This is a genomic window from Mycolicibacterium chitae (genome assembly GCF_900637205.1).
Taxonomy (GTDB): Bacteria; Actinomycetota; Actinomycetes; order Mycobacteriales; family Mycobacteriaceae; genus Mycobacterium; species Mycobacterium chitae.
In genome coordinates this window covers 283,230-339,159 of the sequence record NZ_LR134355.1, presented here as the reverse complement: position 1 = coordinate 339,159, position 55,930 = coordinate 283,230, and the positions used below count along the sequence as shown (strand labels likewise).

Genomic DNA, 55,930 nt, shown 5'->3' with positions numbered 1-55,930 from the left:
CGGCTGTCCGTCGTGTGTGCAGTCGCCGAAATGCGGCAACGGGAACGATCCGCTGGACAAGGCCGGGGCGGTCGCGGTGCTGCGCACGGTACTGGCCGAACTGGGCTGACGACCGACCCCTCGTACGGTCGACCTCCCAGGGGGCCGGGCAAGCCGGAAAATACCCCCGGATTCCCGCCGCGCGCAACCGGATTGAGCGCAACGGGCAAACCGCTCCACCTGACAGGTGCCCACCCGACCGGGGCTTTCGCGCCGCCCAGCAAACACCCGTTTGGCGGGGGTAATAGAATCGGCACTCATGAGCCGCGACTGGCTGCTGCTGGAGACCCTCGGCGGGGAGCCCGTCGTCGTCGCGGACGGAGCGCGGTCGCAGAAGTTGGTGCCCGTCAGCACGTTCCTGCGCCGCAGCCCGCACCTGTCGGCGATCCAGACCGCCGTCGCCGAGACCGTCAACACCGCGACCAGCCTGGTCAGCATCACCCCGAAGGGCAATCGGGTGATCCGGACCGAACCCGTGCGGATGACCGACGGCACCGTGCACGGGGTGCACGTGTGGGTCGGCGCCGCGGCCGCCGAACCCCCCGCCCGCGTCATGCCGGGCCCGCTGCTGTGGAACCTGACCACCGGCATCGCCACCGATACTCCACAGTCACTCCGCAACAGCGGGCTAAATCCCGATACCGGGGTCGCCGCCAACCGGGCGTTCACCGACGACATCACGGCCCGCAACATGAGCAGCCGGGAGAGCGAGGTGCTCGCCAGGGCCGCCGAGGCCGAACCGGGCACCACCTACTGCGCCACCTGGAAGGTCGACGACTGGCGGGGCGAGCCGATCGCCGTCGGTTTCGTCACCCGGGTGGGCCTGGAACCGGCCGGCGGCGGCCGCGAGCACGTGATCGCCCGCGCCATGAACTGGCGCAGCCAGTCGGGTTAGACCGGACCGGCCCGCGCCGCCGCGCGCGCCTGGCCGCCGCCCAGTCCGACCCCGACGCTGACCTCGATGGTGATGTCCAGATCGGTCACGGCGCACTCGGTGATGACCGACCCCATCGTCGCGGCCAGCTCCCGGGCCTGCTCGCAGGCCGCGGCGGGGCCGGCGGGCACCGCGGCCGCCGCGGCCAGCGCCGCCAGATCGGCCGCCGCCTGGGCGCGGTGCCGGGCCAGCACGGCCGCCCCCACGCGGCCGACCGCCAGCGTCACGGTCAACAGCGCGACCACCATCAGCGCCGCCAGCACGCTGGCCGAGCCCCTGTCAGCGCGCGGGTTCGACGGCGGCGACGGCCCGGGCGCTGATCGGGACGACCGGCAGCAGCGACGCCGCGGTGACGGTCGCGACGACGAAGCCGCCCTCGCTGTGCAGCCGCAGCTGCGCTCCGGCCGGGCCGACGGCCCGCACGGCCTCGGCGGCCGCGGCCGGATCGCCGCGGGCCGCCAACCGCGCGGCCTCGCGGGCGGCATCGGCGCAGCGCACCCCGGCGAGGATGGCACCGAGGCCCGCCACGCATACCAGCACGACGGCCACCAGCGACGCGATGGCCAGCGCGGTCTCGACGGTGCCGACGCCCGCATCGCCGCTCAGGTACCGGTGTTCAGCGCGCGGTTGATGATGTTGGTCAGCGCGCCAACGATGGAGTCGCCGGTCACGACGCTGTAGAGGATCGCGCCGAAGGCCGCGGCGGCCACGGTGCCGATGGCGTATTCGACGGTGGACATCCCCGCCTCGTCGACCACCAGCATCGTCAGCCGCGCGCGTGTTGTCCGTAACACCTTGTCCAGCATCGGTTTTCCCTTCGGTTGATTTCACGGTTGATTTCACGGGTGGTCTCACAGCAGTCCCGAACCCAGCACCTCGCCGGCCAGGCCGACCACCACCGGCACGACGCCCAGGCACACGAACGCCGGCAGGAAGCACAGCCCCAGCGGTCCGGCGATCACCACCGCGGCGCGCTCGGCGGTCGCCTCGGCCCGGTGGACCGCGGCCTGCCGGGACTGCTCGGCCAGTTCGGCGACCCCGCTTGCCAGCGCCGCACCCGAGGCCGCCGACCGGCGCGCCAACCGCAGCAGGGCGACGCAGTGTTCGTCGGTGACCTCGTCGGGTCGGGCCGCCCAGGCGGTGGCCGGATCCGCGCCCAGCGCAAGCAGATCCGCGGCCCGGCGCAGCGGCATCGCGAGCTCCGGCGGCGCCGAGGTCGCGGTGGCCCGCGCGGCCGCCGCGACCGACATGCCCGCGGCCAGGCACACCGAGAGCACGTCGAGGCTCGCCGCCACGGCCAGCGGGTCGTCTGCGTCGAGCGGTTCGGGTGCAGCGGGGGCGGACCGTCCGCCGATCCGCCAACGGCCCGCCGCCGCAGCGGGATTCACCAGCAGCGCCGCCGCCAGGGCCAGCGCGGCCGCGGTCACGCGGCGGCCTGCCCGGTGATGCGGTCGGCCCACAGCAGCCCGGTGCACACCAGCAGGACACCGAGGACCAGCAGCACCCCGCCGAGGCCGCCGGCAGTCAGGAACACCAGCGGCGCGGCGCCCATCGCCTGACCGAGCAGGATCCCGACGGCCGGCAGGCCGGCGAGGATCGCGGCGGTGGCCCGCGCACCGGCCATCCCGGCGTCGACCCGAGCGTGGAACCGTTGGCGCTCGACGATGTCGCGCTGGGCGGCGCGCATCAGCGCCGCGACCGCCAGCCCGTGGTCCGCGGCGAGCTGCCAGAACACCGCCAGTCGGTGCCAGTCCTGCGGCTGCCCGGAATGCGCCGCGGCGGAGCGCAATCCCGCGGCCACGTCGGCACCGAGCCGCGCCCGCGCGGCGACCCGCCGGAACCCCTCCCCGACCTGCCCGGCGGCCTCGTTGGCCACCGCGGCGAAGCCGCGGACCGGGTGGTTGCCGACGCGCAGTTCGGCGGTCAGCATCTCCAGCGCGTCGGCCATGGCGGCCCGGTCGCGCAGGCCGCGCTGCTGCGCGGCGCGGCGTCGCCGGCGGGCCACCAGCGTGGCGCCCAACAGGAGGATCGCGGCCGCCACGAACGGCCCGCACAGCGCCCAGCCCAGCAGCGCCGCGACGCCCAGGCCTGCGGGGCCGGCCGAGCGCAGGACCGGGGTGCGCGCGGTCCGCGGGGACAATCGTCGGCGCGGGGAGTCGGGGACCAGCAGCAGCGCGGCGGCCAGGATCAGCGCCGCCGGCGCGGTCCCGGTCACCGGACGCCCCTCGCGGCCAGCAGAGCCTGGAATTTCGCTCTGCCGCAGCCAAATCCGGTGTCCGCGTGCCAGACGGTGACCGGCTCGCAGTGCGCCTGGGTGCCCGCGCGGTGCAGCAGCGCGACCTCAGCGAGGCAACGACGGCCGCCGGCCCGGTCGACGTGCAGCAGCACCTGCACGGCCGCGGCGAGTTGGCTGTGCAGCGCGGCGCGGTCGAGCCCGCCGGTGGCGGCGAGGGCCTCCAGCCGGGCCGGCACCTCCGCGGTGCTGTTGGCGTGCACGGTGCCGGCGCCGCCGTCGTGGCCGGTGTTGAGGGCGGCCAGCAGATCGACGACCTCCGCGCCGCGGACCTCGCCCACCACGATGCGGTCCGGGCGCATCCGCAGGGCCTGACGCACCAGCTGCCGCAGCGTGATCTCGCCCGTCCCCTCGACGTTGGCGCCGCGCGCCACCAGTCGCACGACATGGGGGTGGGCGGGCCGCAGTTCGGCGGCGTCCTCGACGCACACGATGCGCTCGGCCTCCTCGACCGCGCCCAGCAGCGCGGCCAACAGGGTGGTCTTGCCGGCGCCGGTGCCGCCCGAGACCAGGTAGGCCAGTCGCGCGGCGACGACGTCGCGCAGCAGCTGTTCGGCCTGCGGTTCGACGGCACCGAGGCGCACCAGGCCGGCCAGGGTCTGGGTGGCCGGGCGCAGCACCCGCAGCGAGATGCAGGTGCCGGCGGCGGCCACCGGCGGCAGGACCGCGTGCAGGCGCACCGCGACGCCGCCCAGGCCCGGCAGCACCGCGTCGACCCAGGGTTGCGCGTCGTCGAGGCGGCGCCCGGCGGCCAGCGCCAACCGCTGCGCCAGCCTCCGCACCGCGCCCTCGTCGGGGAACCGGACGGTGCTGCGCCGCAGCCCTTTTCCGGTATCGCTCCACACCGAGTCGGGCGCCACCACCAGCACGTCGGTGACATCCGGCGCGCGCAGCAGCGGCTCCAGCGGCCCGGCCCCGGTCAGCTCGGTCTGCAGGACCCGCAGGTTGGTCAGCACCTCGGTGTCGCCGAGGATCCCGCCGGACTCGGCGCGGATGGCCTCGGCGACCAGGCTGGGCCGCAGCGGCCCGGTTTCGGCGGCCAGGCGTTCCCGGACCCGGTCGACCAGCGAGGAACTCATGCCGCGGCCGCCGTCCGGCGGCCGGGCCGGCGCCCGAGGGTCTGCAGCACCGCGGTGGCGGCGGTCGCCAGCGGCGAGCGGGCGCGCAGCCGCAGGCCGCCGCGTTCGAGCCGTTCGCCGATCATCGGTTCGGGTCGCATGGCCGCCAGCAGCGGCAGGCCCACGACGTCGGCGACATCGGCGGCGCGCAGCCCACCCGGGGCCGGACCGCGCACGACCAGCCCGACGTTGGGATTGACCGCGCTCAGCGTCGGCGCGATCGTCGCGGCCGCCGCGCAGGAGCGGACGTCGCCGGGGCAGATCAGGGTCACCAGATCGGCAAGTTCCAGGGCGGCTACCGCCGCGTCCGTCAGGCGGCGCGGCACGTCGCAGACCACGAACCCGCCGCGCCGGGCCGATTCGATGATGGCTTCGGCTGCGCCACAATCGATTTCGACACCGCTGCGTCCGGCCGAGAGCACCGCGACCGGCCCGTGCGCCGGCAGCGCCGCGCGCACCTCGGCCCAGTTGAGCCGGCCGCTCTTGACCGCGATGTCGGGCCAGCGCAGCCCCGGTGCGGACTCCGCGCCGAGCAGCAGGTCGATCCCGCCGCCGATCGGGTCCAGGTCGATCAACACCGAATGCGGCGTGCCCAGCGCGAGCGCGGCGGCGAACACCGAGGCCCCGGCGTCGGCGCGCACCCCGTCGAGCGTCTCCGAGACGCACCGGACCAACTCGTCGGCCTGGGCGGGCAGGCTCAGGGCGGCCTGCGCCCCCAACGACATCGCGGCGTGGAAGGCCTCGGCGGTGGGCGCGCCGGCGGCCACGACGAAGACCGCGGCGCGCCGCGGCAGGCCAAGTGCCACGCAGCGCTGCGCCCCGACCTCGTCGACCACCACCACCGTCGCGGCGTTCCAGGCGGTGCGGCCCAAGGTTGCCGACGGCGCCAGCCGGACCACGCCGGTGCCGACGGCCGCGGCGACGCGATCGACTTCCTCGCGCAGCGACGGGTCGGACAGCAGCGCCAACATTGCGCGGTGTTCGGTCACGTATTCACGGTGCGTCGCGGCGGCCGTCGCGGCCAGCACCGGTGCGCGCGGGTGTGGATCGACGCGGGTCTGTGGATGGGCCGGCGGGCAGAGAACTCTTTGCGTAGCGAAGAATCTCCCCGCGCGGCCGAGCGTCCGGACGCGACGGCACCGCGCGGCGTTGGGACGTGCTGCCGCACCAGGATGCGGGCGCACCGCGGGTGCCTGAAAGGCCGGCCACGAGCCGGGTCAGCGAGATGTCCAGCAACCTCAGTTTTGGGGAGCCCGGGCGGACCGGAGAATCGTGCTGGAGATAAAAGACGACCCCCGCCAGGGGGGGAGGAGGCGAGGGTCGTCGTGTATCAGCCCCGGGGGGTCGGGCTGATGCACACCCGGCCATAAGCCGAGTAATACTCACTATACACACGCCCGCGCGGCCCCGCGCAAGTCTGACACGGATTGATTCCGACGCCCCCACTGCAGAATTGCAGTCTGCGACACCTGTCTTGAACTGCCATTTTGAACACTCTTCGAGGCTCTGTCACGCTCCGCCCTATCCTGGCGGGGTGACCGCACCCGTTCCGGATGACGCCGCACCCCGAAGTCCTCGAAATGAGGCGGTGGCCGACGGTCCGCCACGCACCGCCGCCTTTTTCGATCTCGACAAGACCGTGATCGCCAAGTCGAGCACGCTCGCTTTCAGCAAACCCTTCTACGCCCAGGGGCTGCTCAACCGGCGGAGCGTACTGAAGTCCAGCTACGCCCAGTTCGTGTTCCTGATGTCGGGCGCCGACCACGATCAGATGGACCGGATGCGCTCGTACGTGACGAGCATGTGCACCGGCTGGGACGTCGAGCAGGTCAAGTCCGCCGTCGAGGAGACCCTGCACGAGATCGTCACCCCGCTGGTCTTCGCCGAGGCCGCCAACCTCATCACCGACCACAAGCTGTGCGGCCGCGACGTGGTCATCGTCTCGGCCTCCGGCGAGGAGGTGGTCGCGCCGATCGCCCGCGCCCTCGGCGCCACCCACGCCATGGCCACCCGGATGGTGGTCGAGGACGGCAAGTACACCGGCGACATCGCCTTCTACTGCTACGGCGAGGGCAAGGCCGAGGCCGTCCGGGAGCTGGCCGCCCGCGAGGGCTACCTGCTGGAGCACAGCTACGCCTATTCGGATTCGGTCACCGACCTCCCGATGCTGGAGCTGGTGGGCCATCCCGCCGTCGTCAATCCCGATCGCAACCTGCGCAAGGAGGCGACCGCCCGGGACTGGCCGGTGCTGACGTTCTCCAAGCCGGTGTCGCTGCGCGACCGGTTCTCCGCACCGTCGGGCGCCGCGATCGCGACGACGGCGGCGGTCGGCATCACGGCGCTCAGCGCCGGCGCGTTGACCTTCTCCCTGCTCCGCAGATTCGTTTTGCGGTAACGAATTTCGCTTTCCGGATAACGATCTGGGCTCGCCCTCGAGGTCGGTACTTGCTGTGACCAAGATCACGTAGTACAAAGGAGGCACGGAAGCCCGCTAGGCCAAGATCGGCTCGGAGGAGAAGGGCCGAATCTCCCGAAACGGGCGACCCAGCACGGTACCCGGCACCCACGCGGAGCCGAAGCCGCGATAATGGCAGAAGTGTTGCGGGCCTGCGAAATTGCGAAGAGCGGACGGGATCGTAGCCCTTTGGGTGGGGTCACCACCGAAGCGCATCGCAAGTATCGCCGAGGCCAACCCACGCAGCCCACAGTCGCACGCTTGGTAACCGAGTTCCGTGCTAGCGGGCGGCGATCCGAGCAATCGGGGCGCCGCCCGCTTCGCCGTGTGGGGACCGTGTCTCAGCCGCCCGACTTGCCGGCCTGATCCTTGGCGTCGGCGATCGCCAGCGCCTCGCGGGCACCCTCCTGCATGGCCCGGCAGCTCAGCAGCAGCCATTCGGTCAACCCGCGCTCGGTACCGCCGGCAAAACTCTCGGCGGCCTTGCGGTAGTCCGCGGCCCGGCGCATCCAGTACACCTCCGGCACGGCCAGGCCGTGCGGGTCCAGTCCCGTCGCGATCGACACCAGGCGCGACACCGCCCGGGCCACCACGCCGTCGGCGCTGCCGAAGGCGCCCAGCGCCAGCATCTCGCCGTGCGCCACCGCGGCCAGCACCGGCGCGGGCGCCGCGCTGCCGCCCGTCGCCAGCCGGGTCATCAGGTCCAGCCGCGCCGAGATCTCCGGGGTCGCGCGCGGCCGGCCCAGCTTCTCGTCATCGACGAGGTCTGCGGCGGCCAACGAATGCAGCCGCGCCAGGGCCTGCAGCGGGGCCCGCCGCCAGACCCCGATCAGCGTCCCGGAACCGCCCTCGAGCGCCTGGGCCACCCGCAGCGAACCCGCGAACACCGGGTCACTGCTGGCATTTTCGTCGAGTTGCAGCACCCCGCCGTCGAGCACCGACGACGCCCGCGCGGCCCGCAGCGAGGCCTCCGCGGCGGTCACCGGCCAGCCCCGCAGATTGGCCCGATGCCGGTGCGCGCGCCCCAGCGCCGCCCGGGTCTCCTCGGCCGCCTCGGCCACGCCGGGCAGCGCCAGCAACGGAGACAGCGGATCGGATGCCACGGCGGCTCACCTTACAGTGGCGATCCGTTCGTAGTCGGGCAGACCGTTCCAGCCGATCACCACGTCGGTGACCCCGGCCGAGTGCCCGGCGGTCGCGACGCGATTCCACAGCGGGATCACCGGCATGTCGCGCAACAGGATCCGCTGTGCGTCCCCGGTGGACGCATAGGACTCGGTGAGGCTGGGCGCGGCCTGGGCCACCGTGAACGCGCCGTCGAAATCCCGGTTGGAGTAGCCGACATCGTTGCCGGGCGCCCCGGTGACCCAGGACTGCAGGAACGCCAGCATCGACGGGTACTGGACGCGGCGGCCGACCGGGAACGCGGTGTCGCTGGCCCGTTCGGCGACGACGTCGATGTCCAGCGTGGTCCGGATGCCATCAGCCACCGCATCGACCCAGCGCGCGTGCTCGTCGTCGGCGTTGTAGGCGATGGTGTTGTAGGCGATGGTGTAGCGGCCCCGCCACGGCGCGATCTCGTCGGCGCGAACCCACAGGTGCCGGGCGAGCTTCGGGTTGAACTCCAACAGGTAGCCCTCGGGCAGCCCCGGATCGAATCCAGGCAACACCGATGAGGTGAAATCTTGTGCGGGAGAACATGTCCCGCCCAGTACCTGCGCGCAGATCCGCGTGCGGTCGATCGCCGCGGACAGCGCCAGCCGCCGCAGCCGGCCCTCCTCGCCGCCGAAGTGCGGCAGGCGCAGCGGCGTGTCCAACGTCTGGTTCTGCGCGGTCACGCCGGTGACCACCCGCCCGCCCAGGTCGTCGTCGGCGGACCCGATCGCGTCGGTCGGGACGGTGTCGAGCACGTCGAGGCCGCCGGCGCGCAGGTCGCGGTAGGCGGCGTCGAGGTCGGGGTAGGACACGAACCGCAGGCCGGGGTTGCGCGGCGTCCGGTTGCCGCGATAGTCCCGGTTGGGCACCAGGTCGACGCGGCGCCCGGAGGCCGCGCCCGCCAGGACGTAGGGGCCGTTGCCGATCGGTTGGCGGCCGAACGCGCCGAGGTCGTCGAACGCCACCGCCGGCAGCGGATAGAACGGCGCGAAGCCGAGGCGCTGGACGAACTCGATGCTGGGCGCCTTCAGGCGGACGACGAACTCGGTGTCGTCGACGATCTCGAGGCCCGACATGGTCTGGGCCTCGGGCTCGGGCGCCGCCACCTGGTCATAACCCTCGATCGGCGCGAAGTAACTGTGCAAGGACTGGCCGTTGGTGCTCAGCGCGCCGTAATTCCACGCATCGACGAACGAGTGCGCGGTCACGGGCGAGCCGTCGGTGAACGTCCAGCCCGGTTCGAGCTTGATGCGGAAGGTCCGGTTGTCGACGGTGTCGATGGACTCGGCCACCTCCGGCGTCGGCGTGCCGGCGGCGTCGTAGGACATCAGCCCCGCGAACAGGCGGTCCAGGATCCGGCGGGCATCGGGGTCGGCGGCGTCGGTGGTGAGCAGCCCCTGCCGCGGGACGACGCCGTTGACCCGCACCAGATCGGCGCCGGCGGGAAGGGGTCCCGCGCAGCCGGCGAGCAGCAGCAGGCCGGGGAGCAGCAGGACCGCCCAGCGGGACACCGCGCGGCGGATCCGATCCACTGCAGGCCTCCTTGACCGCCGTCAGCGGGGATGTTCCGAGGTAGCGTTGCGGCGTCGCGACTGGTGACTACGCTCACGTATATGACCGAGACGCACACGGGAGTTCCGTCATCGTATCCACCGTCGCCGGAGTTCGCCGCGCAGTCGAATGCGACCGCCGCGCTCTACGACGAGGCCGAGGCCGACCGGCTGGCGTTCTGGGCGAAACAGGCGCAGCGGCTGTCCTGGGCGACGCCGTTCACCGAGGTCCTGGACTGGTCGGAGGCGCCGTTCGCCAAGTGGTTCGTGGGCGGCAAGATCAACGTCGCTTACAACTGCGTGGATCGGCACGTCGAGGCCGGCAACGGCGACCGGGTGGCCATCCACTGGGAGGGCGAACCCGTCGGTGACGCGCGCGACATCACCTACGCCGAACTCAAGGACGAGGTCTGCCGGGCGGCCAACACGCTGACCGAGTTGGGGTTGACCGCCGGGGACCGGGTCGCGATCTACATGCCGATGGTCCCCGAGGCCATCGTGGCGATGCTGGCGTGCGCGCGCCTGGGCGTGCTGCATTCGGTGGTGTTCGCCGGCTTCTCGGCCTCGGCGCTGCGCGCCCGCATCGACGACGCCAAGGCCAAGGTGGTCATCACCACCGACGGGCAGTTCCGCCGCGGCAAGGCCGTGTCGCTCAAGGCCGGGGTGGACGAGGCGATCGAGGGTCTGGGCGAGGACAGCCCCGTCGAGCACGTGTTGGTGGTGCGGCGCACCGAGATCGACGTGCCGTGGACCGAGGGCCGCGACCTGTGGTGGCACGAGACCGTCGCCAAGGCCGATACCGAACACACCCCCAAGGCCTTCGACTCCGAGCATCCGCTGTTCTTGCTCTACACCTCCGGCACCACCGGCAAGCCCAAGGGCATCATCCACACCACGGGCGGCTACCTGACGCAGGCCTCCTACACCCATCACTACGTCTTCGACATCAAGCCCGAGTCGGACGTGTTCTGGTGCACCGCCGACATCGGCTGGGTCACCGGGCACACCTACATCGTGTACGGGCCGCTCTCCAACGGCGTCACGCAGGTGGTCTACGAGGGCACGCCCGCCTCCCCGGACGAGCATCGCCACTTCCAGGTGATCGAAAAGTACGGCGTCACAATCTATTACACCGCGCCGACGCTGATCCGCACGTTCATGAAGTGGGGCCGCGAGCTCGCCTTCGAACACGACCTGTCCAGCCTCCGGCTACTCGGGTCGGTGGGTGAGCCGATCAACCCGGAGGCGTGGCGCTGGTACCGGCTGGTGTTCGGCGGCGACCGCACGCCGGTGGTGGACACCTGGTGGCAGACCGAGACCGGGGCCATCATGATCTCGCCGCTGCCCGGGGTGAGCGACGCCAAGCCGGGTTCGGCGATGCGCGCGCTGCCCGGCATCTCGGCCAAGGTCGTCGACGACGACGGCAACGAACTCGGGATCGGCGCCGAGCACGGCGAGCAGGCCACCGGCTATCTGGTGCTGGACAAGCCATGGCCGGCGATGCTGCGCGGCATCTGGGGCGACCCGGAGCGCTACCAGGACACCTACTGGTCCCGGTTCGCCGACAAGGGTTGGTATTTCGCCGGCGACGGCGCGCGCTACGGCAGCGACGGCGAGACCTGGGTGCTGGGCCGCATCGACGACGTCATGAACATCTCCGGGCACCGGATCTCCACCGCCGAAGTGGAATCCGCGCTCGTCGGGCACACCGGGGTGGCCGAGGCCGCCGTCGTCGGCGCCACCGACGATCAGACCGGGCAGGCCATCTGCGCGTTCGTGATCCTCAAGGCGCACCACGCCGAGACCGAGCCGGACAAGCTGGTCGACGACCTGCGCGCCGAGGTGTCCAAGGAGATCTCACCGATCGCCAAACCCCGCGAAATCCACATCGTGCCGGAGCTGCCGAAGACCCGCAGCGGCAAGATCATGCGGCGGCTGCTGCGCGACGTCGCCGAGGGCCGCGAACTCGGCGACACCTCGACGCTGGTCGACCCCAGCGTGTTCGAGGCCATCCGCGCCAGCAAGTAGGGCCTCAGGCCCCGAACGGGACGAAGCCGCTGCCGGGGCGGCCCTTGGCGACGATGTCGGCCAGCTGCGTGTTGAACGACATCGTCACCGCCGGGGTGTGCAGCGGGATGAACTTGATGATGCAGGTCGGCAGCCCCTCGGTGAAGGCGCCGTGCAGCATGCCGACGAGCTTGTTGTTCACCGTCACCGGCGCGCCGGAGTCCCCGGGCTGCCCGCAGACCTGGTTGACGATGGTGCCCGGATCCTGGCCCGGGCCCCACGTCACGCCGCAGGAGTAGCCGGTGGTCCGGCCCAGCTTGCAGGCGACGTCGCCGAACGCGGGGTCGGGCGCCAGGCCGTTGATGATGAAACCCTTGACGTTGTTGGTCGGGGTGACCTTGGCCGGGTCGAAGCGGATGACGGCGTAGTCGAGCGCGTCGTTGCCGGCGACCATGGTGCCCACCGGGCCGGCACCCTCGGCGCCCTCGGCGGCCACCACCGCACCCGGCCCGCCGCAGTGCGCCGAGGTGAAGCCGACCATGTCGCCGCGGTCGTCGGTGCCGATCGCGGTCAACGTGCAGTAGGAATCGCCGTCGACGACGATGCCCGAACCGCCGCCCAGCGTGACGGGGGCTGCGGCCGCGGGGCCGGCCAGGAGCAGCGACATTCCGAGCGCGGCGCACATACTGGCCGCCATCCCCCACCACCGGTGCCCGGTCATCAAATAGCTCTCCTACCTGCTCGAGCCCCGACTCGTCGGGCAAGTCTAACTGCCACCACACCAGCAACACCGGTATCACGGCTCGTGCAGTGCGCGGCCGACATGGCAACATGGCCTCTGTGAGCAAAGGTGATCAGCAGAACGGCGTTCCCGCCACCGTGACCTCGATCCCGTTGGTCGACCCGCATGCGCTGCCCGCCAACGCCTCCATCGGCGATCTCGTCAAGGAAGCCTCCTCGCAGGTGTCGACGCTGGTCCGCGCCGAGGTGGAGCTGGCCCGCGCGGAGATCACCCGGGACGTCAAGAAGGGCGTGACCGGCAGCGTCTTCTTCATCGCCGCGCTGGTGGTGCTGTTCTATTCGACGTTCTTCTTTTTCTTCTTCCTCGCCGAACTGCTCGACACCTGGCTGTGGCGCTGGGTCGCCTTCCTGATCGTGTTCGCGATCATGGTGGTCGTCACCGCGGCGCTGGCCCTGTTTGGCTATCTCAAGGTCCGCCGCATCCGGGGACCGCAGAAGACCATCGAATCCGTCAAGGAAACCCGCTCGGCGCTGACCGGGGGCGAGCACGGCCCCGGCGCGCAGGGCACGCCGGACAAGGCTGCAGTCCCCGACCCGTCGGGGTGGTGATGTCCTGATGGCGGCCGGGCCCGACCCGTCCGTAACCCGGATCGCCGGGCCATGGCGTCATCTGGACGTGCACGCCAACGGGATTCGCTTCCAGGTCGCCGAGGCCAACCCCAAGCCGAACGACGCGCCGGCGCACCAGCGTCCGTTGGTGATCCTGCTGCACGGCTTCGGCTCGTTCTGGTGGTCCTGGCGGCATCAGCTGCGCGGACTCGGCGGCGCGCGGGTGGTGGCCATGGATCTGCGCGGCTACGGCGGCAGCGACAAACCCCCGCGCGGTTACGACGGCTGGACGCTGGCCGGCGACACCGCGGGCCTGATCCGGGCGCTGGGCCACGGCTCGGCGACGCTGATCGGCCACGCCGACGGCGGGTTGGTGTGCTGGGCGACCTCGGTGCTGCACCCCCGACTGGTGCGCGCCATCGGGTTGGTCAGCTCGCCGCACCCGCTGGCGTTGCGGCGCGCGGCGCTGACCCGCCGCGATCAGGGTTCGGCGCTGCTGGGATCGCTGCTGTCCTATCAGGTCCCGATGCGCCCGGAGCGCAGCCTGACCCGACACGACGCGGCCGGGCTGGAGGCCGTCATCCGCAACCGGGCCTCCGGCAAATGGCTGGCCTCCGAGGACTTCTCGGAAACCATCGGTCACCTGCGTCAGGCGATCCAGATCCCGGGGGCGGCGCACTGCGCGCTGGAGTACCAGCGGTGGGCGGTGCGCAGCCAATTCCGTTCGGAGGGACGCCGGTTCATGCGGGCCATGGACCGGCCGCTGGGCATCCCCGTGCTGCACCTGCGCGGCGACACCGACCCCTACGTGCTGCCCGCCCCGGTGGCCCGCTCGCGCCGCTACGCCCCGGACGGCCGGTTCGTAACCCTGCCCGGCGCCGGGCATTTCGGTCACGAAGAGGCACCGACTCTGGCCAATGAGCACCTACAGCGCTTCCTGGACGAGGTCAACGGCTAACCTGTGGGGCCATGTGCACCCGCGTCGTATACCTGGGCAGTGGCGATCGCATCATCACCGGGCGGTCGATGGACTGGAAGTTCGAAATGGACACCAACCTGTGGGCGCTGCCCCGCGGCGTCGAACGCACCGGGTTGGCCGGGGCCGACTCGGCGACCTGGACCTCGAAGTACGGCAGCGTGGTGGCCACCGGCTACGACATCTGCAGCACCGACGGGCTCAACGAGGCCGGGCTGACGATGAACCTGCTGTGGCTGGCCGAATCCGAGTACGCCAAGTCCACCGATGACCGTCCCGCGGTCTCACTGGCCTTGTGGGGCCAGTACGTGCTGGACAACTTCGCCACCGTCGCCGAAGCAGTTGCGGCGCTGTCCGCCAACCCCATCCGGGTGGCGACGGCCGAGGTGCCCGGGCAGGGTCGGCTGGCCACCCTGCACCTGTCGATGTCGGACCCCACCGGCGACAGCGCCATCATCGAGTACATCGACGGCGAGCAGGTCATCCACCACAGCCGCGACTACCAGGTGATGACCAACTCGCCCACCTTCGACAAGCAGTTGGCCATCAACGAGTACTGGAAGCAGATCGGCGGCGTGGTGATGCTCCCCGGCACCAACCGCGCCGCGGACCGGTTCGTGCGGGCCTCGTTCTACATCAACGCCATCCCCAAGACCGACGACCGGCAGGACTCGGTGGCCGCGGTGCTCAGCGTGGTCCGCAACGCCTCGGTCCCCTACGGCATCACCACCGCCGACGAGCCGAACATCTCGTCCACCCGGTGGCGCACCGCGGTCGACCACAAGGACCGCCGGTACTTCTTCGAGTCGGCGCTGGCGCCCAACACGTTCTGGGTCAACCTGGACAAGCTGGACTTCAGCGCCGGCGCCCCGACGCTGAAACTGCCGCTGGGTCAGGGCGAGAAGACCGTGTACGCGGGCGACGCCAGCGCGCACTTCGCGCCGGCCGACCCGTTCCCGTTCTTGGCCGTTGGATGACGCAGCGGTTCGCGGAGCTTGCGTAGCGAACCGCGGAGGAGTCCGACCATCGAGCCCCGTTCCCGGCTAGCGCCGGCGGTTCGCGGAGAAGTCCGACCCGCGAGCTTGCATCGGGTGCACACAAAACGGCCCGAAACCGTGCACTCGTTGCGCGCTCGGCGAGATCAGGTGACGCAGGACCCCGTCGGGGCACGCTCGCTGTTGCTGATCTTCGGGAACTGCGTGGAGACCTCGTTGGCGGTCAGCACGAACCCGGTGTCGGTGTCGTCGACGGCCGCACCGAAGATCACGCCGATCACCTGACCGCCGCGGTTGATCAGCGGCCCGCCCGAATTACCTTGCCGCACGGTTCCTCTGATCGTGTACACCTCCCGCATGACGGTGGTGGTGCGGTAGATATCGGGGCCGTTGAGTTCGATGATCTCGCGGATGCGCGCCGGGGTCGCGGCGAACTCCCCGCCGCCCGGGTAGCCGACCACCAGCACGTCGGTGCCGGTGATGGCCGGTTCCTCGGCGAACGGCAGCGGCTGGGCGGGCAGGTTGGGCACCTCGAGCACCGAGATGTCGGCGTTGGGGTCATAGGAGACGACGGTGGCGTCGTAGGTCTCGCCGTCGGATTCGATGGTCACGCTGTCGGAGCCGGCGACCACGTGCGCGTTGGACATCACCCGGTTGGGTGCGACGACGAATCCGGTGCCCTCCAGCACCTTCTGGCAGCCCGGCGCCACGCCGCGGATCTTCACCACGCTGGGCCGCACGGCCTCGACCACGGTGGAGTTGGCCAGCGACGCGTCCGGCGGGTCCACCTCGACGATGGGGGTCCGGCCGAACGGCTCCAGGACATCGGGCAGCCCGGAGGTGTCCAGCAGCGCCGACAGGCGCTTGGGCACGGTGCGCAACCACTCCGGCGCGACGGCGTCGACCTGGGTGAGCACCTTCGAACCGCGCACCGCGGCCGCAAGATTGGGCTGATCTGAGGTGGTCAGCGGGGTGGCCAGCATCCAGGCGGCGATCAGCACCACCAGCACCTGCGTGACGACCCCGATCATCGAGTCGATGAACCGCAGGCCGGTGCTGCGGATCGCGCCGCGCACCGCGCGGCCCAGCACCACGCCGGCGATCTCGCCGATCACCACCAGCGCCAGGATCAAGAACAGCGCCGCGAACAGCTTGGTGCGGGCGCCGTCGATGTTGTCCACCAGGTGCGGGGCCAGCAGCACGCCGGCCACCGCGCCGAGCACCACGCCGATGAACGACATCACCGAACCCAGCGCGCCGGAGCGCCAACCGGACACGGCCGCCACGAACGCGATCGCCACGATCGCGATGTCCAGCCACTGCGACGAACTCATAGTTGCTTGGGTCCTCCGTTGTCCGTCGGCACCATGGCCATCGCGTCGTGCAATTCGACGACCTTCTCGTCGTCCCACGGCCTGGCCCAGCCGGCGACGTCGAGCATGGCCGAGATCACCTGTCCGGTGAACCCCCACACCAACATCTGATTGAGCAGGAACGCCGGCCCGGCCGATCGCCGGGTGTTGGCCGAACGGTAGACCATCAGGCGGTTCTCCGGGTTGGTGAACGCGCGCACGGGCACGTGGGAGACCAGCGCGGTCTCGGCCTCGTCGATCACCTCGACGGGCCCCGGTTCGGGCGCGTACGCCAGGACCGGGACGACGTGGAAGCCCGACGGCGGGATGAACATCCGGTCCAGCGTCGCCAGCGGTTGCAGCCGGCCGGTGTCGATGCCGGTCTCCTCCCAGGCCTCGCGCAGCGCGGTGCCCACGGGTCCGTCGTCCTCGGGGTCGGCGGCCCCGCCCGGGAAGGCGGCCTGCCCGGCGTGGTGGCGCAGGGTGGAGGCGCGGACGGTGACCAGCAGCGTGGCGTGGGTGGGCAGGCCGGCCTCGGCCGGGGCGTCGTGCGGGCCGGAGAACAGGACCAGCACCGCCGCATCGCGGCGGGCGCCGGCGATCGCGGCCTGGGTGTTGGCGGCCGAGATGGTGGCCAGGACCTCCGGGGGCACGCGCCGGCGGTAGGCGTCGCGCACCCGGTCGACGTTGTCCAACAGCGGCCGCAGCCACGGCGGGCCCGCCTCGGGGGTGAGCGGTACCGCAGCGCTCACTACGCGTCCCCTCTCATACAGCTACCCGATCATGGCCGATCATTGCAGCTCACCGACCGCCGCCTCGATCTCGTCGGCGTTGGTGAACGCGCGCGGCAGGATTTTCGCCACGCTACCGTCCGAACCGAGCACCACGGTCGCGGGCATCACGTTCGGCACCCGCAGTGCCGAGGCGATCTGCCGGCGGCCGTCCTGCACGGTGGGCAGCCGCACGCCCAGGTCGGCCAGGCGCAGCAGCGCGGCCTCCTCGTTCTCGTCCTGGTGCACGGTCAGCACGGTCACCCCGGGCCCGACGCGGCGCTGGTACTCCTGCATGGCGGGCAGTTCGTCGGTGCAGGGCCCGCACCAGTACGCCCACAGGTTCAGCACCGCGGGCCGGCCGGCCAGCGCGGCCGCCACGTCCACGTCGGTGCCGTCGGCGGCGCACTCGAGGACCACCCCGCGCAGCGCCTCGGGTTCGGGCCCGTCGGCGCCGGTCGGGCACGGCGGCAGGTCGGCGCGGCGGCGCGGTTCGGCCAGTGCCGCGGCGGTGTCGGCGTCGCGGCGCTCGCGCGCCTGATCGGTCGTCGACTCGGTCGCGACCGTGCCGTCGGGATTCCGCGAGCCGGCGTCGCGCAACTCGACGATGAAGCCGCCGAGCACCACCGCCATGACCGCTGCGATCACCAGCGTCCACTTCGCCGATCTGGTCATACCCGCGGCTACAGTCCCGCCAACGCCAGCAGGTGCTCGGTCTCCGGGCCGCGGACCAGCGCCGCGGCCTCCAGCGGATCGGTGGGCCCCTCGCCGAAGGACGGGCAGTCCGACGCCAGCACGCACACCCCGCAGGCCGGCCGGCGGGCGTGGCACACCCGGCGGCCGTGGAAGATCACCCGGTGGCTGAGCAGGGTCCATTCCTTGCGCTCGATCAGGTCGCCGACGACCTTCTCGACCTTCACCGGGTCCTCCTCGGCCGTCCAGCGCCACCGGCGCACCAGGCGCCCGAAGTGGGTGTCGACCGTGATGCCGGGGATGTCGAAGGCGTTGCCGAGCACGACGTTGGCGGTCTTGCGGCCGATGCCCGGCAGCGTCACCAGGTCCTCCAGCTTGTCGGGCACCTCGCCGTCGAACCGGGTCACCAACTGCTGGCCCAGGTTGATCAGGGAGTTGGCCTTGTTGCGGTAGAAGCCGGTGGGCCGGATCATCTCCTCGAGTTCGGTGCGGTCGGCCTGGGCGTAGGCCAGCGCGGTGGGATATTCGCGGAACAGCGCCGGGGTGGTCAGGTTGACCCGCTTGTCGGTGCACTGCGCCGACAAGATGGTTGCGACGGTGAGCTCGAGCGGATTGGTGAAATCCAGTTCGCAGTACACGTGCGGGAACGCCGTCGCCAGGGTGCGGTTCATCCGGCGGGCGCGCCGCACCAGCCCGAGAGGTGTTTCCCGGTCCCATTTCCGGTTGCGTTTTCCCTTGCCCGCCACCACCACAGGGTAGCCGCGTAGCGGATGGCAATTCGTGATCCCGCTGAGACCTTGCCCGTGTTTACTTCGACGTGTGTCCTGGTTGTTGGCAGTTTCCATCCCCGCGTTGCTCATGATGGCGACGTTCGGGCTGGGTCGAATCGAAGACGCGATCGACGCCCCGGAGCGCGACGACCAGGTTGCCGTTCTGCTCGAGCGGGCCGCCGCGGTGGCCCGGTCCGAGAACGCGCGGGTCCGGGTTCCGGTCGCGCCGTCGGGGCCGTACCAACTCGACGACGAGCCCGATTTGCCGACGCGGATCTACCATTCGGTGAATCCGAATCCGCAGTTTCAGCCGACTCGCCAAGCTAATCGTGTGTAGCGTTGGCCTGTCGCGCCAGGGTCTACCTCTAGACTGATCACGCTAACCGTATAGAGGCTGGTCAGCGCGCATCAGACCATTCAAGAATTAAGAGGGGCAACGTGGACGAGATCCTGGCCAGGGCCGGAATCTTCCAGGGAGTCGAACCCAGCGCCGTATCTGCGCTTACCAAGCAGTTGCAGCCCGTCGATTTCCCGCGTGGGCACACCGTATTCGCCGAAGGCGAGCCCGGTGATCGCCTGTACATCATCATATCCGGCAAGGTGAAGATCGGCCGACGTTCCCCGGACGGCAGGGAGAACCTGCTGACCATCATGGGGCCGTCCGACATGTTCGGCGAGCTGTCGATCTTCGACCCGGGGCCACGCACCTCGAGCGCGACCACCATCACCGAGGTGCGCGCGGTCTCCATGGACCGCGACGCGCTCAAGGCGTGGATCAAGGACCGCCCGGAGATCGCCGAGCAGTTGCTGCGGGTGTTGGCGCGCCGTCTGCGCCGCACCAACAACAACCTGGCGGACCTGATCTTCACCGACGTGCCCGGCCGGGTCGCCAAGCAGCTGCTGCAGCTGGCCCAGCGCTTCGGCACGCAGGAAGGCGGGGCGCTGCGCGTCACGCACGACCTGACCCAGGAGGAGATCGCTCAGCTGGTCGGCGCCTCCCGCGAGACGGTGAACAAGGCGCTGGCCGACTTCGCCCACCGCGGCTGGATCCGCCTGGAGGGCAAGAGCGTGCTGATCAGCGACAGCGAGCGGCTGGCGCGCCGCGCCCGCTAGCGATTTGGGTGCGCTGGGTTGCGGTTGCCGCAACCGAACGCACCGAAATCACCGGCGCAGCTCGAGCAAATAGTCCAGCTGGGCCTGTACCGAGGACTCCGCGGCCTCCCACAGTTTCTCGTCGACGTCGGTGTAGACGTGTTCGACGACCTGTCGGGCGGTCGCGTCCTCGCCGATCTCACGTAACGCGCCGCGCACCTGCTCGAGCCGCTGTTCACGGTGGGCCAGGTACATCTCGCTGACCTCGTGCAGGTCGCCGAGGTCCGGGCCGTGCCCGGGCAGCACCCGCCGCGAGCCCAGCCCGTGCAGCCGGCGCAGCGACTCCAGATAGTCGCGCAGGCTGCCGTCCTCCTTGTCGATCACGGCGGTGCCGCGGCCCAGCACGGTGTCGGCGGTCAACACGACGTCGTCGACCAGGAAGCACACCGAGTCGGCGGTGTGCCCGGGCGTCGCCAACACGGTGATCGACAGCCCCGCGGCGTCGATCACCTCGCCGTCGGTCAGCGAGCCGCCCAGGCCCCGCTGGAAGCCGCTGCCCACCGAGCGCACGACGGCGCCGGTCCGGTCGACGATCTGGTCGATGCCGTCGGTGTGGTCGCCGTGCCGGTGGCTGATCAGCACCAGCGAGATCTTGCCGAGCGCGGCCAGCCGTTCCAGGTGGGCGTCGTCGTCGGGTCCCGGATCGACGACGACCATCTCCGAGCTGCCCCGCCCGCGCAGCACCCAGGTGTTGGTGCCGTCCAGCGTCATCAGGCCGGGGTTGTCGCACAGCAGCACCGACGCGGTGTCGGTGACGGGGCGCAGCAGTCCGTAGGCGGGGTGGGTCAGAACCTCGCCCGCCTGCGGAGTGCGGTCGCCGTTGCTCAATTCACCTCGACGATGAGTTCGACCTCGACCGGTGCGTCGATGGGGAGTTCCGCGACGCCGACGGCGGACCGCGCGTGCGCGCCGGCGTCCCCGAAGACCTCACCGAGCAGTTCCGACGCGCCGTTGACGACGCCGGGCTGGCCGTTGAAACCGGGCGCCGACGCCACGAATCCCACGACCTTGACCACCCGCGTCACGTTGTCGAGTCCGACGAGCGCGTCCACCGCGGCCAGCGCGTTCAGCGCGCACAGCCGGGCCACCTCCCGGGCGTCCTCGGCGCTGACCTCGGCCCCGACCTTGCCCTGGGCCGACAGTTTCCCGTCGACCATCGGCAGCTGACCGGAGGTGTAGACCAGGTTGCCCGTGCGCACCGCGGGCACGTACGCGGCCAGCGGTGCGACGACGGTGGGCAGGGTCAGGCCCAGTTCGGACAGGCGCGCGGTGGCGCTCATTTGGGCCGTTTCAGGTACGCCACATGCTGCTCGCCGGTCGGGCCGGGCAGCACTGCGACCAGTTCCCAACCGTCGGCGCCCCACTGATCGAGGATTTGCTTGGTGGCGTGGGTGAGCAGCGGCACGGTGGCGTACTCCCAGGTGGTCGGTGCACTCATGGGTTATGAGCCTAGTGGTCTCGCTTAAGACGTTGGTTAACATGCAGTCCATGGCGACCACACCGAGCGACGGAAGACCCGTCGGCTGGCCCTCCCGTTTGGCCAAGGCCCGGCTCCATTTCGTCACCGGCAAGGGAGGCACCGGCAAATCGACCGTGGCCGCCGCGCTGGCGCTGACGCTGGCCGCCGGCGGCCGCAAAGTGCTGTTGGTGGAAGTCGAAGAGCGCCAAGGGATTGCGCAACTCTTCGACGTCCCGCCGCTGCCCTACGAGGAGCTCAAGATCGCGACCGCCGAACGGGGCGGACAGGTCAACGCGCTGGCCATCGACATCGAGGCCGCGTTCATGGAATACCTCGACATGTTCTACAACCTGGGCCTGGCCGGCCGGGCGATGAAGCGCATCGGGGCCGTCGAGTTCGCCACCACCATCGCACCCGGCCTGCGCGACGTGCTGCTCACCGGCAAGATCAAGGAGTCGGTGATCCGCGTCGACCGCAACAAGCTGCCGGTGTACGACGCCATCGTGGTCGATTCACCGCCCACCGGCCGGATCTCCCGGTTCCTGGACGTCACCCGCGCGGTGTCGGACCTGGCCAAGGGCGGCCCGGTGCACTCGCAGGCCGAGGGCGTGGTCAACCTGCTGCGCTCCGATCAGACCGCCATCCACCTGGTGACGCTGCTCGAGTCGCTGCCCATCCAGGAGACGATCGAGGCCATCGAGGAGCTCGAGGAGATCGGCCTGCCGATCGGCGCCGTCATCGTCAACCGCAACATCCCGGCGTTCCTGGCGCCGGAGGACCTGGACGCGGCCGCCGAGGGTGAGATCGACGCCGAGGCGGTGCGCGCCGACCTGGAGAAGGTCGGGATCACCATGCCTGACGGCGATTTCGCCGGTCTGCTCACCGAGACCATCCAGCACGCCACCCGGGTGAAGTCCCGGTCGGAAACAGCCGAGCGGCTCGACGAGATCCACGTGCCGCGGCTGGAACTGCCATCCATCAACGACGGCATCGACCTCGGCAGCCTGTACGAGCTCGCCGACGTCCTTGCCCACCAGGGGGTCCGCTGATGAGCACCAAACCACCGGCGCTCGACATGGCGTCGATCCTGCAGGACACGTCCAACCGCGTCGTGGTGTGTTGCGGCGCGGGCGGCGTGGGGAAGACGACGACGGCCGCGGCCATGGCGCTGCGCGCCGCCGAGTACGGCCGCACCGTGGTGGTCATGACCATCGACCCGGCCCGCCGGCTGGCCCAGGCGCTGGGCATCGAGGATCTGGGCAACACCCCGCAGCGGGTCCCGCTGAACCCCGAGGTTCCCGGCGAGCTGCACGCGATGATGCTCGACATGCGCCGCACCTTCGACGAGATGGTCATCGAGAACTCGGATCCCGCACGCGCACAAGCGATTCTGGACAACCAGTTCTATCAGACGGTGGCGACCTCGCTGGCCGGCACGCAGGAGTACATGGCCATGGAGAAGCTGGGTCAGCTGCTGGCCCAGGATCGCTGGGACCTGGTGGTGGTGGACACCCCGCCGTCGCGCAACGCGCTGGACTTCCTGGATGCGCCCAAGCGCCTCGGCAGCTTCATGGACGGCCGGCTGTGGCGGCTGCTGCTCGCGCCGGGCCGCGGTCTGGGCAAGCTGGTCACCGGCGCCGTCGGGCTGGCGATGAAGGCGCTGTCGACGGTGCTGGGCTCGCAGATGCTCTCGGACGCCTCGGCGTTCGTGCAATCACTGGACTCGACGTTCGGCGGCTTCCGCGAGAAGGCCGACCGCACCTACCAGCTGTTGAAGCGCCGCGGCACCCAGTTCGTCGTCGTCTCCGCTCCGGCGCCGGACGCGCTGCGCGAGGCCACGTTCTTCGTGGACCGGCTGTCCGAGGAGAAGATGCCGCTGGCCGGCCTGATCCTCAACCGCACCCACCCGCCGCTGTGCCCGCTGACCGTGGAGCGCGCCACCGACGGCGCCGACGAGTTGGAGGCCAAGGACCCCGACGCGCTGGCCGCGGCGGTGCTGCGGATCCATGCCGATCGCGGGTTGACGGCCAAGCGTGAGGTGCGACTGCTGTCGCGGTTCACCGGCGCCAACCCGGATGTGCCGATCGTCGGCGTGCCGTCGCTCCCGTTCGACGTCTCCGATCTGGAGGCGCTGCGCGCGATCGCCGATCAGCTCACGGCCTGAGCGGCATTAGCTGACGCTGCGGTGCTTGCGCTGCGCGGCGAAGAAATCGGCCCAGGACACCACCTCTGGGTGCTGCTTGAGCAGGGCGCGGCGCTGACGTTCGGTCATGCCACCCCACACGCCGAACTCGACCCGGTTGTCCAGGGCGTCGGCGCCGCACTCGGCGATCACCGGGCAGTGTCGGCAGATGACTGCGGCCTTACGCTGCGCCGCCCCCCGGACGAACAATTCGTCGGGGTCAGCCCCCCGGCATCGAGCTTTGGCCACCCACGCGATGCGGGCTTCACCTTCTGCGCCGGGCGGCGGCGCGTCCATCCGGGGTGTGACCGTCCTACGAACTGCTTGCCGAGTTGTTGACACCAGCGATTCCCCTTCGCTCGTCCGCCATACAGCGGCACTGCCCTCGGGTGTAGACCCAGTTGCGATCTACGCCACACTGCTTTGTGAGGTGTTACCTACGTCGCATTGTGTGTATAAGTTAGGTGGTCAGGTCGCATTTGCGCAACCATTGCGAGCTCATCTTTTTGGGACGCCCGTGCAGTCCGATCATGAAACGCAGCAGAACCGGGCGCCGTCGGCCGCCCGCCGGTGTCGCTGCTCGGTATTCGCGCCGCTCAGCGGCATCGTTACGCTGTACGCATGCCAGACCGCCCACCGGTTGCAGTAACGGTCATCAAGCTGGCTTGGTGCTGCCTGCTCGCCGCTGTCCTCGCAGCGGCCCTGATGTTCCCCGTCGTCGGGGGCATCGGTTTGATGTCCAACCGCGCCTCCGACGTCGTCGCCAACGGCTCGTCCCAACTGGTCGAGGGCGACATTCCCGCCGTCAGCACCATGGTGGACGCCCGGGGCAACGTCATCGCCTGGCTGTACAACCAGCGGCGCTTCGAGGTGCCCAGCGATCAGATCGCCGACACCATGAAGTTGGCAATCGTGTCCATCGAGGACAAGCGGTTTGCCGAACACAACGGCGTCGACTGGCAGGGCACGCTGACGGGCCTGTCGGGCTATCTGTCGGGCAACCTCGACACCCGCGGCGGTTCGACCATCGAACAGCAGTACGTCAAGAACTATCAACTGCTGGTGGTCGCCCAGACCGACGCCGAGAAGCGCGCCGCCATCGAGACCACCCCCGCGCGCAAGCTGCGGGAGATCCGGATGGCGCTGACCCTGGACAAGACGCTCACCAAGCCGGAGATCCTGACCCGCTACCTGAACCTGGTGTCCTTCGGCAACGGCGCGCACGGCATCCAGGACGCCGCCCAGACCTACTTCGGGGTCGACGCCTCCCAACTCAACTGGGAGCAGGCCGCGATGCTGGCCGGCCTGGTGCAGTCCACCAGCGCCCTGGACCCCTACACCAACCCCGAGGGCGCGCTGGCGCGGCGCAACATCGTGCTCGACACCATGATCGAGAACCTGCCGGACCGGGCCGAGGAACTGCGCGTGGCCCGGCAGCAGCCCCTCGGTGTGCTGCCGGTGCCCAACGAACTGCCGCGCGGGTGCATCGCCGCCGGCGATCGGGCGTTCTTCTGCGACTACGTCCAGGAGTACCTCGCGCGCGCCGGCATCAGCAAGGAACAGGTGGCCAAGGGCGGCTACCTGATCCAGACCACGCTGGACCCCGACATCCAGGCCTCGGTCAAGCAGTCCGTGGACCGCTACGCGCGGCCCGACACCCCCGGCGTCGCGAGCGTGATGAGCGTCATCCGGCCCGGTAAGGAGACCCACCCGGTGCTGGCGATGGCCAGCAACCGGACCTACGGCCTGAACCTCGACGCCGGGGAAACCATGCACCCGCAACCGTTCTCGCTGGTGGGCAACGGCGCCGGATCGGTGTTCAAGATCTTCACCGTGGCCGCGGCCCTCGAGATGGGCATGGGGATCAACATGAACCTCGACGTGCCCGGCCGGTTCGAGGCCAAGGGCCTGGGCAGCGGCGGCGCGCGCGGCTGCCCCAAGGACACCTGGTGCGTGCAGAACGTCAGCAGCTACCGCTCCCCGATGAACGTCACCGACGCGCTGGCCACCTCGCCCAACACCGCCTTCGCCAAGCTGATCTCGCAGATCGGCGTGCAGCGCACGGTGGACATGGCGATCAAGCTCGGGCTGCGGTCCTACGCCGAACCCGGCACCGCCCGCGACTACCACCCGGAGAGCACCGAAAGCCTGGCCGACTTCATCAAGCGACAGAACATCGGCTCGTTCACGCTGGGCCCGTTCGAGGTCAACGCGCTGGAACTGTCGAACGTCGGGGCCACGCTGGCCTCCGGCGGCACCTGGTGCCCGCCGAACCCGATCGACAAGGTCTTCGACCGGCACGGCAAGGAGATCTCGGTGACCACCTCGACGTGCGAGCAGGTGGTGCCCGAGGGCCTGGCCAACACGCTGGCCAACGCCATGAGCGAGGACGACCGCGGCGCCGGCACCGCGGCCGGGGCCGCCGGGTCGGTGGGCTGGGACCTGCCGATGTCGGGCAAGACCGGCACCACCGAGGCCAACCGCTCGTCGGGCTTCCTGGGCTTCACCAATCAGCTGGCCGCCGCCAACTACATCTACGACGACTCCAACGCGCCCAGCGAGCTGTGCTCGTTCCCGTTGCGGCAATGCGGGTCCGGCAACCTCTACGGCGGTAACGAGCCGGCCAGCACGTGGTTCGCCGCGATGAAGCCGATCGCCACCAACTTCGGCGAGGTCATCATGCCGCCGACGGATCCGCGCTACGTGGACGGCGGCCCCAACTCGCGGGTGCCGAACGTGTCCGGCCTGAAGGAGGACAGCGCGCGCCAGCGGCTCGCCGAGTCCGGCTTCCAGGTCGCCGAGCAGGCGTCGTCGGTCAACAGCAGTTCGTCGTACGGCACCGTCGTGGGCACCTCGCCCAGCGGGCAGACCATTCCGGGCTCGATCGTCACGATCCTGGTGAGTAACGGGGTGGCCCCGGCGCCGCCGCCGCGGCCCGCCGCACCGCCGGGACTGCCCGCACCGCCGCCGCTGGGTCAGACCGTGGTCGAGATCCCCGGCCTGCCGCCGATCACGGTTCCGGTGCTGGTTCCGCCTCCGCCTCCGTAACACAGCGACGGGCAGTATCGTGGCCACATGCCCGCAGTTCTACCCGTCCTGAAACGCACCGCCGCGGTGACGCTCGGCACCGCCATCGCCGGGATCGGATATGCCTCGCTCATCGAACGCAACGCGTTCGTCGTACGCGAAGCGACCCTGCCGGTGCTGTCCCCGGGTTCGTCGCCGCTGCGGGTGCTGCACCTGTCCGACCTGCACATGCGGCCCGCCCAGCGGCACAAGCAGGCGTGGCTGCGCGACCTGGCGCGCTGGGAGCCGGACCTGGTGGTCAACACGGGCGACAACCTGTCGCACCCGAAGGCCGTGCCGGCCGTCGTGCAGGCCCTCGGCGATCTGCTGTCGGTGCCCGGGCTGTTCGTCTTCGGCAGCAACGACTACTTCGGGCCCACCCTGAAGAACCCGGCGAAGTACATCACCGACCGCGGGCACCGGGTGCACGGCAATCCGCTGCCGTGGCAGGACCTGCGGGCGGCGTTCACCGAACGCGGCTGGCTGGACATGACCCACACCCGTCGCGAACTCGAGGTCGCCGGGGTGACCATCGCCGCCGCCGGCGTCGACGACCCGCACATCGACCGGGACCGCTACACCGCCATCGCCGGGCCCGCCAACGCCGCGGCGAACCTGCGCCTCGGCGTGGTGCACGCGCCCTACACCCGGGTGCTGGACCGCTTCGCCGCCGACGGCTACCAACTGGTGATGGCCGGGCACACCCACGGCGGCCAACTGTGCCTGCCGTTCAAGGGTGCGCTGGTGACCAACTGCGACCTCGACCCGTCGCGCGCCAAGGGCGTGTCCAAGTGGGGCGCCCACATGGCGCTGCACGTGTCGGCGGGCCTCGGTACCTCGCCGTTCGCGCCGGTGCGGTTCTGCTGCCGGCCGGAGGCCAGCCTGCTCACGCTGATCGCCGCGCCCACCGGGGGCGACGACTCGAGCCGCAACCTCGACCAGTCGCAACCCACCGCCGCCGTCCTCTGACGCGGTGGGTCCGGTCTGCGACCGCAGCCCCGAGCGGGCCTGGGTCGACCATGCGATCAGCCTGATCGACGCCGAGGCACGCCGCAGCGCCGACACCCACCTGCTGCGCTACCCGCTGCCGTCGGCCTGGGGCGACGCCCACGGCGTGGCGCTGTACCTGAAGGACGAGAGCACCCACATCACCGGCAGCCTCAAGCACCGGTTGGCGCGTTCGCTGTTCCTCTACGGGCTGTGCAACGGCTGGATCGGACCGGAGACCACACTCATCGAGGCCTCGTCGGGGTCGACGGCGGTCTCCGAGGCGTATTTCGCTGCACTGATCGGTCTTCCGTTCATCGCCGTGGTGCCCGAGTCGACGAGTGCGTCGAAGATCGCACTGATCGAGGCCCAGGGCGGGCGGTGTCATTTCGTGGAGAATTCCGCGGAGGTGTACGCCGAGGCCGAGCGACTGGCCGACGAGACCGGCGGGCACTACCTCGATCAGTTCACCAACGCCGAGCGCGCCACCGACTGGCGCGGCAACAACAACATCGCCGAGTCGATCTACTCGCAGATGGGTGCCGAGCCGCATCCGGTGCCGGCGTGGATCGTCGTCGGCGCGGGCACCGGCGGGACCAGCGCCACCATCGGCCGCTACATCCGCTACCGGCGCCACCACACCCGGCTGTGCGTCGTCGACCCGGAGAACTCGGCGTTCTTCCCGTCCTACGAGCAGCGCCGCGACGTGGTGACCGGCGAATCGTCGCGCATCGAGGGCATCGGGCGCCCGCGCGTGGAGCCGTCGTTCCTACCCGAGGTGGTCGACCGGATGGTCCTGGTGCCCGACGCCGCGTCGGTGGCGGCGGCCCGCCACGTCAGCGCGGTGCTGGGCCGACGGGTGGGGCCGTCCACGGGCACCAACATCTGGGGCGCGTTCGGGCTGCTGGCCGAGATGGTCGCCGAGGGGCAGCGCGGGTCGGTGGTGACGCTGCTGGCCGACAGCGGGGATCGCTACGCGGACACCTACTTCTGCGACGAGTGGGTCACCAGCATGGGGCTCGACCTGTCCGGGCCGGCGGCGCAGCTGGCCGACTTCGAACGGTCCTGCGCCCACTGGTGATTCTCGGCGGCGTCCGATTCGTCGTTGGTGAGGAACAGCCACAGCACGGCCACTCCGAAAAACCCGCCGAACACGGCGGCTCCCAGTGCGGTCATAGTCGGCCTCCCTCGTGTGTTGCCCAGCCTGGCAGCGGTACAGGCGGTACAACCGCACCGACACGCGGATTTCATCCCGCGGGCGAGCGGGGACCTCGTTTGGCTTCCCGGGCCGGTGGTGCGATACGCTGTCGTGGCTTCACCCGGGGTGTGGCGCAGCTTGGTAGCGTGCTTCGTTCGGGACGAAGAGGTCGTGGGTTCGAATCCCGCCACCCCGACTCGTGTGACTGCAGACAGAAGGCCCTGATCCGGTTTCCGGAGCGGGGCCTTCTTACTTGCTCACCCGGGCCCGCGACGCCGGGTTATAGGCCAGCAGCGCGCCCACCGCCGCGATCGCGCCCAGGGCCACGAACATCGCCGCGTAGCCGCCGAGCAGGCTCGCCAGGGCGGCGCCGACGAACGGGCCCACCGCCGTGGCGATCATGATGGGCGCGTTCAGGTAGGCGCTCAGGTGGCCGTAATGGGTTGGGCCCCAACGCTCGGTCACCGCGGTGGCCTGCAGCAGCGTCATGATGCCGCGCACCACCCCCGCTCCGATCGCCGCGGTCACCAGCGCCGCATACGAGGTGAACACGCCGAGCAGTGCGGTGGTGACCGCCACCCCGGCCATGACGCCCACCGTGCGGGGCACGACGCCGACCCGGCGTACCAGGGATTGGTAGCCGAGGCGGCCCAGCACCTGCCCGGCCCCGCCGAGTCCCAGCGCGAGGGCCGCCGCACCGGTGCCGATGCCGCGTTGGGTCATCAGCGGCACCAGGTTGGCGATCACGGCGTAGGAGGCCAGGCCGGACAGCGCGAAGGCCGCGATCAACGTCAGGAACGACGGGCTGCGCGCGATGCGGGTCGGCGACTCGGTCCTGTGGTCGATGACCAGCGCGGGCCAGGGGCGCCGCAGCCCGAAGAAGTGCACCGGGACGGTGATCGCCGCCAGCACGACCGCCAACACGAGGTAGGTGTGTCGCCAGCTCAGCTGCGCGGCCAGCGCGGCGGTCAACGGCGCGAACACGGTGCTGGCGAAGCCGGCCACCAGGGTGAGCACCGTGAGCGCGCGCACCGCCTCGGTGCCGAAGAACCGGGTCAGCGCCGCGAACGCGGGTGCATAGAAGACCGCGCTCATCGCCACCCCGGAGAAGATCCACGCCGCGGCGAACAGCCCGAAATTGGGCGCGGCGGCCACGGCGACCACGGAGAGCACGCCGAGCACCGATCCGCCGGTCATGATCCACCGCGGGCCGATGCGGTCCAACCAGCGCCCGACCGGGATGCCCACCAGCGCCGAGGTCACCAACCCCGCGGAGAACGCCGCGGTCACCGCGGGCGCCGACCACCCCGTATCGGCGCTGATCTGCGGGGACAGCACGGTGAAGGCGTAGTACAGCACGCCCCAGCTGGTGATCTCGGTGACGCACAGCGCCAACAGCACCCAGCGCAGCCCGCGGGCTGCGCTGGGTTGGGTGCGCTGCTCAGTCTTGGTGGTCGCCATTGATCAACGGATCGATCCTCACCGATCCGTTGCGAATGCGCTCGCCGAGCAGTGCGGCGTCAGTCCGCGTCGCGGGCATCCCGCGTGCTGAGGAACACCGCCATGTCGTGGCACGCCTGCAGCGCCTTCTGCGACCAGTCCTCTTCGGGTTCGGGGGTCAGGCGCAGTTCCTGGGCGCGCTCGCTGATCACCGGATCGAGGCTGTGTTCGGCGATCAGGGCCAGAAGCTGGTCGATCCGCTTGTCGACAATTGACGTCGAGTCGAGCGCGCCGATGCGCCACCCCTCGCTGACATCCACCCGATTGCCCCCCTGAGCCATCTCATGTGTGTTCTCGACATTGTTACCAACCAGTACGGTGGCCGCGAGGCAATTCTGACACGATTGTGACGCTTATTACTCAAAAGTCAGGTTATGGCGGCAACGCGTGTTGTCAGCGATATCTCCCGCGGACGCGTCGCCCGGGATGAAGATGGTTTGGTGACTCCGATCCGCCTCGACGATCTGCCCGCGATCGACACCGATGTCCTGGTGGTCGGGGCCGGTCCGACCGGCCTGATGGCCGGGCTGGTCCTGCACCGCCGGGGCGTCGCCGCGGTGGTGGTGGACCGCAAGGCCGGCCCCACCCGGGAGTCGCGCGCGCTGGTGGTCCACGCCCGCTCGATGGAGATCTACGACCAGCTCGGCCTGGCCGAGACCGTGCTGGAGCGCGCCTATCTCGCCACCCGGCTGCAGGTCGGCGCGTCGCCGCGGGGCCCCGGACCCAACGTCACGCTGTTGCAGACGGGCGGCACCCGTTTCCCCGGCGTGCAGGTGTTCGAGCAGAGCCGCAACGAGGAACTGCTCAGCGACACCCTGCGCGACGGCGGCGCCGACGTCCGCTGGAAACATCGCCTGGTCGATCTGTCCGACCGCACCGCCGAACCCGACGGCCGGGTCGAGGCGCTGCTCGAGAACGACGACAGCGCCCTGCTACGGGTGCGGGCGCGCTGGTGCATCGGGGCCGACGGCGCCTCCTCGACGGTGCGCCGGCAGCTCAACCTGCCCTTCGAGGGCAACACCGACGACGCGACGTTCTGGGTCGCCGACGTCCACGACGTGCGCGGGGTGCCCGATTCCGCGCTGAACCTGCGGGTCGGCAGGTCGACCTTCGCGGTGATCTTCCCGCTGGGCCCGGGCGGGCACACCCGGCTGATCGCACTGGCCCCGCGGGACGAGATCTCCCAGGACGAGGCCCTGGCGGCCGCCGACGCCGACTTCGGCCTGACGCACGGCGCGGTCGACTGGTTCTCCACCTACCGGGTGCATCACCGGGTGGCCGCCAAGTTCCGGGTGGGGTCGGTGTTCCTGGCCGGCGACGCCGCGCACGTGCACTCCCCCGTCGGCGGGCAGGGCATGAACACCGGCCTGCAGGATGCGCACAACCTGGCCACGCTGCTGGCCGACGTGGCCCAGGGCCGCCGCGACCCCGCGGCGCTGGATCGCTACGAACTCGAGCGCCGGCCGGTGGCGCTGACGCTGGTGAACGTCACCGACCGGGCCTTCGGGGTGATCGGGCGGCGCAGCGTGGTGCCGGCGCTGATCCGCCGCGTCGTGGCCTTTCTGGGGGCGACGGCGATCCCGCTGCTGGTCAAGACCCGACTGGGCGCGCGGGTGGGCGGATACCTGGGGCAGTACCGGATCCGCTATCACTTCGGCGAGGCCCGGCCGTCGGATCCCGCGGTGGGGCTGCGCCTTCCGCCGGTCGGGGACAACCAGCAGGCCCTGCGCACCATGACGTGGCAGCTGCACGGCTACGGCGCCGGGGCGCTGCGGCGGCCGGACCTACCGGACTGGATCGAGGGCCCATGCGACTTCGGTCGCGACCCGCGGGGCCGGCTACGCTCCGATTGCGTGTACCTGGTGCGCCCCGACCAGTTCGTGGCCGCATCGATCCCGCTGCGGGGCAACAACATTGACGAGGAAGCGCTGCGCGCCGCGATCCGTGCGCACCGGTTGCCGGTCGGTTAGGAACGGGCGACAATCGACGCGTGGCCCGTAAACGGAAGACCCTGCCGAAGAACTTCGAGGACCTGCTCACCGCCGGCGATCTGGACGCGTTGAAGGCCGTCTACGACACCTGCCTGGTCGAGGCGCGCGGCGGTGACCCCAAGACCACGGCGCTGGGCTTCGACAACTGCCCCGAAGAACTGGCCCGTTGGCTGGTCGCCCAGGGACTCGACGTCGACACCCCGGACGCGTGGGGGCGAACCCCACTGTCGCAGAGGGTGTCTCGCGGCCAGGACATCGCGCTGCTGCTCGAGCTCGGTGCCGACGTCAATGCGCCCGAGGACTTCTACGGCAGCGCGCTGCACGCCGCCACCAACCGGCCCGACCTCACCCGCACGCTCATCGCGCACGGCGCCGACGTCAACGTCACCGACCGCAGCGGTGACACCCCGCTGCACGACGCCGTCATCGTCAACGCCGACACGGTCGCCGTCCTGGTCGAGCACCGCGCCGACACCGCCGCCCGCAACGAGATGGACCAGACCCCGCTGGCGGCCGGGCTGGTGGCCTGCCGCAACTCCGATATCGCCGAGTTCGCCCGCTCGGCCCGCATCCTGCTCGAGGCCGGCTCGCCCGTTCCCGACGACGCGGCCGAGGCGGTGACCGAGATCGGCCGGCAGTTCGAGTTCCACCGCGACGACTTCAATCCCGACCACGTCGACGAGACCGACCGCGGCCTCGCCGAGCTCTACGCGCTGTTCGGGGTGCAGCCCGTGGCCGCGCGCCGGGTCCACGACGGCGTCGCCCCGATCACGGTCGACGACGCGCCCTGGCCGGTGCAGTTCGACCAACTGTGGGAGTACCTGGTACCCGGCAGCGGCGCGGCGACGACGGTCCAGGGCGAGGTGATCCGGCTGGCCGGGCGCATCGGCCACGAACTGCTCGAGAGCGGCGCCGCCAACTGGGACCGGGACTTCGGCCGGCTGCGTGATGCGCTGATCGACCACCTCGGCTCGGGCTCGCCCGTCACCACGGCCGGCGAACTCGCCACGCTGCGGGGCGGACTCGGCCGCGACTGGGACGACGACGCCGTCGGCCGGGTCAGCGAGCTCGCCGTGGCGTGGGTGCTGGCCAACCCCGAGCCGGAACCGCTGGCGGCGCCCAAGTACCGCCGCTGAACGCGGCCCCGATAGGGTCGGCCGTCATGACGGGTGTCAAGCGCAGCTGGATCGCGCAGCTGCTGCAGTTCGACCGCGACGGGGATACGTTCGTGCCGCCCCAGACCCACGCCGGTCCGGGCCAGCGGCTGTTCGGCGGACTCATCGCGGCCCAGGCGCTCGGCGCCGCGGGCGCCACCGTCGACCCGGGCAAGCATCCGCAGTCGCTGCACCTGTACTTCGTGCGCGGCGGCGCCTACGGCGTCGACGTCGAGTTCCGGGTGGAGCGCACCCGCGACGGCCGCTCCTTCGACACCCGCCGGGTCACCGCCGTCCAGAACGGCGCGGTCATCCTCGAGATGATCGCCTCGTTCCATCTGCCCGAGCCCGGCGCCGACCGCCATCCCCCGCCGATGGTGACCGTCGGGCTCGACGACGCCGTCGGCAAGGACGCCGACATCGAGTTCGCCGACCGCTTCGAGCTGCGGACCATGCCCGACGACACCTCGGAGTTCGCGATCCCGCCGTTTTGGATCCGCACCCGGGAGGAGATCGAGGACGATCCGCTGGTGCGCAGTTGCGCGTTGGCGTTCATGTCCGACTTCGGGCCGGTGCCGGTGGCGCGCCCGCCGGACCTGCCGCTGGACCCGACCGTGGGGTTCGCGGCCAGCCTGGACCACTCGGTGTGGTTCCACCGCCCGTTCGACCCGCGGCAGTGGCACCGCTACGACGTGGAGTCGCTGAACAACAGCGACTCCCGGGGCCTGGTGCGCGGGTCTCTTTACAACACCGACCGCACTCTGATCGCGACCACCTCGCAGGAAGCGCTGTGGCGTTGCTGACACTTTGCAGAAACATTTGCCCGCAACCACGAGTTCACCGATAATTTGACTTATGGCCAAAAGAACCGAAGAGGAGTTGCTGTCCGACGTCGAGCGGCGGCTGATCGACGAGTTCACTCAGCTCCCGCCGACTGCCGTGGTCGCGGCCGTCGACCAGGCCCGGGACCGGTTCTCCGGCAGCAAGATCCGCGACTTCGTCCCGCTGCTCGTCGAGCGTCGCGCCTACGCCGACCTCTCCCACGCCGCGATCTGACCGCTCAGGCGTTCACAACCGGTCTTTGACAAAGGCCGAGATGCGCGCCCCGTCGGCCTTGCCGGCTGCGATCGCGGTCGCCGCCTTCATCACCTGCCCCATCTGCCGCATGCCGGGCGCTTCCCCGTTGGCTTCGGCCACCTGGGCGATCGCGGTGTTGACCACGTACGCCAGTTCGTCGTCGTTGAGCTGGGTCGGCAGATATTCGTCGATGACGCTGGCCTCGGCCCGCTCGTTGGCCGCCATCTCGCCGCGGCCGTTGCTGACGTAGATCTGCGCCGCCTCGCCGCGCTTGCGCGACTCGCGGCTCAGCACCTTGATGACCTCGTCGTCGGAGAGCTCCCGCGCCTGCTTGCCCGACACTTCCTCGCTCTGGATCGCGGCCAACACCAGCCGCAGGGTGGCGGTACGCAGCTTGTCCTGCGCCTTCATCGCCGCGGTCAGGTCGGCACGCAACCGGTTCTTCAGCTCAGCCATGGCTATGACGCTACGCCCTGGGCGCATTTGCTGTGACCGGCTCGAGCCCGGCATGCCAGACTGGTCGGGCACGGAGTTGAACGATGTAGACAGGGGAATCGCCCGGTGAGCATGCCGCCGATGGGTCCGGGGTGGCCGCCCCAGCAGCCACAACAACCCCAGCAGCCGCAGGGCTACCCATCGTTCGGCCCCCCGCCCAGTTATCGCCCCACTCCCGGTTATGGCCCCCCGCCCGGCTACCCGCCGCCGCCGATGGAACTGCGGCCCGGCGTCATCCCGTTGCGCCCGCTGACCCTCAGCGACATCTACAACGGCGCGGTCGGTTTCATCCGTACCAACCCGAAGGCCTCGCTGGGGCTGACGGCCATCGTCGTGATCGCCACCCAGGCCATCGCGCTGCTGCTGCAGATCGGCCCCATGCGGGCGCTGGCCAACACCGACCCGGACAGCACCGACTTCGGGACCGCGTTCGTCGGCAGCGTCTGGACCGAACTGCCGGGCATGCTGATCAGCGCGCTGGCCGCGATCGTGCTCACCGGCATGCTGACCGTCGTCGTCGGCCGCGCGGTCTTCGGTAACACCATCACCATCGGCGAGACCTGGCACCGCATCCGGGACCGGCTGTGGCCGCTGATCGCGGTGACACTGCTCATCACGCTGGCCTCCGTCGCGGTGGTCCTGGTGGTCGTGGTGATCATCGTCGCGGCGACCGCGGCCGGCGGTGGCCTGGCGGGAGTGGCCGTCGGAATCCCGCTGGGGCTGTTCGCTGCCGCGGCCATGCTCTGGATCTCGGTGGTCACCTCGTTCGCCCCCGCCATCGTGGTGCTGGAACGCCAACCGGTCCTGGCCTCCATCACGCGGTCCTTCGCGCTGATCCGCCGCGACTTCTGGCGCGTCTTCGGCATCTGGCTGCTCACCCGGGTGGTGACCTACCTGGTGGCGACGGCGGTGGCGGTCCCGTTCATGTTCGCCGCGGCGCTGGCCGGCGGCCTGATGGGCGCCTCGACACCGGCGATCATGGTCGCCGCGGTGTTGGCCAGCGTCGGCGCGGTGGTCGGTCAGATCATCACCACCCCGTTCGCCGCGGGTGTGGTCGTGCTGCTCTACACCGACCGCCGGATCCGCGCGGAGGCGTTCGATCTGGTGCTGCGCACCGGCGCGACGGCCGATCCCGCCGACCCGCGGTCCACCGATCATCTCTGGCTGACCTGGCGCTGAGGTTCATCCGTGGCAGAAGTAGACATCGACCGCGACACCGCCCATGAGCTCGCGCAGCAGGAGCTCAACAAGCCCATCTATCCCAAACCGTCGCTGTCCGAACGGCTCAGCGACTGGCTCAACGAGGTGATCTACCGCATCGTCGACTCCGGATCGTCGGTCCCCGGCGGGTGGTTCACCCTGACGGTGCTGCTGATCCTCGTCGCCGCCGCCGTCGTCGTGGCCGTGCGGGTGGCCCGAAACACCATGCACACCAACCGAAACGGCGATATGGCGCTGTTCGGCACCGCCGAGCGCAGCGCCGATCAGCACCGCGCGAGCGCCGAGCAGTACGCCGCCGCCGGCGACTTCGCGGCCGCCATCCGGCATCGGCTGCGCGCCATCGCGCGGCACCTCGAGGAGACCGGGGTCCTCGACGCCGTCCCGGGCCGCACCTCCCTGGAGTTGGCCCGCGCCGCCGGCGCCGCCATGCCCGACCTTTCCGCCGAATTCGTCGACGCCGCAACGGTGTTCAACGACGTCACCTTCGGTGAACGCCCGGGCACGCCGGAGTCCTATCGGCAACTGGCGCAGCTCGACGACCATCTGCGCTCGCGGCCGCCGACCCCGCGCGGCCCGGTCGCCGACCCTGCCGCGCAGGCGGGTTGGGCCCAGATCCGATGACCGCCGTGACCGCCGGCCCCGCCCAGCGCGGCCGAACCTGGCGCTGGATCGCCGTGGCGATCGTGGCCGTCGTCCTGCTGGCCGCCGTCACCGCCTGGTTGACGACGCCGCGCGACGGCGGGCGGATGGACCCCACGGCCACCGGTCCCGACGGCGCGCAGGCACTGGTGACGCTGCTGCGCGAGCAGGGCGTTCAGGTTCAGGTCGCCGACACCGCCGCCGAGGCCGCCGCCCTGGCGGGCCCGGACTCGCTGCTGCTGGTCGCCCAAACCTTCTACCTGTGGGACGACGAGTTGCTCGCCACCCTCGCCGATGCCCCCGGGGACCTGCTGCTGATCGCGCCGACCTCGCGGACCCGCGAGGCACTCGCGCCGGGCATCGCGGAGGGCACCGAGTCGACGCTCGGTGGCGAGCCGGATTGCGCTCTGCGCGAGGCGGATCGGGCCGGTTCGGCGCGCCTGGGTCCCACCGTCACCTACGAGGCCGCCGACGACGACATCGACCTCACCCGGTGCTACGAGGGCGCGCTGGTCCGCTACACCGACGGCGATCGCACCATCACCGTGATCGGCACCGCCGACTTCATGACCAACTCCACGCTGCTGCGCGACGGCAACGCCGCGCTGGCGATGAACCTGGCCGGCGCCGCGCCGCGGCTGATCTGGTACGCCCCGCAGCAGCCCGAGGGAGAGAGCAGCGGTGCGGCCAGCATCACCGACCTGATTCCCGACCGGGTGAACTGGATCGTCTGGCAGCTGTGCCTGGTGGTGGCCCTCGTCGCGCTGTGTAAGGGCCGCCGGCTGGGCCCGCTGGTCGCCGAGAAGCTGCCCGTGGTGGTGCGGGCCTCGGAGACCGTGGAGGGCCGCGGCCGGCTGTACCGCTCCCGACGGGCCCGCTCCCAGGCCGCCGAGGCGCTGCGCACCGCGGCGCTGCAGCGGCTCACCCCGCGCCTGGGCCTCGGTCCCGGCACCGATCCGCCAACCCTGGTGGCCGCGATCGCGCAGAACACCGCGCAGCGCGCGCCGGGCCTGGATCCGGGGCTGGTGCAGTACGCGCTGTTCGGTCCGCCGCCGGCCACCGACGACGATCTGGTACATCTGGCACACGCCCTCGACGACATCGAAAGGCAGGTCGCACACTCGTGACACAGCCCTCCCAGGCGCCGGCCTCCTCCGCCGCCGCGGACGCCGCCCGCACCGCGCTGCTGGACCTGCGCGCCGAGATCGCCAAGGCCGTGGTCGGACAGGACGCGGTGGTCAGCGGGCTGGTCGTCGCGCTGCTGTGCCGCGGCCACGTGCTGCTCGAAGGCGTCCCCGGGGTCGCCAAGACGCTGCTGGTGCGGGCGCTGTCGGCCGCGCTGCAACTGGAGTTCAAGCGCGTCCAGTTCACCCCGGACCTGATGCCCGGCGACGTCACCGGCTCGATGATCTACGACGCCCGCACCGCGGCGTTCACGTTCCGGCCCGGCCCGGTGTTCACCAACCTGCTGCTGGCCGACGAGATCAACCGGACCCCGCCCAAGACGCAGGCCGCCCTGCTCGAGGCGATGGAGGAACGTCAGGTCAGCGTCGACGGCGAGGCCCGCGCGCTGCCGGACCCGTTCATCGTCGCCGCCACCCAGAACCCCATCGAGTACGAGGGCACCTATCAGCTGCCCGAGGCCCAGCTGGACCGCTTCCTGTTGAAGCTGAACGTGCCGCTGCCGCCGCGCGATCAGGAGATCGCCATCCTGAATCGGCACGCCCGGGGCTTCGACCCGCGCGACCTGTCGTCGCTGGAGCCGGTGGCCGGACCCGCGGATCTGGCCGCCGGACGCGCCGCTGTGCGCGAGGTGTTCGTCGCCGACGAGATCCTCGGCTACATCGTCGATATCGTCGGCACCACCCGGCATTCGCCGGCCCTGCAGCTCGGTGTCTCACCGCGCGGCGCGACCGCACTGCTCAGCACCGCCCGCTCCTGGGCCTGGCTCTCGGGACGCAACTACGTCACCCCCGACGACGTCAAGGCCATGGCCCGACCCACCCTGCGGCACCGGATCGCGCTGCGACCCGAGTCCGAACTGGAGGGCGCGACGCCCGACGGCGTCCTCGACGGAATCCTGGCCGCCGTCCCGGTTCCGCGCTAGTGGTCCTGACCGGCCGCACCGGCCTGCTGGCGCTGCTGGGGGTGCTGCCCATCGCGCTGTCACCCTGGCCGGCAACGGCTTTCGTGGTGCTGCTGGTGGTGTTGCTGGCCGCGGTCGCCGTCGACGTGTTGCTGGCGGCCAGCCCGCGGGCGTTGTCGCTGTCGCGCTCCGGGGACGCCTCGGCCCGGTTGGGCGAGCCGGTGCAGGTCGAACTGCGGGTCCACAACACCGGCACCCGCCGGTTCCGGGGCTGGGTCCGCGATGCGTGGCCGCCGAGCGCGCGCGCCGAACCCGCGCGGTGCGCCCTGGACCTCGGGCCCGACGGCACCGAAGTGGTGCGGACCCGGCTGCGCCCGGTGCGGCGCGGGGATCAGGCCTCGGCGGCGGTGACCGCGCGCTCGCTGGGCCCGCTGGGCCTGGCCGGGCGGCAACGCTCCCATCGGGCGCCGTGGACGGTGCGGATCCTGCCGCCGTTCCTGTCCCGCAAGCACTTACCGTCGCGGCTGGCCAAGCTGCGCGAACTCGACGGCATGGTGCCGGTGCTGATCCGCGGGCAGGGCACCGAATTCGACTCGCTGCGCGAATACGTCGTCGGCGACGATGTCCGCTCCATCGACTGGCGGGCCACCGCCCGGCGCAACGACGTCGTGGTGCGCACCTGGCGGCCCGAGCGGGACCGCCGCGTGGTGATCGTCGTCGACACCGGCCGCACCTCGGCCGGTCGGGTCGGGGTGGATCCGACCGCCGCCGACCCGGGCGGCTGGCCGCGGCTGGACTGGTCCCTGGACGCGGCGCTACTGCTGGCGGCGCTGGCCACCCGCGCCGGCGACCACGTCGATTTCCTGGCCCACGACCGGGTCAGCCGCGCGGCCGTCGTCGGGGCCTCGCGCACCGAACTGCTGGCGCAACTGGTGCAGGCCATGGCGCCGCTGGAACCCGCCCTGGTCGAATCCGACTTCACCGCAACGGTTTCGGCAGTACAGCGCCGGGTGCGACGACGGGCGCTGGTGGTGTTGCTGACCGATCTGAACGCCTCGGCCCTGGACGAGGGGCTGCTGCCGGTGCTGCCGCAGCTGTCGGCCAAACATCAGGTGATCGTGGCCGCGGTCAGCGATCCGCGGGTCGACGAGCTGGCCGCCGGGCGCTCCGATGCCGCGCAGGTCTACGACGCGGCGGCCGCGGAGAAGTCCCGCAACGACCGCGGTGCGCTGGCGGCCCGGCTGCGGCACAGCGGGGTCGAAGTGGTCGACGCCGCGCCCGAGGATCTGGCGCCGGCGCTGGCGGACCGTTATCTGGCGATGAAGGCGAGCGGCCGGCTCTGAGCGCCGGTCAGCGGGTGGGAACGAAGTCGGGCGCATCCGCGACGTCGCCGGACTCCCCCGCCGCCACCGCCCGTCGGCCGAAGTACACCACGTAGGCCAGGAACGCGACCTCGGCGAGCACCCCGATGGCGATGCGCACCCACGTCGGGAACGGCGACGGCGTCACCAGCGCCTCGATCAGCCCGGACAGCAGCAGCACCGCGACCAGGCCGATGGCCACCGCCACGACGGCGCGGCCCTGTTCGGCGAGCACCTGGGCGCGCGGGCGGTCGCCGGCCACGATCACCGACCAGCCCAGCCGCATGCCGGCGGCCGCGGCCAGGAACACCGCCGTCAGCTCGAGCAGGCCGTGCGGGGTCAGCAGGCCGAGGAACAGGCCGCCCTTGCCGGCGTCGAACATCAGCCCGCCGGCCACGCCGACGTTGGCGGCGTTCTGGAACAGGATGTACGGGATCGGCAGGCCGAGCAGCACCGCGAAGGCGATGCACTGCGCGGCGACCCACGAGTTGTTGATCCACACCCGCAGCGCGAACGACCCCGCCGGGTTCTCGCTGTAATAGGACTCGAAGTCGTGGTTGACCAATTGCTCGATGTCGCTGGGGGTTCCGATGGTGGCCTGCACCTCGGGGTTGCTGGCCACCCAAATCCCGATGGCGACCGCGACGATCGTGAACCCGATCGCCGAGCCCAGCCACCAGCGCCAGCAGCGGTAGGCCACCACCGGGAACGACACCGTCCAGAACTTGCGGAACTCGCTCCACAGCGGGGCGTGCGCGCCGGTCACCGCCGAGCGGGCGCGTGCCACCAGCGTCGAGAGCCGCCCGATCAGCGCCGAATCCGAGGACGACGACCGCACCATCGACAGGTGCGTCGAGACCCGCTGGTACAGGTCGACCAACTCGTCGACCTCGGCGCCGGAGAGCTTGTTGCGACGCTTGATCAGGTCCTCGAGCCGATCCCAGGTGGGGCGGTGAGCCACCACGAATGCGTCGACGTCCACCCGGCGAAGTCTAGTAGCGTCGCTGCCATGACCGGCACGCCTACAGATGCGGTGGTGACCGGCGACGCGGTGGTCCTCGACGTGCAGATCGCCCAGTTGCCGGTGCGCGCGATCAGTTCGCTGATCGACATCACCGTGATGATCCTGGGCTACCTGCTGGGCGTCGGGCTGTGGGCGGTCACGCTGCTGCAGTTCGACCCGGCGCTGTCGGCGGCGGTGCTGATCATCTTCACGGTGCTGGTGCTGGTGGGTTATCCGCTGATCTTCGAGACCGCCACGCGCGGCCGCACGCTGGGCAAGATGGCCATGGGCCTGCGCGTGGTGTCCGACGACGGCGGCCCGGAGCGCTTCCGGCAGGCGCTGTTTCGCGCGCTCGCCGGCGTCGTCGAGATCTGGATGCTCACCGGCGGCCCCGCGGTGATCTGCAGCCTGTTGTCCCGCAAGGGAAAACGCATCGGGGACATCTTCGCCGGCACCGTGGTGATCAGCGAGCGCGGCCCGAAGCTGGCGCCGCCACCGGCCATGCCGCCGCCGCTGGCCTGGTGGGCGAGCTCGCTGCAGCTGTCCGGGTTGGGCCCCGAGCAGGCCGAGCTGGCCCGTCAGTTCCTGTCCCGCGCAAACCAACTCGACCCGGCGCTGCGCGATCAGATGGCCGCCCGCATCGCCGGGGAGGTCGCCGCCCGGATCTCGCCGCCGCCCCCGCCGGGCACGCCGCCGCAGCACATGCTGGCCGCGGTGCTGGCCGAGCGGCACCGGCGCGAGCTGGCCCGGCTGACCGCGCGTGCGCAGCAGCCCGGCGCTGGGTATCCCGCGCCTTCCCCCACGCCGGCCGCATATCCCGCGCCGGCGTCATATCCCCCGCCCGCTTATCCCCCGCCCGCTTATCCCGCGCCCGCGTCGCCCCATGTCCCGCCGACGCCGCCCCCGCCTCACAGTCCGCCGCCTCCGCCCGGCGGCTTTGTCCCGCCCGCCTGACCGACCTTTCGAAATTGCGTCCAGGGTTGTGGTCGCCGCCGCACAACAGCCCTAGGAGCAGTCTCGGCGTGCCCCCGACGCTCGGCGCCACGCCCCGACGCTCGGCGGCGTCGTCCCGCCCGCGCCTGACCGCCGCCGAGACTGCTACCAGGGTCGCGACCACGGCCTCGCCACAGCCCCAGCAGCAATTTCGCCGCGACCGAGACGCTCGGCGCAGCACGCCGGGCGGTGATCTGGGACACCCATGTCCCATTTTGGCCCAACTCTGGTACATTTCTACGTCGTGACGAGTGTCGAAACGGGCGTGCGCGGGCGGACGAGGAAGGCCATCCTCGACGCCGCGATGACCGTGCTGTCCGCGACCCCCGCGGCCTCGCTGTCCGACATCGCCGACGCGGCCGAGGTGGGCCGCAGCACCCTGCACCGTTACTTTCCCGAGCGCGCCGACCTGATCCGCGAGCTCGCCCTGCACGTCCACGCGATCAGCAACGCCGCGATCGCCGAGGCCGACCCACTGAGCGGACCGCCGGTGGCCGCACTGCGCCGGGTGGTCGAATCCCAGCTGGAGCTGGGGCCCATCGTCGCCTACATCTACGTCGACCCCGCGGTCTTGGGCGACCCGGAACTGCTGGCGCACCTCGAGACCGGCGACGAGGCCGTCATCGAGGCGCTCGAGCGCGCCTGCGCCGAACGCGCGAACACCCCGCCCGGCTGGGTGCGACGCGCGTTCTGGGCGCTGCTGCAGGCCGGCTTCGAATCGGCGCAGCAGGATGGCACCCCGCGCCATCAGATCGTCGACGCCATCATGACCACCCTCACCGAGGGCGCCATCAACCCCGGCTGAGCCCCCGCGGCCCAGCTTGTCCAGGAGTCATCTCATGTCCACCCGACTCGATGCCGCCGATTCCGCGGCATCACCGGAATCCACCCCGCGCACCGCCTGGTTCGCGCTGGCCGTGTTGATCCTGCCGGTGCTGTTGGTGGCGATCGACAACACCGTGCTGGCCTTCGCGCTGCCCGCGATCGCCGAGGACTTCCGCCCGCCGGCGACCACGCAACTCTGGATCGTCGACGTGTACTCCCTGGTGCTGGCCGCGCTGCTGGTGCCGATGGGCAGCCTCGGCGACCGCATCGGTCGGCGCCGGCTGCTGCTGATCGGCGCCACCGGTTTCGCGGTGGCCTCGGCGGTGGCCGCGTTCTCACCCACCGCGGAGGCCCTGGTCGGGGCACGGGCGCTGCTCGGCGTGTTCGGCGCCATGCTGCTGCCGCAGACGCTGTCGCTGATCCGCAACATCTTCACCGAGTCCGCCGCGCGCCGGTTGGCCATCGCCATCTGGGCGTCCTGCTTCGCCGCCGGCTCGGCGCTCGGTCCGATCGTCGGCGGCGCGCTGCTCGAGCACTTCCACTGGGGCGCGGTGTTCCTGGTCGCGATCCCGATCCTGTTGCCGCTGTTGATCTTCGCGCCGCGGGTGGTGCCCGAATCCCGCGATCCGAACCCCGGACCGCTGGACCTGATCAGCGTGACGCTGGCGTTCGTCGCGATGCTGCCGTTCGTCTGGGCCATCAAGATCGCCGCGCACGACGGGCTGTCGGCGGCCGCGCTCGCCGGGTTCACCCTCGGCATCGCCGCCGGTGTGCTGTTCGTACGACGACAGAACCGCAGCCAGACCCCGATGCTCGACATGAAGCTGTTCGCCTACGGCCCGTTCAGCTCGTCGATCCTGGCCAACTTCCTGTCCATCGTCGGCCTGATCGGCTTCCTGTTCTTCATCTCCCAGCACCTGCAGTTGGTCCTGGGCCTCTCGCCGCTGACGGCCGGGCTGATCACGCTGCCCGGCGCGGTGATGTCGATGGCCGGCGGCCTGGCGGTGGTGCGGCTGGCGCGCTGGTTCGCCCCGCAGACACTGATCATCGCCGGGCTGGTGCTGGTCTCGGTCGGCTTCCTGCTGATCCTGCTGTTCCGCCACGACCTGAACGTGGTCGCGATCATCGCGTCGTTCGTGGTGCTCGAGCTGGGCGTCGGGGTGTCGCAGACGGTGTCCAACGACACCATCGTCAGCTCGGTGCCACCTGCGAAAGCCGGTGCCGCCTCGGCGGTTTCGGAGACCGCCTACGAGCTGGGCGCCGTCGTCGGCACCGCGACGCTGGGCACCATCTTCACGGCGTTCTACCGCACCAACGTCGACGTGCCCGCCAAGCTCTCCGCCGAGCACGCCAACGCCGCCGGCGAGAGCATCGGCGGCGCCGTCAGCGTGGCCGAGGAGTTACCCCCGGCACTCGGCGAGCAACTGCTCGAGTCGGCCCGGTTGGCGTTCGACGCGGGGATCGCGCCCACCGCGGCGATCGCGGCGGGCCTGACCGCGACGGCCGCCGTCGCGGTGGCGTACGCCTTCCGCCGCACGTGATTTCGGTGCGCTGGGTTGCGGGGAGCGCAACCCAGCGCACCGAAATCACTCGACGTCGACCCAGTCCAGGGTGCGTTGCACGGCTTTCTGCCAGCCGGCGTACCCGGTGGCGCGCTGCTCGTCGGTCCAGCGCGGCGACCAGCGCTTGTCCTCGTGCCAGTTGGCCCGCAGTTCCTCGGGATCCGACCAGAAGCCCACGCCGAGGCCGGCCGCATACGCCGCACCCAGCGCGGTCGTCTCGGCCACAACGGGTTTGACCACCTCCACGCCCAGCACGTCGGCCTGGATCTGCATGCACAGATCGTTGGCGGTGATACCGCCGTCGACCTTGAGCACCTCGAGATGCACGCCCGAGTCGGCCGCCATCGCGTCGACCACATCGCGGCTCTGGTAGCAGATCGCCTCCAGCGCGGCGCGGGCCAGATGCGCGTTGGTGTTGAACCGCGACAGCCCGACGATCGCGCCGCGCGCATCGGAGCGCCAGTACGGCGCGAACAGCCCGGAGAACGCCGGGACGAAGTACACCCCGCCGTTGTCCTCGACCTGCCGCGCCAGCGCCTCGCTCTGCGCCGCACCGGAGATGATGCCGAGCTGGTCGCGCAGCCACTGGATGGCCGAGCCGGTGACCGCGATCGAACCCTCCAGCGCGTAAACGGGTTTCGCGTCCGCGAAGCGGTAGCACACGGTGGTCAGCAACCCGTTGTCCGAGCGCACGATCTTCTCGCCGGTGTTGAGCAGCAGGAAGTTACCGGTGCCGTAGGTGTTCTTGGCCTCGCCTGCCGACAGGCACACCTGCCCGACCATCGCGGCCTGCTGATCGCCGAGGATGCCGGTCACCGGGATCTCGCCGGCCAGCGGACCCGCGCCCTGGGTGACGCCGTACGGCTCCGGTGACGACGACGAGGCAATGCCCGGCAGCATCTGGCGCGGGATGCCGAAGAACGACAACAACTCGTCGTCCCAGTCCAGCGTCTCGAGGTCCATCAGCATGGTGCGGCTGGCGTTGGTGACATCGGTCAGGTGCACGCCGCCGCGCGGGCCGCCGGTGAGGTTCCACAGCACCCAGGTGTCGGGCGTGCCGAAGATCGCATCACCGCGCTCGGCGGCGTCCCGCACACCGTCGACGTTCTCCAGGATCCACTGCACCTTGCCCGCGGAAAAGTACGTCGCCGGCGGCAACCCGGCCTTGCGGCGGATCACGTCGCCGCGGCCGTCGCGGTCCAGCGCCGCGGCGATCCGGTCGGTGCGGGTGTCCTGCCAGACGATGGCGTTGTACAGCGGCCGGCCCGTGCGCCGGTCCCACACCAGCGCGGTCTCGCGCTGATTGGTGATGCCGAGGGCGGCCAGGTCGGCGGCGGCCAGCTTGGTGTTGTTCAGCGCGGTCGCCAGCACCGAGGCCGTGCGCTCCCAGATCTCCACCGGGTTGTGTTCGACCCAGCCGGCCCGGGGCAGCAGCTGCTCGTGTTCGAGCTGATGGCGGCCCACCTCCCGGCCCGAATGGTCGAAGATCATCGCCCGCGTGCTGGTGGTGCCCTGGTCGATCGCCGCAACAAAGTCAGCCAACATCTCTCCTACCGCAGTCGGTGCCCGGGTCCATGATGGTCTACCGCGGCCACCGAATCGGGTGCAACCACGACATCGGCCCCCAACCGCGGCGGCAGCCCATAACATCGAGGCGTGGGCGAACAGGTCAAGGGCGCGAACTACACCCGGGCGCACCGCCAGGAGTACCGGCGCAAGGTGCAGCTGTGCCTGGACGTCTTCGAAACCATGCTGGCGCAATCGAGTTTCGAGTTCGACCGGCCGCTGACCGGCATGGAGATCGAGTGCAACCTGGTCGACGACGGCTATCAGCCCGCCATGACCAACACCGATGTGCTGGCCTCCATCGCCGACCCGGCCTATCAGACCGAATTGGGCGCCTACAACATCGAATTCAACGTTCCGCCGCGGCCGCTGCCCGGTCAGTCCGCCCTGGAACTCGAGAACGAGGTGCGCACCAGCCTCAACGCCGCGGAGGAGAAGGCGACCCGCGGCGGCACCCACATCGTGATGATCGGCATCCTGCCCACGCTCATGCCCGAGCACCTCGACCACAACTGGATGAGCGATTCGGCGCGCTACCGGGTGCTCAACGACTCGATCTTCACCGCGCGCGGCGAGGACATCCTGATCGACATCGACGGCCCCGAGCGGCTGTCGATGTACGCCGAGACCATCGCCCCGGAGTCGGCGTGCACGAGCATGCAACTGCACCTGCAGGTTTCGCCGTCGGGGTTCGCCGACAACTGGAACGCCGCGCAGGTGTTGGCGGGCCCGCAGCTGGCCGTCGGCGCGAACTCCCCGTACTTCTTCGGTCATCAGCTGTGGGCCGAGACCCGCATCGAGCTGTTCGCGCAGTCCACCGACACCCGCCCCGACGAGCTCAAGGCCCAGGGGGTGCGCCCGCGGGTGTGGTTCGGCGAGCGCTGGATCACCTCGATCTTCGACCTGTTCGAGGAAAACGTGCGCTACTTCCCGTCGCTGCTGCCGGAGATCTCCGACGAGGATCCGGTGGCCGAACTGGCCGCCGGACGCACGCCGACGCTGCCGGAGCTGCGCCTGCACAACGGCACGGTGTACCGGTGGAACCGGCCGGTGTACGACGTTGTCAACGGCCGCCCGCACCTGCGGGTGGAGAACCGGGTGCTGCCCGCCGGGCCGACGGTGATCGACATGATGGCCAACTCCGCCTTCTACTACGGCGTGCTGCGCACCCTGTCGGAAGAGGACCGGCCGATCTGGACGAAAATGAGTTTCGCTGCGGCAGAGGAGAATTTCCACACCGCGGCGCGCCACGGCATGGACGCGCGGCTGTACTGGCCGGGGCTGGGCTCGGTGACCGCCGACGAGTTGGTGCTGCGCGCGCTGCTGCCGATGGCCCACGAGGGGCTGCGCCGCCGCGGGGTGGCCGCCGAGGTGCGCGACCGCTACCTGGGGGTCATCGAGGGCCGCGCCAAGACGGGTCGCACCGGCGCCGGCTGGCAGGTGGCCACCGTCGGGGCGCTGCAGGAGCGTGGCCTGACCCGCCCGCAGGCGCTGGCCGAGATGCTGCGGCTGTACTGCGAGCGCATGCACAGCAACGAACCCGTGCACACCTGGGACGGTCCGGCGCGCGCGTAGCGTGGATGCCATGACCGTTGAAGGTATGGACTGGGACAGCGTCTACCGCGAAGAGGGCGATATTCCGGGGCCGCCGCCGTGGAACATCGGGGAACCGCAACCCGAACTCGCGGCGCTGATCGAGCAGGGCAAGATCACCGGCACGGTGCTCGACGCCGGCTGCGGCTACGCCGAGTTGTCACTGGCACTGGCCGAGCGCGGGATGACCGTGGTCGGTATCGAGTTGACGCCGACGGCGGTGGCCGCGGCCCGCAAGGCCGCCGAGGAGCGCGGGCTGAGCACCGCGACGTTCGTCCAGGACGACATCACCACGTTCACCGGGTTCGACGAGAAGTTCGACACCATCGTCGACAGCACGCTGTTCCACTCACTGCCCCTCGAGGGCCGCGACGGCTACCTGCGCTCGGCGCTGCGCGCCGCCGCACCCGGGGCGCGGTTCTACATCCTGGTGTTCGCCAAGGGCGCGTTCCCGGCGGAGCTGGAGACCAAGCCCAACGAGGTCGACGAGGCCGAACTGCGCGAAGCCGTCGGCAAGCACTGGACGATCGACGAGATCCGCCCCGCCGCCATCCACGCCAATATGCCTGAGATGCCGGGGATTCCGGTGCCGCCGTTCCCCCGCGACGAGCAGGGCCGGATCAAGATGCCGGCGTTCCTGCTCAGCGCGCACAAGCCCGCCTAGTTGCTGACCACCAACGACAGATGGCGGGTGGCCCGCGGCCGTTTGCTGCTGGCCACCAGCCGGGCCACCGCGTCCTCCACGCCACGGGCGAACTCGTCGAGTTCGGGCACGGCGTCGAAGTCGGCGAGGATGCCGAAGTGCAGGTGCTCGGCGTAGCTGAGCATGGCGACGCCGGTGCGCAGCTGCATGGCGATCGGCGGCACGGGCAGCACCCGAATCACCTTGCGGCCCATGATCCGCAGTGGTTCGCGGGGCCCGGGCACGTTGGTGGCCACCGAGACGATGCCGCGCTGCGGCAGCCGGGTCAGCAGCCGCACCGTCCACGCCGTCAGCGGGAACGGGATGCGGTCGGTCACCGCGGTGATGGCGCCGCCGGCCTGCCGCTGCCCGGTGCGCTTGGTGCGGGCCAGCCGCGCGTGCACCTTGCGCAGCCGCTCGACCGGGTTGGCCTCGTCGACGGGCAGGTACGGCAGCATCAGCGACACCCGGTTGTCGGGTTGATCGAGGGCATCGGCCGTCCGCAGCGACACCGGCACCAGGGTGCGCAGCGAATCGGGTAGCGGCTGCTCGCCCCGGCGCAGCAGCAGCGCGCGGTAACTCTCGGTCAGCGCCGCCAGCGCGACGTCGTTGATGGTGACGTCGAAGGACTGGCACACCTGCCGCACGTCGTCGAGGGCCACCCGGGCCGCGTGGTAGCGGCGCAGCCCCGACAGCGGCCCGTTCAGCGACGACGGGCTCGGGCGCAGCAGGCCGGTGGCGATCTCACCCGCGCCGCGCACCGCGCGCACGGCGGCCCCGGACACGCCCCACAGCCCGCTGAGCCAGGCCAGCGGATTCAGGTCGGCGGGGCTGCGCAGCCCGGTCGGGCGGGGTTGGGCGGCCGCACGGATCTGGTCGGCGAAGCTGTCGCGGATGCCGTCGTCGGACAGTCCGGCGAGCATGTGGACGGTGGCGATCCCGTCGGCGATGCAGTGGTGGACCTTCATCAACATGGCCCACCGGCCCTCGCGCAGCCCCTCGATGACCCAGATCTCCCACAGCGGGCCGCTGCGGTTGAGCCGCCAGGACATCACCTCGGCGACCAGGTCGTAGAGTTCGCGGTCGCGGCCGGGACTCGGCACGGCGACCCGCCGCACGTGGTTGGCCAGGTCGAAGTGCGGATCGTCCTCCCATTCGGGTGCCCCCAGGTCAAACGGCCGACGACGCAGCCGCTGCATGAACCGCGGGCAGGCCCGGATGCGGCGGCCCAGCGTCTCGAGTTGCGCGGCGGGGTCGGGCATCGGCCCCTCGAGGATGGCCAGGCCGCCGATCGCGAGGCTGACGTGCGGGTCGGAGTCCTCCGCCTCGAGGAAACCCGCATCCAGGGTCGTCAACTTGTCCATCGCCGACCACCTCCGAGTTATGTGTGACGTCCGGTACCAGTATCCGACGGTGGCCGAGCGGGTGGCAGGGCCGGAAGTCCCTAACTTCGCGGCGTTGGTGTATTCAGCGCGGGCGCGTTCAGTGCGGCGGCCACCCGGTCGAGGTCCTCGTCGGTGACGTCGACGTGCGGGGACAGTCGCAGCACCGGCCCGGTCAGTTCGAACGGGGCGCGGGCCACCTCGGCGACGGTGGTGACGATCCCGTGCTCGGCGATCAGCGCGGCGCGCACGGCCACCGGGTCGACGCCGGCCGGCGGGATCAGTGTGGTGATGGCCGTGGGCTCGGCGACGGGTTCCACCACCCGCCACCCGGCGACCCCGTCGAGCGCGGTGCGGGTCGCGGCCCCCACCGCGGCCAACCGTCGGCGCAGCGCCGTCGGGCCCGCGGCCAGGATCTCCCCGAGCGCCACCGAAAAGCCCAGCCGGGCAGCCAGATTGGTCTCGCCGTGCTCGAAGGACTGCAGCGCGGTGCCACCGACCGCCCAGTCCGGCGGCGGCACCCGCCGCACCAGATGCCGCGCCAGTTCGGGGGCCACCGCCAGGAAGCCGACGCCGCGCGGGCCGGCCGACCACTTGCGCGACGACGAGTACACCGCGGCGGCCCCGACCGCGCAGTCGAGTTGGACCATCGCTTGGGCGGCATCGAGGACCAGCGGGATCTCGAGGGCGGCGCAGACCCGGGCGGCCTCGGCGATGGGTTGCGCGAGGCCGCGGTGGCTGGCCACACCGTCGACGTGCACCAGCCCGGGCGGGTCGGCGCGCAGGTCGGCCGCGAGGTCGGCCACCCGCAACCGGCCGTCGGCGTCGACCGGCAGCGCGCGCACCGCGAAGCCGTGGGCGGCCATCAGGGCCAGGTTCGGCGCGAACTCACCGGGCAAGCACGCCACCGTCCGCGGGCCCGGCCAGGCGCCGAGCAGCAGATCCAGCGCGTGGCCCGACCCGGTGGTGAACACCACGTCGGCCGGGGTCATGCCGGTGAGCGCGGCGATGGCCGCCCGCCCGGCGTCCAGGGCCGGGACGGCGGCCTCGGCGGCCACGTATCCGCCGACCTCGGCCTCGTGGCGGGCGTGCTGGGCGGCGGCCTCGATCGCGGCGTGCGATTGCCGGGAGCAGGCGGCCGAGTCCAGGTGCACCCCGGCCATCGGTGCTCGGGCCGCGCGCCAGAGCCGACCCAGGTCCCCGTCGATCACTTGGTCGATCACTTGACGGCCAGCGACAGCCCGAAGTCGCCGGCCGGATCGGTCCACCAGTGCGTGCGGGTCAGGCCCGCGGCGGCCAGTTCGGCGGCGATCCCGTCGGGGGTGAACTTGCAGGACACCTCGGTCAGCAGTTGCTCGCCGTCGGCGAAGTCCACCACCAGATCCAGGTCGGCGATCCTGACTCGCTGCGCCCCGCGGGCCCGCAGCCACATCTCGATTCGCTGGGCGTCGGGGTTCCAGCACGCCACGTGCGCAAAGGCCTCGAGGTCGAAGTCGGCGTGCAGTTCGCGGTTGATCACGGCCAGCACGTTGCGGTTGAACGCGGCGGTCACCCCGGCGCCGTCGTCGTAGGCGCGCAGCAACCGCGGGATCTCCTTGACCAGATCCGTGCCCAGCAGCAGCATCTCGCCGGGCCGCAGCGTCTCGGCCACCGCCGCCAAAAACGCCGCGCGCGGGCCCGGGGTGAGGTTACCGATGGTGGATCCCAGGAAGGCGACCAATCTTGTTCCGCCGCCGGGGATCTCGTCGAGGTGGCGTTCGAAGTCGCCGCACACCGCGTTGATCTCGACGCCCGGGTACTGCTGCTGCAGCGCCTCGCCGGCCTGCGCCAGGATGGTGGCGTCGACATCGAACGGCACGAAGCGGCGCAGCGTCCCGGCGTTCCGCAGCGCGTCGAGCAGCATCCGGGTCTTCTCCGAGGTGCCGCTGCCGAGCTCCACCAGGGTGTCCGCGCCGGTGGCGGCGGCGATCTCGTCGGCCCGCTCGGCGAGGATCGCGGCCTCGCTGCGGGTCGGGTAGTACTCGGGCAGCCGGGTGATCTGGTCGAACAGGTCGCTGCCGGTGGCATCGTAGAACCACTTGGGCGGCAACGATTTTGGTGTTCGGGTCAGGCCGTCGCGAACGTCGTTGCGCAGTTCGCGCGCGGCGTGGTCGGCGGGCAGATGGTTGGTGAGCAGCACCGTCATGATCCCTTCAGAGCGGTCAAGGTCACCTGTCCATCGTGGATCTCGACGAGGTGGCGGTCGGGGACGTCAACCCAGTCGGGATGGTCGTCGTAGGGTTCGCTGGCCAGCACCACACCGTCGGGGCGGCGCCGCATCGACAGGGTGTCGCCCCAGGTGGTGGCCAGCAGCCGAGAGCCGTTGGCGGCCAGGATGTTCAGCCGCGCGGTCGGGTCGTCGGCGCCGACCCGGGCGATGGTCTCGGCGAGGTTGTCCAGGCCGCGGTCGAAGATGTGCGCGGCCAGCACCGCGCTGTCGACCACCGACTCGGCCGCGGCCGGTGCCGGCAGCACCGCCCGGTCGACGATCCCGTTGTGCGACAACAACCACCGCCCGTCGGTGAACGGGGCGCTGGCCGAGGCCTCGATGGGCATGCCGATGGTCGCCGAGCGCACGGCGGCCACCACGCAGCGGCTCGACAACACCGGCGCCACCGACGCGAACGAGGCGTCGCCCCACAGCGGGGCGGCGCTGCGCCAGCGGGCCGGTGCGCCGTCAGGCAGGTCCGGGGAGAAGAAGCCGACGCCCCAGCCGTCGGCGTTCATCAGCCCGTGCTTCTGCCGACGCGGCGCATACGACTGCGTCAGCAGGCCGTTCGGCGGTGCCAGCACCAGCGAGTGCACCGACACCGGCGCCCCCAGCCAGCCCAGATGCCGGCACATCAGAGGTCCCAGGCCAGGCGCACGCCGGCGAAGATCTGCCGCCGGATCGGGTGGTCCCAGTTGCGGAAGCTCGGCCGCAGGATGTCGGCGGACACCGCCCACGACCCGCCGCGCAGCACGCGGTAGTCGCCGTCGAAGAACGGTTGGCTGTACCGCTCGTAGATCATCGGGGTGAAACCCGGCCACGGCCGCAGCGGGGAACTGGTCCACTCCCACACGTCGCCCAGCAACTGCTCGACGCCGTAGGCCGACGCCCCGTCCGGATACGCCCCGACCGGCGCGGGCCGCAGGGCCTCGCCGCCGAGGTTGGCCCGCGTGGCATCGGGGGCCGCCGCGCCCCACGGGTAGCGCCGCCGGGTCTCGGTGCGCGGGTCCCACGCGCAGGCCTTCTCCCATTCCACCTCGGTGGGCAGGCGCGCGCCGGCCCACGCGGCGTAGGCCTGCGCCTCGAAGTAGGTCACGTGCTGCACGGGTTCGTCGTCGGGCAGCGGTTCGACGTGGCCGAATCGTGTTCGGGTGCCCTCGGTTTCGTTCCAGAACTGTGGCGCGCTCAGGCCGGCCTCGGTGCGGTGCGCCCAGCCGCGCGCCGACCACCACCGGGGTTCCCGGTAGCCGCCGTCGTCGACGAACTCCCGCCATTCGGCGTTGGTCACCGGGACCCGCCCGATGCGGAAGCCGGGCACCTCGACGACGTGGGCGGGCCGTTCGTTGTCGAGCGAGTGCGGTTCGGTCGCGGCGTCGACGCCGAGCACGAAGGGGCCGCCGGGGATCTCCACCGACGTGCCCGCGACCCCGGGCCGCCCGGGCGGCAGTGCGGCGCCGCGCCCGAGGATGGGCGCCCCGGCGCGCAGGTTCAGCGCCTGCAGCATGGTCTCGTCGTGCTGGTTCTCGTGGCTGATCACCAGGGCATACTCGAAGCCCGGTTCCCCGTCGGGCAGTCGGTCCAGGACGTCGAACACCTTGTCCCGCACGGTCTTCAGGTACCCGTGCGCCTGGGCGGGGGTCAGCAGCGGCAGCTCGGCCCGGCTGGCTCGGGAATGCACGAAGGCGTCGTAGAGGCCCTCGACGCTCGGATCCAGCAGACCCGGGGTGTCGGTGTTGCCGCCGCGCAGCAGCCACAGTTCCTCCTGCTGACCGATGTGCGCGAGGTCCCACACCAGCGGGCTCATCAACGGGTGGTACTGGCGGCGCAGTTCGTCGTCGTCGAAGTTCACCAGGCTCAGCGTGCGGTCCCGGGCCCGGCCGAGCCCGGCGGCGAGTTGGCGGTGAATGCTCACGAATCTCCTTGTGCCAGAGCCACTGCGGCGGGGGCCACGCCCTTCCGCACCGCGGCGTCGGCGAAGTCGTCGGCCGCGCACCGGCCGCGGTCGACGGCGTCGGCGAGCAGCGCCATCGACTCTGCCAGATCCGGCGGCGCCAGCTCCAGGGCGGTCTGTACGCACGCGACGGCCGCCGCGTGCAGCCGTTGGTCGCGCAGCCCCAGGCGGGCCGCGGTGTCCCAGGCGTCGGCCACCGGGGCCACCGCCTCGGCGGCCGCGGCGGCCCGCGGATCGTCGAGCAGCGTGGTCAGCGTGAACACCACCGCGGGCCACAGGGCGTCCGGGACGGCGTCGAGGTAGCGGATCTCGAGCCACCCGCGCGGCCGGACCGGCGGGAACAGTGTGGTCAGGTGGTAGTCGAGGTCGGCGGTGGTGGGCCGGCGGCCGCCGAGCAGCACCCGACCCTCGGCCCAGTCGGCGAACGGCACCCAGTCCTCGACGGCGATCGCGTCGGGCAGCACCAGCATCACCGGGGCCTTCAGCGCGTAGCGGGCCCAGTCGGTGGCGGGGTCCAGACCGCTGGCGCCGAGCACCGGGCCGCAGCGCGCCGAGTCCAGCCGGCCCCAGACCTGCTGGCGCGACGAGACCCAGCCGGTGAAGCGCCCGCCGAGCAGCGGCGAGTTGGCGGCCATCGCGATCATCGTCGGGCCCAACGCGTGCGCCAGCCGAACCCGTTCGGCCCAGCCCGCGGCCGGACCCGCCTCGAGGTTGAGCTGCACCGACGCGGTGGCGGTCATCATCGCGGCCCCGGCCTCGGCGGTGCCGCTGGCCGCGAAGAACCGTTCCATGGCCGCATACCGGGGGCCGGGGTTGATCCGCTGCAGCGGCCGCAGCGGGTCGGCCCCGAGCAGCAGCAGCCCCAGACCGGCGTCGGCGAACGCGGCGCCCAGCACCGCGCGGTCGGCGGCCATCGCCCGGATGGCCGGCAGCGGTCCGTCGGCGGGCGGCCCGGACAACTCGACGGCGCCGCCGGGTTCCAGCGTGATCCGCCCGGCCCCGGGCAGCGGGCCGATTCCCGCTATGACGGCGCCGATCTCCGACCAGGTCGGGCGGCGGCACGGATCGGCCAGATCGATGCAGTGGGCCTCGATCTCCAGGCCAACGCGGCCCACCTGACCGTCGTACAGGCTGGCCGCGCTGATGTACTGCGCGGCCTCGGCGGACCCGGCAAGTTCGCATACGTCGTGCTGGTCGCGAACCCCGTCGGGTGGTGCGACGACGAACGTCATTGCTCCATACTCCGGGATTGCACCGACAATCGCCCGCCAATAAACCTGCGAATCTGGCCCGAATTATTGGCCCAGGGTGTTCTGCATGGCCCCGGCCAGCACGTTTACCGCGGGACCGCCGTTGCCGGATTGGCACACCTTCGCCTGCAGCACGACGTTCTCCCGCAACCGGGTCTGCACGAAGCAGCGCCGATCGGCCCCGGCGAGCTGTTTGACCCAGGCCGCATCCGCCGGTCCCGAGGTGCCGCCGTGGAACGTCCACACCTGCGTCGCGCCGTTGTCCAGGCGCATGGTGGCGGTCTGCCCGTCGCAGCCTGCGCCGCGGTCGACGACCCAGTGGTAGGCGCGCGTCGCGGCGTCCGCGTTGGCGAAGACGCCGACGGCCTGCTTGACGAAGTGCGTCTCGTCGTTCGGCGCGGTCTGCGCCGTCGCCCCGTTGAAGGAGGCCAGGTCCGGGTCGTTGTAGACCTCGGGCAGGCCGATGTCGGCCCAGTTGTTGCAGGCCGGGACGTCGACGGAGTACGCCTGGAACGGCGCGCCGAACAGCCGCTCGGCGCCGATGGGGCCGCCGACGATGTTGCTCACCGAGCCCTTGCCCAGCACGGCGTAGTTCACCACGCCGGGATCCGAGGGCCGCGCGTGCGCGGTGAAGGCCGGGGTCAGCGCCAGGGCCAACGCCGCCCCTAATGCTGCGGACGGGGTCAGGCGGAGGCCGGTCCGCACGCTCACACCTTCGCCAGCAGCGTGACGTCCACGTTGCCGCGGGTCGCCTTCGAGTACGGGCAGACCCCGTGCGCCTTCTGCATCAGGTCCTCGGCCTCCTTCTGCTCGAGGCCGGGCAGGTACCCGATCAACTCGGCGGTGAGCC

General features: G+C 71.1%; 59 protein-coding genes and 1 tRNA gene (2 of these 60 only partly in view). 29 read left to right on the top strand and 31 right to left on the bottom strand.

Annotated features, from left to right (window positions below; translation table 11 throughout):
• Both EL338_RS01690 and EL338_RS01685 read left to right on the top strand, forming a co-directional pair.
• On the top strand, window positions 1-109 hold the end of the coding sequence (locus tag EL338_RS01690; RefSeq protein WP_435404883.1) for a DNA 3'-5' helicase SftH. The gene continues 2,216 nt to the left of window position 1, outside the view; only the last 109 of its 2,325 coding nucleotides appear in the window; its start codon lies off the left edge, out of view; the stop codon is at window positions 107-109.
• A gap of 189 nt (window positions 110-298) precedes the next feature.
• Entirely contained in the window at window positions 299-934 is a 636-nt protein-coding gene (locus tag EL338_RS01685) for a PAS domain-containing protein (protein WP_126332152.1), read from the top strand.
• On the opposite strand, the gene EL338_RS26390 is transcribed toward EL338_RS01685, so the two are convergent.
• The 7 genes from EL338_RS26390 to ssd are packed head-to-tail and all read right to left on the bottom strand — an operon-like array spanning window position 931 to window position 5,355.
• A complete protein-coding gene (locus EL338_RS26390) occupies window positions 931-1,236 on the bottom strand; it encodes an Rv3654c family TadE-like protein (protein WP_235666341.1) in 306 nt (101 codons plus the stop codon). The two genes, EL338_RS01685 and EL338_RS26390, sit on opposite strands and share 4 nt — an antisense overlap.
• Window positions 1,237-1,252: 16 nt before the next feature.
• Complete coding sequence (locus EL338_RS26385) at window positions 1,253-1,522, bottom strand: TadE family type IV pilus minor pilin (protein WP_309474034.1); 270 nt, start codon at window positions 1,520-1,522, stop codon at window positions 1,253-1,255.
• Window positions 1,523-1,575: 53 nt separating this feature from the next.
• On the bottom strand, window positions 1,576-1,779 hold the full coding sequence (locus tag EL338_RS01675) for a DUF4244 domain-containing protein (protein ID WP_126332150.1): 204 nt from the start codon (window positions 1,777-1,779) through the stop codon (window positions 1,576-1,578).
• 45 nt (window positions 1,780-1,824) lie between these two features.
• Window positions 1,825-2,400, bottom strand: a complete 576-nt coding sequence (locus EL338_RS01670) for a type II secretion system F family protein (RefSeq protein ID WP_126332149.1) — start codon at window positions 2,398-2,400, stop codon at window positions 1,825-1,827.
• Entirely contained in the window at window positions 2,397-3,188 is a 792-nt protein-coding gene (locus EL338_RS01665; protein ID WP_179967151.1) for a type II secretion system F family protein, read from the bottom strand. Before EL338_RS01665 ends, EL338_RS01670 begins: the two co-directional genes overlap by 4 nt.
• Window positions 3,185-4,345, bottom strand: a complete 1,161-nt coding sequence (locus EL338_RS01660) for a TadA family conjugal transfer-associated ATPase (RefSeq protein WP_126332148.1) — start codon at window positions 4,343-4,345, stop codon at window positions 3,185-3,187. The genes EL338_RS01665 and EL338_RS01660 overlap by 4 nt, the downstream gene beginning before the upstream one ends.
• Window positions 4,342-5,355, bottom strand: coding sequence for a septum site-determining protein Ssd (gene ssd / locus EL338_RS01655; RefSeq protein ID WP_126336619.1), 1,014 nt, complete (start codon window positions 5,353-5,355; stop codon window positions 4,342-4,344). Before ssd ends, EL338_RS01660 begins: the two co-directional genes overlap by 4 nt.
• A gap of 563 nt (window positions 5,356-5,918) precedes the next feature.
• Here ssd and EL338_RS01650 point away from each other — a divergent pair.
• The gene (locus EL338_RS01650) at window positions 5,919-6,779 is read left to right on the top strand and encodes an HAD-IB family hydrolase (protein WP_126332147.1); all 861 of its coding nucleotides are present in this window, start codon (window positions 5,919-5,921) and stop codon (window positions 6,777-6,779) included.
• A 401-nt stretch (window positions 6,780-7,180) separates the two neighbouring features.
• On the opposite strand, the gene EL338_RS01640 is transcribed toward EL338_RS01650, so the two are convergent.
• Complete coding sequence (locus tag EL338_RS01640; protein ID WP_126332146.1) at window positions 7,181-7,942, bottom strand: oxidoreductase; 762 nt, start codon at window positions 7,940-7,942, stop codon at window positions 7,181-7,183.
• A 6-nt stretch (window positions 7,943-7,948) separates the two neighbouring features.
• Window positions 7,949-9,526 (bottom strand): peptide ABC transporter substrate-binding protein, encoded by a 1,578-nt coding sequence (locus EL338_RS01635; RefSeq protein ID WP_435404882.1) that lies wholly within the window; start codon window positions 9,524-9,526, stop codon window positions 7,949-7,951.
• A gap of 81 nt (window positions 9,527-9,607) precedes the next feature.
• Here EL338_RS01635 and acs point away from each other — a divergent pair, with 81 nt between their 5' ends.
• Complete coding sequence (gene acs, locus EL338_RS01630; protein WP_126332145.1) at window positions 9,608-11,572, top strand: acetate--CoA ligase; 1,965 nt, start codon at window positions 9,608-9,610, stop codon at window positions 11,570-11,572.
• A gap of 4 nt (window positions 11,573-11,576) precedes the next feature.
• On the opposite strand, the gene EL338_RS01625 is transcribed toward acs, so the two are convergent.
• The gene (locus EL338_RS01625; protein WP_435404881.1) at window positions 11,577-12,275 is read right to left on the bottom strand and encodes a S1 family peptidase; all 699 of its coding nucleotides are present in this window, start codon (window positions 12,273-12,275) and stop codon (window positions 11,577-11,579) included.
• 116 nt (window positions 12,276-12,391) lie between these two features.
• On the opposite strand from EL338_RS01625, the gene EL338_RS01620 reads away from it, so the two are divergent.
• The 3 genes from EL338_RS01620 to EL338_RS01610 are packed head-to-tail and all read left to right on the top strand — an operon-like array spanning window position 12,392 to window position 14,854.
• A complete protein-coding gene (locus EL338_RS01620) occupies window positions 12,392-12,901 on the top strand; it encodes a phage holin family protein (protein ID WP_126332143.1) in 510 nt (169 codons plus the stop codon).
• A gap of 7 nt (window positions 12,902-12,908) precedes the next feature.
• On the top strand, window positions 12,909-13,859 hold the full coding sequence (locus EL338_RS01615; RefSeq protein ID WP_126332142.1) for an alpha/beta fold hydrolase: 951 nt from the start codon (window positions 12,909-12,911) through the stop codon (window positions 13,857-13,859).
• A gap of 11 nt (window positions 13,860-13,870) precedes the next feature.
• Window positions 13,871-14,854, top strand: a complete 984-nt coding sequence (locus tag EL338_RS01610) for a bile salt hydrolase (RefSeq protein ID WP_126332141.1) — start codon at window positions 13,871-13,873, stop codon at window positions 14,852-14,854.
• Between the two features lie 164 nt (window positions 14,855-15,018).
• Here EL338_RS01610 and marP read toward each other — a convergent pair whose 3' ends face one another.
• Genes marP through nth form a run of 4 tightly spaced genes read right to left on the bottom strand, consistent with a single transcriptional unit; the run spans window position 15,019 to window position 18,433 of the window.
• On the bottom strand, window positions 15,019-16,206 hold the full coding sequence (gene marP / locus EL338_RS01605) for an acid resistance serine protease MarP (RefSeq protein ID WP_126332140.1): 1,188 nt from the start codon (window positions 16,204-16,206) through the stop codon (window positions 15,019-15,021).
• On the bottom strand, window positions 16,203-16,976 hold the full coding sequence (locus tag EL338_RS01600; RefSeq protein WP_126332139.1) for an NUDIX hydrolase: 774 nt from the start codon (window positions 16,974-16,976) through the stop codon (window positions 16,203-16,205). The genes marP and EL338_RS01600 overlap by 4 nt, the downstream gene beginning before the upstream one ends.
• A 39-nt stretch (window positions 16,977-17,015) precedes the next feature.
• Complete coding sequence (locus EL338_RS01595; protein ID WP_126332138.1) at window positions 17,016-17,669, bottom strand: TlpA family protein disulfide reductase; 654 nt, start codon at window positions 17,667-17,669, stop codon at window positions 17,016-17,018.
• Between the two features lie 8 nt (window positions 17,670-17,677).
• Window positions 17,678-18,433, bottom strand: a complete 756-nt coding sequence (nth, locus tag EL338_RS01590) for an endonuclease III (protein ID WP_235666340.1) — start codon at window positions 18,431-18,433, stop codon at window positions 17,678-17,680.
• 112 nt (window positions 18,434-18,545) lie between these two features.
• Here nth and EL338_RS01585 point away from each other — a divergent pair, with 112 nt between their 5' ends.
• Window positions 18,546-18,794 (top strand): hypothetical protein, encoded by a 249-nt coding sequence (locus EL338_RS01585; protein ID WP_126332137.1) that lies wholly within the window; start codon window positions 18,546-18,548, stop codon window positions 18,792-18,794.
• Between the two features lie 101 nt (window positions 18,795-18,895).
• Window positions 18,896-19,570, top strand: coding sequence for a cAMP-activated global transcriptional regulator CRP (gene crp / locus EL338_RS01580; protein ID WP_068248454.1), 675 nt, complete (start codon window positions 18,896-18,898; stop codon window positions 19,568-19,570).
• Between the two features lie 48 nt (window positions 19,571-19,618).
• On the opposite strand, the gene EL338_RS01575 is transcribed toward crp, so the two are convergent.
• From EL338_RS01575 to sp36, 3 genes are read right to left on the bottom strand one after another with little or no spacing between them, the layout of a single operon-like run.
• A complete protein-coding gene (locus tag EL338_RS01575; RefSeq protein WP_126336616.1) occupies window positions 19,619-20,398 on the bottom strand; it encodes an MBL fold metallo-hydrolase in 780 nt (259 codons plus the stop codon).
• Window positions 20,399-20,433: 35 nt separating this feature from the next.
• Entirely contained in the window at window positions 20,434-20,889 is a 456-nt protein-coding gene (locus EL338_RS01570; RefSeq protein WP_126332136.1) for a RidA family protein, read from the bottom strand.
• On the bottom strand, window positions 20,886-21,047 hold the full coding sequence (gene sp36, locus EL338_RS01565; protein WP_126332135.1) for a Sp36 family protein: 162 nt from the start codon (window positions 21,045-21,047) through the stop codon (window positions 20,886-20,888). Before sp36 ends, EL338_RS01570 begins: the two co-directional genes overlap by 4 nt.
• A gap of 50 nt (window positions 21,048-21,097) precedes the next feature.
• Here sp36 and bagA point away from each other — a divergent pair, with 50 nt between their 5' ends.
• Together bagA and bagB are read left to right on the top strand one after the other, a co-directional pair.
• Window positions 21,098-22,117, top strand: coding sequence for an ATPase BagA (bagA, locus tag EL338_RS01560; protein WP_126332134.1), 1,020 nt, complete (start codon window positions 21,098-21,100; stop codon window positions 22,115-22,117).
• Entirely contained in the window at window positions 22,117-23,232 is a 1,116-nt protein-coding gene (bagB, locus tag EL338_RS01555; RefSeq protein WP_126332133.1) for an ATPase BagB, read from the top strand. The genes bagA and bagB overlap by 1 nt, the downstream gene beginning before the upstream one ends.
• A 6-nt stretch (window positions 23,233-23,238) precedes the next feature.
• On the opposite strand, the gene EL338_RS01550 is transcribed toward bagB, so the two are convergent.
• Complete coding sequence (locus EL338_RS01550; protein ID WP_126332132.1) at window positions 23,239-23,592, bottom strand: WhiB family transcriptional regulator; 354 nt, start codon at window positions 23,590-23,592, stop codon at window positions 23,239-23,241.
• 279 nt (window positions 23,593-23,871) lie between these two features.
• On the opposite strand from EL338_RS01550, the gene ponA2 reads away from it, so the two are divergent.
• The 4 genes from ponA2 to EL338_RS01530 all read left to right on the top strand — a co-directional run bounded on the left by ponA2 (window position 23,872) and on the right by EL338_RS01530 (window position 28,697).
• Window positions 23,872-26,298, top strand: coding sequence for a transglycosylase/D,D-transpeptidase PonA2 (gene ponA2 / locus EL338_RS01545; RefSeq protein ID WP_126332131.1), 2,427 nt, complete (start codon window positions 23,872-23,874; stop codon window positions 26,296-26,298).
• Window positions 26,299-26,325: 27 nt separating this feature from the next.
• Window positions 26,326-27,285 carry a metallophosphoesterase gene (locus tag EL338_RS01540; protein ID WP_126332130.1) on the top strand — a complete coding sequence of 320 codons (960 nt, stop codon included), beginning with the start codon at window positions 26,326-26,328 and terminating at the stop codon, window positions 27,283-27,285.
• 4 nt (window positions 27,286-27,289) lie between these two features.
• Entirely contained in the window at window positions 27,290-28,384 is a 1,095-nt protein-coding gene (gene cds1, locus EL338_RS01535) for an L-cysteine desulfhydrase Cds1 (protein ID WP_126332129.1), read from the top strand.
• A gap of 239 nt (window positions 28,385-28,623) precedes the next feature.
• Window positions 28,624-28,697: transfer RNA gene (locus tag EL338_RS01530), tRNA-Pro, on the top strand.
• A gap of 53 nt (window positions 28,698-28,750) precedes the next feature.
• Here EL338_RS01530 and EL338_RS01525 read toward each other — a convergent pair.
• Window positions 28,751-29,962 carry an MFS transporter gene (locus tag EL338_RS01525; protein WP_126332128.1) on the bottom strand — a complete coding sequence of 404 codons (1,212 nt, stop codon included), beginning with the start codon at window positions 29,960-29,962 and terminating at the stop codon, window positions 28,751-28,753.
• Between the two features lie 59 nt (window positions 29,963-30,021).
• A complete protein-coding gene (locus tag EL338_RS01520; protein ID WP_126332127.1) occupies window positions 30,022-30,282 on the bottom strand; it encodes a hypothetical protein in 261 nt (86 codons plus the stop codon).
• Window positions 30,283-30,441: 159 nt separating this feature from the next.
• Here EL338_RS01520 and EL338_RS01515 point away from each other — a divergent pair, with 159 nt between their 5' ends.
• From EL338_RS01515 to EL338_RS01500, 4 genes are read left to right on the top strand one after another with little or no spacing between them, the layout of a single operon-like run.
• Window positions 30,442-31,971: an FAD-dependent monooxygenase gene (locus EL338_RS01515; RefSeq protein WP_235666339.1), complete on the top strand. Its 1,530-nt coding sequence runs from the start codon at window positions 30,442-30,444 to the stop codon at window positions 31,969-31,971.
• Between the two features lie 20 nt (window positions 31,972-31,991).
• The gene (locus EL338_RS01510) at window positions 31,992-33,128 is read left to right on the top strand and encodes an ankyrin repeat domain-containing protein (RefSeq protein ID WP_126332125.1); all 1,137 of its coding nucleotides are present in this window, start codon (window positions 31,992-31,994) and stop codon (window positions 33,126-33,128) included.
• A gap of 26 nt (window positions 33,129-33,154) precedes the next feature.
• A complete protein-coding gene (locus EL338_RS01505) occupies window positions 33,155-33,949 on the top strand; it encodes an acyl-CoA thioesterase (protein WP_126332124.1) in 795 nt (264 codons plus the stop codon).
• Between the two features lie 52 nt (window positions 33,950-34,001).
• On the top strand, window positions 34,002-34,202 hold the full coding sequence (locus EL338_RS01500; RefSeq protein WP_126332123.1) for a three-helix bundle dimerization domain-containing protein: 201 nt from the start codon (window positions 34,002-34,004) through the stop codon (window positions 34,200-34,202).
• 12 nt (window positions 34,203-34,214) lie between these two features.
• Here EL338_RS01500 and EL338_RS01495 read toward each other — a convergent pair whose 3' ends face one another.
• Entirely contained in the window at window positions 34,215-34,679 is a 465-nt protein-coding gene (locus EL338_RS01495) for a GatB/YqeY domain-containing protein (RefSeq protein WP_126332122.1), read from the bottom strand.
• Between the two features lie 111 nt (window positions 34,680-34,790).
• Here EL338_RS01495 and EL338_RS01490 point away from each other — a divergent pair, with 111 nt between their 5' ends.
• The 5 genes from EL338_RS01490 to EL338_RS01470 are packed head-to-tail and all read left to right on the top strand — an operon-like array spanning window position 34,791 to window position 40,007.
• Complete coding sequence (locus EL338_RS01490; protein WP_126336615.1) at window positions 34,791-35,897, top strand: DUF7847 domain-containing protein; 1,107 nt, start codon at window positions 34,791-34,793, stop codon at window positions 35,895-35,897.
• A gap of 9 nt (window positions 35,898-35,906) precedes the next feature.
• Window positions 35,907-36,560, top strand: coding sequence for a DUF4129 domain-containing protein (locus tag EL338_RS01485; protein ID WP_126332121.1), 654 nt, complete (start codon window positions 35,907-35,909; stop codon window positions 36,558-36,560).
• Window positions 36,557-37,705 carry a DUF4350 domain-containing protein gene (locus EL338_RS01480; protein ID WP_126332120.1) on the top strand — a complete coding sequence of 383 codons (1,149 nt, stop codon included), beginning with the start codon at window positions 36,557-36,559 and terminating at the stop codon, window positions 37,703-37,705. Before EL338_RS01485 ends, EL338_RS01480 begins: the two co-directional genes overlap by 4 nt.
• A complete protein-coding gene (locus EL338_RS01475) occupies window positions 37,702-38,685 on the top strand; it encodes an AAA family ATPase (RefSeq protein WP_126332119.1) in 984 nt (327 codons plus the stop codon). Before EL338_RS01480 ends, EL338_RS01475 begins: the two co-directional genes overlap by 4 nt.
• Window positions 38,685-40,007, top strand: a complete 1,323-nt coding sequence (locus EL338_RS01470; protein ID WP_126332118.1) for a DUF58 domain-containing protein — start codon at window positions 38,685-38,687, stop codon at window positions 40,005-40,007. Before EL338_RS01475 ends, EL338_RS01470 begins: the two co-directional genes overlap by 1 nt.
• A 7-nt stretch (window positions 40,008-40,014) precedes the next feature.
• Here the strand turns inward: EL338_RS01470 and EL338_RS01465 are convergent, their stop codons facing one another.
• Window positions 40,015-41,007, bottom strand: a complete 993-nt coding sequence (locus tag EL338_RS01465; protein ID WP_126332117.1) for a stage II sporulation protein M — start codon at window positions 41,005-41,007, stop codon at window positions 40,015-40,017.
• A 27-nt stretch (window positions 41,008-41,034) separates the two neighbouring features.
• Between EL338_RS01465 and EL338_RS01460 the strand changes: the two genes are divergently transcribed.
• The 3 genes from EL338_RS01460 to lfrA all read left to right on the top strand — a co-directional run bounded on the left by EL338_RS01460 (window position 41,035) and on the right by lfrA (window position 44,387).
• Complete coding sequence (locus EL338_RS01460) at window positions 41,035-41,982, top strand: RDD family protein (RefSeq protein WP_126332116.1); 948 nt, start codon at window positions 41,035-41,037, stop codon at window positions 41,980-41,982.
• A 283-nt stretch (window positions 41,983-42,265) separates the two neighbouring features.
• Complete coding sequence (locus EL338_RS01455; RefSeq protein WP_258538437.1) at window positions 42,266-42,826, top strand: TetR/AcrR family transcriptional regulator; 561 nt, start codon at window positions 42,266-42,268, stop codon at window positions 42,824-42,826.
• A 34-nt stretch (window positions 42,827-42,860) separates the two neighbouring features.
• Window positions 42,861-44,387 (top strand): efflux MFS transporter LfrA, encoded by a 1,527-nt coding sequence (lfrA, locus tag EL338_RS01450; RefSeq protein WP_126332114.1) that lies wholly within the window; start codon window positions 42,861-42,863, stop codon window positions 44,385-44,387.
• A 45-nt stretch (window positions 44,388-44,432) separates the two neighbouring features.
• Here the strand turns inward: lfrA and glpK are convergent, their stop codons facing one another.
• Complete coding sequence (gene glpK / locus EL338_RS01445) at window positions 44,433-45,953, bottom strand: glycerol kinase GlpK (RefSeq protein ID WP_235666338.1); 1,521 nt, start codon at window positions 45,951-45,953, stop codon at window positions 44,433-44,435.
• A gap of 111 nt (window positions 45,954-46,064) precedes the next feature.
• Here glpK and EL338_RS01440 point away from each other — a divergent pair, with 111 nt between their 5' ends.
• Window positions 46,065-47,549 (top strand): glutamate-cysteine ligase family protein, encoded by a 1,485-nt coding sequence (locus EL338_RS01440; protein ID WP_126332112.1) that lies wholly within the window; start codon window positions 46,065-46,067, stop codon window positions 47,547-47,549.
• Window positions 47,550-47,574: 25 nt separating this feature from the next.
• Window positions 47,575-48,231 carry a class I SAM-dependent methyltransferase gene (locus EL338_RS01435; RefSeq protein WP_126336614.1) on the top strand — a complete coding sequence of 219 codons (657 nt, stop codon included), beginning with the start codon at window positions 47,575-47,577 and terminating at the stop codon, window positions 48,229-48,231.
• Here the strand turns inward: EL338_RS01435 and EL338_RS01430 are convergent.
• From EL338_RS01430 to EL338_RS01395, 8 genes are all read right to left on the bottom strand, one after another.
• The gene (locus EL338_RS01430; protein WP_126332111.1) at window positions 48,228-49,613 is read right to left on the bottom strand and encodes a WS/DGAT/MGAT family O-acyltransferase; all 1,386 of its coding nucleotides are present in this window, start codon (window positions 49,611-49,613) and stop codon (window positions 48,228-48,230) included. The genes EL338_RS01435 and EL338_RS01430 overlap by 4 nt on opposite strands.
• A gap of 80 nt (window positions 49,614-49,693) precedes the next feature.
• Entirely contained in the window at window positions 49,694-50,794 is a 1,101-nt protein-coding gene (gene egtE / locus EL338_RS01425; protein ID WP_126336613.1) for an ergothioneine biosynthesis PLP-dependent enzyme EgtE, read from the bottom strand.
• Between the two features lie 56 nt (window positions 50,795-50,850).
• Window positions 50,851-51,816 carry an L-histidine N(alpha)-methyltransferase gene (egtD, locus tag EL338_RS01420; RefSeq protein WP_126332110.1) on the bottom strand — a complete coding sequence of 322 codons (966 nt, stop codon included), beginning with the start codon at window positions 51,814-51,816 and terminating at the stop codon, window positions 50,851-50,853.
• A complete protein-coding gene (gene egtC, locus EL338_RS01415) occupies window positions 51,813-52,514 on the bottom strand; it encodes an ergothioneine biosynthesis protein EgtC (protein WP_126332109.1) in 702 nt (233 codons plus the stop codon). Before egtC ends, egtD begins: the two co-directional genes overlap by 4 nt.
• On the bottom strand, window positions 52,514-53,791 hold the full coding sequence (gene egtB / locus EL338_RS01410) for an ergothioneine biosynthesis protein EgtB (protein ID WP_126332108.1): 1,278 nt from the start codon (window positions 53,789-53,791) through the stop codon (window positions 52,514-52,516). Before egtB ends, egtC begins: the two co-directional genes overlap by 1 nt.
• A complete protein-coding gene (egtA, locus tag EL338_RS01405; RefSeq protein WP_126332107.1) occupies window positions 53,788-55,062 on the bottom strand; it encodes an ergothioneine biosynthesis glutamate--cysteine ligase EgtA in 1,275 nt (424 codons plus the stop codon). The genes egtB and egtA overlap by 4 nt, the downstream gene beginning before the upstream one ends.
• Before the next feature lie 63 nt (window positions 55,063-55,125).
• Window positions 55,126-55,737, bottom strand: coding sequence for a sensor domain-containing protein (locus tag EL338_RS01400; RefSeq protein WP_235666461.1), 612 nt, complete (start codon window positions 55,735-55,737; stop codon window positions 55,126-55,128).
• 50 nt (window positions 55,738-55,787) lie between these two features.
• Window positions 55,788-55,930, bottom strand: the final stretch of a protein-coding gene (locus EL338_RS01395) for an organic hydroperoxide resistance protein (RefSeq protein ID WP_126332106.1). 286 nt of this gene lie beyond the right edge of the window; the window shows 143 of its 429 coding nt (coding positions 287-429); the start codon falls outside the window, past its right edge — the gene reads right to left on this strand; it ends in the stop codon at window positions 55,788-55,790.

Excerpts from the sequence above, each read along its gene's own strand:
- EL338_RS01540 (WP_126332130.1), top strand. The coding sequence starts at position 26,326 with ATGCCCGCAGTTCTACCCGTCCTGAAACGCACCGCCGCGGTGACGCTC.
- egtD (WP_126332110.1), bottom strand. The coding sequence starts at position 51,816 with ATGACGGTGCTGCTCACCAACCATCTGCCCGCCGACCACGCCGCGCGC.
- sp36 (WP_126332135.1), bottom strand. The coding sequence starts at position 21,047 with ATGAGTGCACCGACCACCTGGGAGTACGCCACCGTGCCGCTGCTCACC.
- EL338_RS01595 (WP_126332138.1), bottom strand. The coding sequence starts at position 17,669 with ATGACCAGATCGGCGAAGTGGACGCTGGTGATCGCAGCGGTCATGGCG.
- EL338_RS01480 (WP_126332120.1), top strand. The coding sequence starts at position 36,557 with ATGACCGCCGTGACCGCCGGCCCCGCCCAGCGCGGCCGAACCTGGCGC.
- EL338_RS01435 (WP_126336614.1), top strand. The coding sequence starts at position 47,575 with ATGGACTGGGACAGCGTCTACCGCGAAGAGGGCGATATTCCGGGGCCG.
- EL338_RS01430 (WP_126332111.1), bottom strand. The coding sequence starts at position 49,613 with ATGGACAAGTTGACGACCCTGGATGCGGGTTTCCTCGAGGCGGAGGAC.
- lfrA (WP_126332114.1), top strand. The coding sequence starts at position 42,861 with ATGTCCACCCGACTCGATGCCGCCGATTCCGCGGCATCACCGGAATCC.
- EL338_RS01615 (WP_126332142.1), top strand. The coding sequence starts at position 12,909 with ATGGCGGCCGGGCCCGACCCGTCCGTAACCCGGATCGCCGGGCCATGG.
- EL338_RS01685 (WP_126332152.1), top strand. The coding sequence starts at position 299 with ATGAGCCGCGACTGGCTGCTGCTGGAGACCCTCGGCGGGGAGCCCGTC.
- EL338_RS01490 (WP_126336615.1), top strand. The coding sequence starts at position 34,791 with ATGCCGCCGATGGGTCCGGGGTGGCCGCCCCAGCAGCCACAACAACCC.
- egtC (WP_126332109.1), bottom strand. The coding sequence starts at position 52,514 with ATGTGCCGGCATCTGGGCTGGCTGGGGGCGCCGGTGTCGGTGCACTCG.
- egtA (WP_126332107.1), bottom strand. The coding sequence starts at position 55,062 with ATGACGTTCGTCGTCGCACCACCCGACGGGGTTCGCGACCAGCACGAC.
- EL338_RS01505 (WP_126332124.1), top strand. The coding sequence starts at position 33,155 with ATGACGGGTGTCAAGCGCAGCTGGATCGCGCAGCTGCTGCAGTTCGAC.
- EL338_RS01495 (WP_126332122.1), bottom strand. The coding sequence starts at position 34,679 with ATGGCTGAGCTGAAGAACCGGTTGCGTGCCGACCTGACCGCGGCGATG.
- EL338_RS01660 (WP_126332148.1), bottom strand. The coding sequence starts at position 4,345 with ATGAGTTCCTCGCTGGTCGACCGGGTCCGGGAACGCCTGGCCGCCGAA.
- EL338_RS01610 (WP_126332141.1), top strand. The coding sequence starts at position 13,871 with ATGTGCACCCGCGTCGTATACCTGGGCAGTGGCGATCGCATCATCACC.
- EL338_RS01570 (WP_126332136.1), bottom strand. The coding sequence starts at position 20,889 with ATGAGCGCCACCGCGCGCCTGTCCGAACTGGGCCTGACCCTGCCCACC.
- acs (WP_126332145.1), top strand. The coding sequence starts at position 9,608 with ATGACCGAGACGCACACGGGAGTTCCGTCATCGTATCCACCGTCGCCG.
- ssd (WP_126336619.1), bottom strand. The coding sequence starts at position 5,355 with ATGTTGGCGCTGCTGTCCGACCCGTCGCTGCGCGAGGAAGTCGATCGC.
- EL338_RS01460 (WP_126332116.1), top strand. The coding sequence starts at position 41,035 with ATGACCGGCACGCCTACAGATGCGGTGGTGACCGGCGACGCGGTGGTC.
- marP (WP_126332140.1), bottom strand. The coding sequence starts at position 16,206 with ATGAGTTCGTCGCAGTGGCTGGACATCGCGATCGTGGCGATCGCGTTC.
- EL338_RS01675 (WP_126332150.1), bottom strand. The coding sequence starts at position 1,779 with ATGCTGGACAAGGTGTTACGGACAACACGCGCGCGGCTGACGATGCTG.
- EL338_RS01520 (WP_126332127.1), bottom strand. The coding sequence starts at position 30,282 with ATGGCTCAGGGGGGCAATCGGGTGGATGTCAGCGAGGGGTGGCGCATC.
- glpK (WP_235666338.1), bottom strand. The coding sequence starts at position 45,953 with ATGTTGGCTGACTTTGTTGCGGCGATCGACCAGGGCACCACCAGCACG.
- EL338_RS01585 (WP_126332137.1), top strand. The coding sequence starts at position 18,546 with ATGATGGCGACGTTCGGGCTGGGTCGAATCGAAGACGCGATCGACGCC.
- EL338_RS01525 (WP_126332128.1), bottom strand. The coding sequence starts at position 29,962 with ATGGCGACCACCAAGACTGAGCAGCGCACCCAACCCAGCGCAGCCCGC.
- ponA2 (WP_126332131.1), top strand. The coding sequence starts at position 23,872 with ATGCCAGACCGCCCACCGGTTGCAGTAACGGTCATCAAGCTGGCTTGG.
- egtE (WP_126336613.1), bottom strand. The coding sequence starts at position 50,794 with ATGGCCGGGGTGCACCTGGACTCGGCCGCCTGCTCCCGGCAATCGCAC.
- bagA (WP_126332134.1), top strand. The coding sequence starts at position 21,098 with ATGGCGACCACACCGAGCGACGGAAGACCCGTCGGCTGGCCCTCCCGT.
- EL338_RS01500 (WP_126332123.1), top strand. The coding sequence starts at position 34,002 with ATGGCCAAAAGAACCGAAGAGGAGTTGCTGTCCGACGTCGAGCGGCGG.
- bagB (WP_126332133.1), top strand. The coding sequence starts at position 22,117 with ATGAGCACCAAACCACCGGCGCTCGACATGGCGTCGATCCTGCAGGAC.